Annotated in this window: 41 protein-coding genes and 1 pseudogene (2 of these 42 running past the window's edge); 13 read left to right on the top strand and 29 right to left on the bottom strand. The window is 65.7% G+C overall.

Annotation, left to right across the window (positions count from 1 at the left end; all coding sequences use genetic code 11):
- From PYV00_RS18470 to PYV00_RS18495, 6 genes are all read right to left on the bottom strand, one after another.
- On the bottom strand, positions 1–474 hold the 5' portion of the coding sequence (locus PYV00_RS18470; protein WP_275229758.1) for an Hsp20/alpha crystallin family protein. The gene continues 21 nt to the left of window position 1, outside the view; 474 of the gene's 495 nt are visible here — the first part of the coding sequence; it begins with the start codon at positions 472–474; the stop codon falls past the left edge of the window.
- Positions 475–724: 250 nt separating this feature from the next.
- Entirely contained in the window at positions 725–1,141 is a 417-nt protein-coding gene (locus PYV00_RS18475) for a BLUF domain-containing protein (RefSeq protein ID WP_275229759.1), read from the bottom strand.
- Between the two features lie 52 nt (positions 1,142–1,193).
- Positions 1,194–2,207, bottom strand: a complete 1,014-nt coding sequence (locus PYV00_RS18480; protein WP_275229760.1) for a lysylphosphatidylglycerol synthase transmembrane domain-containing protein — start codon at positions 2,205–2,207, stop codon at positions 1,194–1,196.
- Positions 2,208–2,281: 74 nt separating this feature from the next.
- Entirely contained in the window at positions 2,282–2,947 is a 666-nt protein-coding gene (locus PYV00_RS18485) for a response regulator transcription factor (RefSeq protein ID WP_275229761.1), read from the bottom strand.
- Positions 2,940–4,796, bottom strand: coding sequence for a PAS domain S-box protein (locus PYV00_RS18490; RefSeq protein WP_275229762.1), 1,857 nt, complete (start codon positions 4,794–4,796; stop codon positions 2,940–2,942). The genes PYV00_RS18485 and PYV00_RS18490 overlap by 8 nt, the downstream gene beginning before the upstream one ends.
- A 159-nt stretch (positions 4,797–4,955) precedes the next feature.
- The gene (locus tag PYV00_RS18495; RefSeq protein WP_275229763.1) at positions 4,956–5,525 is read right to left on the bottom strand and encodes an HdeD family acid-resistance protein; all 570 of its coding nucleotides are present in this window, start codon (positions 5,523–5,525) and stop codon (positions 4,956–4,958) included.
- Between the two features lie 275 nt (positions 5,526–5,800).
- Between PYV00_RS18495 and PYV00_RS18500 the strand changes: the two genes are divergently transcribed.
- Both PYV00_RS18500 and PYV00_RS18505 read left to right on the top strand, forming a co-directional pair.
- The gene (locus PYV00_RS18500) at positions 5,801–7,537 is read left to right on the top strand and encodes an ABC transporter ATP-binding protein (RefSeq protein WP_275229764.1); all 1,737 of its coding nucleotides are present in this window, start codon (positions 5,801–5,803) and stop codon (positions 7,535–7,537) included.
- Entirely contained in the window at positions 7,534–9,399 is a 1,866-nt protein-coding gene (locus tag PYV00_RS18505; RefSeq protein ID WP_275229765.1) for an ABC transporter ATP-binding protein, read from the top strand. Before PYV00_RS18500 ends, PYV00_RS18505 begins: the two co-directional genes overlap by 4 nt.
- Positions 9,400–9,417: 18 nt before the next feature.
- Here the strand turns inward: PYV00_RS18505 and PYV00_RS18510 are convergent, their stop codons facing one another.
- The gene (locus PYV00_RS18510; protein WP_275229766.1) at positions 9,418–11,046 is read right to left on the bottom strand and encodes a Na+/H+ antiporter; all 1,629 of its coding nucleotides are present in this window, start codon (positions 11,044–11,046) and stop codon (positions 9,418–9,420) included.
- 229 nt (positions 11,047–11,275) lie between these two features.
- On the bottom strand, positions 11,276–11,461 hold the full coding sequence (locus PYV00_RS18515) for a hypothetical protein (RefSeq protein ID WP_275229767.1): 186 nt from the start codon (positions 11,459–11,461) through the stop codon (positions 11,276–11,278).
- Positions 11,462–11,533: 72 nt separating this feature from the next.
- Here PYV00_RS18515 and ppsA point away from each other — a divergent pair, with 72 nt between their 5' ends.
- Entirely contained in the window at positions 11,534–13,951 is a 2,418-nt protein-coding gene (gene ppsA / locus PYV00_RS18520) for a phosphoenolpyruvate synthase (protein ID WP_275229768.1), read from the top strand.
- Between the two features lie 334 nt (positions 13,952–14,285).
- On the top strand, positions 14,286–14,975 hold the full coding sequence (locus PYV00_RS18525; RefSeq protein ID WP_275229769.1) for a Crp/Fnr family transcriptional regulator: 690 nt from the start codon (positions 14,286–14,288) through the stop codon (positions 14,973–14,975).
- Between the two features lie 6 nt (positions 14,976–14,981).
- Here PYV00_RS18525 and PYV00_RS18530 read toward each other — a convergent pair whose 3' ends face one another.
- Together PYV00_RS18530 and PYV00_RS18535 are read right to left on the bottom strand one after the other, a co-directional pair.
- Positions 14,982–23,384, bottom strand: a complete 8,403-nt coding sequence (locus PYV00_RS18530; protein WP_275229770.1) for a GH36-type glycosyl hydrolase domain-containing protein — start codon at positions 23,382–23,384, stop codon at positions 14,982–14,984.
- Entirely contained in the window at positions 23,384–24,382 is a 999-nt protein-coding gene (locus tag PYV00_RS18535) for a universal stress protein (protein ID WP_275229771.1), read from the bottom strand. Before PYV00_RS18535 ends, PYV00_RS18530 begins: the two co-directional genes overlap by 1 nt.
- Positions 24,383–24,651: 269 nt before the next feature.
- On the opposite strand from PYV00_RS18535, the gene PYV00_RS18540 reads away from it, so the two are divergent.
- The 3 genes from PYV00_RS18540 to PYV00_RS18550 are packed head-to-tail and all read left to right on the top strand — an operon-like array spanning position 24,652 to position 27,316.
- Positions 24,652–25,977 carry an erythromycin esterase family protein gene (locus tag PYV00_RS18540; RefSeq protein WP_275229772.1) on the top strand — a complete coding sequence of 442 codons (1,326 nt, stop codon included), beginning with the start codon at positions 24,652–24,654 and terminating at the stop codon, positions 25,975–25,977.
- Positions 25,974–26,636 carry a dienelactone hydrolase family protein gene (locus PYV00_RS18545; protein ID WP_275229773.1) on the top strand — a complete coding sequence of 221 codons (663 nt, stop codon included), beginning with the start codon at positions 25,974–25,976 and terminating at the stop codon, positions 26,634–26,636. The genes PYV00_RS18540 and PYV00_RS18545 overlap by 4 nt, the downstream gene beginning before the upstream one ends.
- A complete protein-coding gene (locus PYV00_RS18550; protein ID WP_275229774.1) occupies positions 26,633–27,316 on the top strand; it encodes a phosphoribosyltransferase in 684 nt (227 codons plus the stop codon). Before PYV00_RS18545 ends, PYV00_RS18550 begins: the two co-directional genes overlap by 4 nt.
- 368 nt (positions 27,317–27,684) lie before the next feature.
- On the opposite strand, the gene PYV00_RS18555 is transcribed toward PYV00_RS18550, so the two are convergent.
- From PYV00_RS18555 to PYV00_RS18565, 3 genes and pseudogenes are all read right to left on the bottom strand, one after another.
- Complete coding sequence (locus tag PYV00_RS18555) at positions 27,685–27,933, bottom strand: hypothetical protein (protein WP_275229820.1); 249 nt, start codon at positions 27,931–27,933, stop codon at positions 27,685–27,687.
- Positions 27,816–28,636: pseudogene (locus PYV00_RS18560) on the bottom strand (IS5 family transposase). Before PYV00_RS18560 ends, PYV00_RS18555 begins: the two are co-directional and overlap by 118 nt.
- Positions 28,637–28,756: 120 nt before the next feature.
- Positions 28,757–29,437, bottom strand: coding sequence for a hypothetical protein (locus PYV00_RS18565; protein WP_275229775.1), 681 nt, complete (start codon positions 29,435–29,437; stop codon positions 28,757–28,759).
- 372 nt (positions 29,438–29,809) lie between these two features.
- Between PYV00_RS18565 and PYV00_RS18570 the strand changes: the two genes are divergently transcribed.
- The 3 genes from PYV00_RS18570 (at position 29,810) to PYV00_RS18580 (ending at position 34,004) form a co-directional block, all read left to right on the top strand.
- A complete protein-coding gene (locus PYV00_RS18570; protein WP_275229776.1) occupies positions 29,810–31,840 on the top strand; it encodes a serine/threonine protein kinase in 2,031 nt (676 codons plus the stop codon).
- A gap of 191 nt (positions 31,841–32,031) precedes the next feature.
- Positions 32,032–33,672: a hypothetical protein gene (locus PYV00_RS18575; RefSeq protein ID WP_275229777.1), complete on the top strand. Its 1,641-nt coding sequence runs from the start codon at positions 32,032–32,034 to the stop codon at positions 33,670–33,672.
- 8 nt (positions 33,673–33,680) lie between these two features.
- Positions 33,681–34,004, top strand: coding sequence for a hypothetical protein (locus PYV00_RS18580; protein ID WP_275229778.1), 324 nt, complete (start codon positions 33,681–33,683; stop codon positions 34,002–34,004).
- Between the two features lie 84 nt (positions 34,005–34,088).
- Here the strand turns inward: PYV00_RS18580 and PYV00_RS18585 are convergent, their stop codons facing one another.
- From PYV00_RS18585 to PYV00_RS18635, 11 genes are all read right to left on the bottom strand, one after another.
- Positions 34,089–34,571 (bottom strand): hypothetical protein, encoded by a 483-nt coding sequence (locus PYV00_RS18585; RefSeq protein ID WP_275229779.1) that lies wholly within the window; start codon positions 34,569–34,571, stop codon positions 34,089–34,091.
- 82 nt (positions 34,572–34,653) lie between these two features.
- Positions 34,654–37,305, bottom strand: coding sequence for a type VI secretion system ATPase TssH (tssH, locus tag PYV00_RS18590; RefSeq protein WP_275229780.1), 2,652 nt, complete (start codon positions 37,303–37,305; stop codon positions 34,654–34,656).
- The gene (gene tssG / locus PYV00_RS18595) at positions 37,302–38,372 is read right to left on the bottom strand and encodes a type VI secretion system baseplate subunit TssG (RefSeq protein ID WP_275229781.1); all 1,071 of its coding nucleotides are present in this window, start codon (positions 38,370–38,372) and stop codon (positions 37,302–37,304) included. Before tssG ends, tssH begins: the two co-directional genes overlap by 4 nt.
- On the bottom strand, positions 38,336–40,201 hold the full coding sequence (gene tssF, locus PYV00_RS18600) for a type VI secretion system baseplate subunit TssF (protein WP_275229783.1): 1,866 nt from the start codon (positions 40,199–40,201) through the stop codon (positions 38,336–38,338). The genes tssG and tssF overlap by 37 nt, the downstream gene beginning before the upstream one ends.
- A gap of 4 nt (positions 40,202–40,205) precedes the next feature.
- Positions 40,206–40,748, bottom strand: a complete 543-nt coding sequence (tssE, locus tag PYV00_RS18605) for a type VI secretion system baseplate subunit TssE (RefSeq protein ID WP_275229784.1) — start codon at positions 40,746–40,748, stop codon at positions 40,206–40,208.
- On the bottom strand, positions 40,748–41,536 hold the full coding sequence (locus PYV00_RS18610) for a type VI secretion system accessory protein TagJ (protein ID WP_275229785.1): 789 nt from the start codon (positions 41,534–41,536) through the stop codon (positions 40,748–40,750). Before PYV00_RS18610 ends, tssE begins: the two co-directional genes overlap by 1 nt.
- Before the next feature lie 27 nt (positions 41,537–41,563).
- The gene (locus tag PYV00_RS18615) at positions 41,564–42,055 is read right to left on the bottom strand and encodes an Hcp family type VI secretion system effector (protein WP_275229786.1); all 492 of its coding nucleotides are present in this window, start codon (positions 42,053–42,055) and stop codon (positions 41,564–41,566) included.
- A gap of 60 nt (positions 42,056–42,115) precedes the next feature.
- Positions 42,116–43,606: a type VI secretion system contractile sheath large subunit gene (gene tssC / locus PYV00_RS18620; protein ID WP_275229787.1), complete on the bottom strand. Its 1,491-nt coding sequence runs from the start codon at positions 43,604–43,606 to the stop codon at positions 42,116–42,118.
- Between the two features lie 50 nt (positions 43,607–43,656).
- Entirely contained in the window at positions 43,657–44,184 is a 528-nt protein-coding gene (gene tssB / locus PYV00_RS18625; RefSeq protein WP_275229788.1) for a type VI secretion system contractile sheath small subunit, read from the bottom strand.
- 65 nt (positions 44,185–44,249) lie between these two features.
- Positions 44,250–45,269 (bottom strand): ImpA family type VI secretion system protein, encoded by a 1,020-nt coding sequence (locus PYV00_RS18630; protein WP_275229790.1) that lies wholly within the window; start codon positions 45,267–45,269, stop codon positions 44,250–44,252.
- Positions 45,270–45,294: 25 nt separating this feature from the next.
- Positions 45,295–45,960: an OmpA family protein gene (locus PYV00_RS18635; RefSeq protein ID WP_275229791.1), complete on the bottom strand. Its 666-nt coding sequence runs from the start codon at positions 45,958–45,960 to the stop codon at positions 45,295–45,297.
- 190 nt (positions 45,961–46,150) lie between these two features.
- Here PYV00_RS18635 and PYV00_RS18640 point away from each other — a divergent pair, with 190 nt between their 5' ends.
- The 3 genes from PYV00_RS18640 (at position 46,151) to tagH (ending at position 50,320) form a co-directional block, all read left to right on the top strand.
- Positions 46,151–48,178 carry a type VI secretion system Vgr family protein gene (locus PYV00_RS18640; RefSeq protein WP_275229792.1) on the top strand — a complete coding sequence of 676 codons (2,028 nt, stop codon included), beginning with the start codon at positions 46,151–46,153 and terminating at the stop codon, positions 48,176–48,178.
- A 55-nt stretch (positions 48,179–48,233) separates the two neighbouring features.
- Positions 48,234–48,728, top strand: coding sequence for a DUF6931 family protein (locus PYV00_RS18645; protein ID WP_275229793.1), 495 nt, complete (start codon positions 48,234–48,236; stop codon positions 48,726–48,728).
- Positions 48,729–48,793: 65 nt separating this feature from the next.
- Complete coding sequence (tagH, locus tag PYV00_RS18650; RefSeq protein WP_275229794.1) at positions 48,794–50,320, top strand: type VI secretion system-associated FHA domain protein TagH; 1,527 nt, start codon at positions 48,794–48,796, stop codon at positions 50,318–50,320.
- A 32-nt stretch (positions 50,321–50,352) separates the two neighbouring features.
- Here tagH and PYV00_RS18655 read toward each other — a convergent pair whose 3' ends face one another.
- The 5 genes in view from PYV00_RS18655 to icmH are tightly spaced (at most 26 nt apart) and all read right to left on the bottom strand, a layout consistent with a single transcriptional unit that may run on beyond the window.
- Entirely contained in the window at positions 50,353–52,359 is a 2,007-nt protein-coding gene (locus PYV00_RS18655; RefSeq protein WP_275229795.1) for a serine/threonine-protein kinase, read from the bottom strand.
- Positions 52,356–53,078: a PP2C family protein-serine/threonine phosphatase gene (locus tag PYV00_RS18660; RefSeq protein WP_275229796.1), complete on the bottom strand. Its 723-nt coding sequence runs from the start codon at positions 53,076–53,078 to the stop codon at positions 52,356–52,358. Before PYV00_RS18660 ends, PYV00_RS18655 begins: the two co-directional genes overlap by 4 nt.
- A gap of 26 nt (positions 53,079–53,104) precedes the next feature.
- Positions 53,105–53,602: a type VI secretion system-associated protein TagF gene (gene tagF / locus PYV00_RS18665; protein ID WP_275229797.1), complete on the bottom strand. Its 498-nt coding sequence runs from the start codon at positions 53,600–53,602 to the stop codon at positions 53,105–53,107.
- Between the two features lie 8 nt (positions 53,603–53,610).
- A complete protein-coding gene (gene tssM, locus PYV00_RS18670; RefSeq protein WP_275229798.1) occupies positions 53,611–57,096 on the bottom strand; it encodes a type VI secretion system membrane subunit TssM in 3,486 nt (1,161 codons plus the stop codon).
- A 24-nt stretch (positions 57,097–57,120) separates the two neighbouring features.
- Positions 57,121–57,671, bottom strand: the 3' portion of a protein-coding gene (gene icmH, locus PYV00_RS18675; protein WP_275229799.1) for a type IVB secretion system protein IcmH/DotU. The gene runs 952 nt beyond the window's last position; 551 of the gene's 1,503 nt are visible here — the last part of the coding sequence; the start codon falls outside the window, past its right edge; the stop codon is at positions 57,121–57,123.

A 57,671-nucleotide genomic window follows, 5' to 3' on the forward strand; every position in this document is an offset into this window, starting at 1 on the left:
GGTCTTGCTGGCGGCGGTCTTGTCCTTCTTCATGTCGAGCCTGAGCACGCCGTCGCACACCTTGGCTTCGAGCGAATCGGGATCGATGTCGGCCGGCAGCGTGACCTGACGGCGGAAAGCGCCATAGCTGCGCTCGCTGATCAGGTAGCCTGATTCCTTGGTCTCGCTTTCCTCGCGCTTTTCGCCCGATATAGTCAGGACACCTTCGGCAAGCTCGATGTCGATGTCCTTCTCGTTGATTCCCGGCACTTCGACCGTCAGGCGATAGCCGCCATCCTTCTCGACCAGTTCGACGGCGGGGCTGGCATCGCGTGGCAATCCGGGAAAGGCGAAGATGCCACGCGCCGGCCGGTTCACCGAGAAATCGTCGAACAGCCGGTCGATCTCGTCACGCAGCCATCCGATCGGTCCCTCGGGTTTAACCTCGATCGCGCGCCTGGCGTGGGGGGCGGAAATGGTAGTCTGCTCGTTCATCGCAATCACTCCTTGATGATTGGGATCGTGGTGCCCGCCACGGGACATGACGGCACGCGCCCGACCCGCTGATGGGTTACGGCGCCGATCGGTCTGGGCATATTGGGTATCTTACGGAGGTGTCGTTCCATCGCCCCGTGCGCGCCGACGCGTGAAGGATGGACGGCATCGAACTGGCGGCGAGCCTGGGGATCATGGCCGCTAATATCCTGACTACCGAAAGCGGTGAAACACGCCTATGGGCGCCGCTTCATATCCGGGGCGAAGCGCGGCTGAAGGCGATCGCGGCCATCAGGCGGTCAAGCCTGCGGCCCGCTTCCGGGTCATCGCGCGCATGGGCCGCCGCGAGCAGGGGTGTGATACCCTCGATGCCGAAGTTTTCGCCATCGAACCGGGCCATACGCCACAATGGATAGCGCCGCACCGCCGCTTCCGACCGGCGCACGACCCGCACCTCGTGGTGCCGGGGATCGGCAAGGATGCTGGCCATCACAGTGTCCACGCCACGCGCCGGCCCTTCCAGCAACTGCGCGAAGAAACGGGGCGTGGCGATCAGCAGCCCGGTGATCTCCAGCATCGAATTGCGCGCGATCGAGACCGCCTGGATATCGTCAAAGACCCTGGCGCGATCCTCGTTCTCGATCAGCGGACGGCTTACGTAGATCAAGGAAAGCATGGCATTCAAATCCTGCATTTCGCCCGGATTTTCGGCGCTTTCCCTAAGCTTTCCCATGCGGAATTATACGATGTCGGCGCAGTTTGCGAACAAGCGCCAGTCCGGGCACGAGCGGCAGCCACAAAATGAACAGGCGCAGCAGCATGGTCGCGGCGAAGGCCGCTTCGGTGGGTACGCCGACAAGACGCAGCATTCCGGTCGCGGTCGCCTCGAAGCTGCCCAGTCCCATCGGAATCGGCCCCAGCGTGGTGACGACGCTGGCCATGACGAGCGCGACGAAGGCCTTCCATGGCGCGGCGGCAAGGCCAAGCGAATGCAAGCACGCCCACAGCGTCGCGGCATCGGCCAGGAAGACCACCAGATTGCAGGCCGCGACTTTGATGATCAGTGCCCGGTTGCGAAGCAGCCGTGGCGGGGCCGAAGCGATCGTCTCGAACGTACGGGCCAGCCAGGGAACCCGCCGCAGGCGCGACGCCAGCCACCCGCTTGCGCCACGCCCGAACCACAACGCGATTGCCGGGATACCCACCGCCAGCCCCAGGAATACCGTCAGAACCACGGCCAGCGCGGGCGAAGCGTCATGGTTGAACCACAGCAAGGCGAGCGTGACGAGCGCGCAAATAATAAAGGCCGCGTAGTATCCCACGATTGTGACGATGAGCGCCGCCGATGCCACGCCGCGCGGAATGCCCAGCGCGATCAACTGGTCGACCAGCAGGATGTTGCCGCTCATCCCGCCGGTCGGGACGGCCTGATCGGCGAAGAGCTTGGTGACGGCGATGCGGACCAGTGAGGCAAGCGGCGGGTCGTGGCCAGCGTCGCGCACGATCAGGCGCCATCCCACGGCCACGAAGATGTAAGTCGAGGCCTGCAGCGCCACGGCCAGAAGCAGCCAGAGCGGCTGCGCCCGCTGGACGAGCGCGGCGAAATCCTCGAGTTCCGCGAAATGCAGCACGGCGGCGACAAGCGCCGCGGCGATGAGCAGCCCGGAAAGCCAGCTGCGCCAGGGCCCGCCGCCCCAACGCGTTCCACGGGATCGTGGGGAAGCGTCAGGCAAGGACAATCCGGTCCTGGCGCCGCGCGTGACGGTCCTCTTTCATGGTCGGCCTCCTTCCCGAAGGATCGCAGGTGTCAGGCATCGCCGGGACCGGGGCGCTCGCAATGCGTCTTGCGCCAGCCCTGCTCGGACCCGAGCCCCGCCGCGAAGGCGACCCGCAAGGCATCGGCGAAGTTGCCGACGTCCAGCTTGGCCATCACATTAGCCCGATACACCTCCACCGTCCGCGAACTGATCCCCAGATCATAGGCGATCGTCTTGTTCGGATAACCGCAGGCAAGCCCGTCCAGCACTTCGCGTTCGCGCTCGGTCAGCTTGCCGAGCTGGGCACGAGCCCATTGCGCCCGATCCCGCAGCGTTTCGCGATCGGCGATCTGCCGAAACGCCACCGCGAGGGATCGGAGCAGCTTTTCGCGATCGAAGGGTTTTTCCAGAAAGTCCATGGCACCGGCCTTCATGGCGCGCACGGCCAGCGAGATATCGCCGTGGCCGGTAAGCACGATCACCGGAAAATCGAGCCCCGCATCCCCCATGCGTTCCTGGACTTCGAGCCCGTCAAGCCCCGGCATACGGATATCGAGCAGCACACACGCATGGACGGACTTGTCCGCGCCCTTGAGGAAAGCATCGCCATCGGCCCAGCGCTCGACGTTGTAGCCCGCTGTGCGCAACAGGAAATCGAGCGAGCGGCGAACCGAGTCCTCATCATCGACGACATGGACGAGCCTGGTCTCAGTCATCGCCAGGCTCCGCAACGGGCACGGTGAAGTGAAACGCGGCCCCGCCATCGCGCGCGCTCTCGCACCACAGCCGCCCGCCGTGCGCCTCGATGATGGTGCGGCTGATCGCAAGCCCCAGTCCCATGCCGCTCGTCTTGCTGCTGACGAACGGCTCGAACAGCGTTTCTTCCTTGCCAGGGGCTATCCCCGGTCCGTTGTCGATCACCGATACGCGGATCATCCCGCCGTCCTGGCGCGCGGCGACCGTGACGGCGCCCCTCTCCCCCAACGCCTCGAAGGCGTTGCGGAGCAGGTTTAGCAGCACTTGCTGGACTTGCACGCGATCGACCAGCACCGAGCGCAGATCGGGCGAGATCGCAACATCGCAGCTGATGCCGCGCGCCCTGCTGCCAACCGCGCCCAGCGTACATGCCTGCGTCGCCAGTTCGAGCGGCGAGACGATCGCGCGATCGAGTTCCCCGCGCGCGACGAATTCCCGCAGCCGCTGGACGATGGCGCCCGCCCGGAGCGCTTCGCGTCCCGCCTCTTCCAGCGCCTCGCGCACAAGCTCCAGTTGCTCATTCCCGTTGGTCGACAGCAGCGCGGCGGAGGATTGCACGTAGTTGGCGATCGCGGTGAGCGGCTGGTTCAACTCATGCGCCAGCGTGGTCGCCATCGTTCCGATGGCGGAAACGCGGGAAATATGGATCAGTTCGGACTGCATCTCGCGCAGCCGGGCCTCGGCATCCTCGCGCGCGGTGAGATCGCGCAGGAAGCCGGTAAAGATACGCCTGCCCCCGCCCGACGCTTCGCCGACGCAGAGTTCGTGCGAGAAGATTGAGCCATCCTTGCGGCGGCCCAGGACGCGCCGGCTGCTGCCGATGATGCGCCGCTCGCCAGTCGCATGGTAACGAGTGAGATGACCGTCGTGACGCGCGGCATCAGCCTGGGCCATCAGCATCGAGACGTTCCGTCCGACAACCTCGTCGGCCGCATAGCCGAACAGGCGTTCCGCCGCGGCGCTGAAGGATTCCATCGTGCCGTGCTCGTCGATCGTTACCATCGCGTCGGGCACGGTATCAAGGATGGAGCGTAACTGCGCTTCGTTCTCCTCGATCTGCCGGATCCGCGCGCTTTCCTCGGTAATGTCGCGCACGACCTGCCCGAAGGCGATGACGGCGCCGGCATCGTCAAGAATGCGGCTGATGGTTACTTCCGCGTGGAAACGGCTGCCGTCCTTGCGCTGGCGCCACGATCGGCCCTGGAACGTCCCCTCGCGCCGCGCTTCGGCGAGTTGTAACCCCGGCACGCCGGCGTCGCGATCGTCGGCTCCGAACATCATGTCATAGGGCTTACCGACCACTTCGGCCCCCTGCCAGCCATACAACCGCTCGGCGCCAGCATTCCAGATGACCACGCGGCCTCCCAAGTCCAACAGACAGATCGCGTGGCGCTTGGCGCTGTCGATCAGCAGATCCAGCTCGGTATTGAGCGACCGGCTCCACTGCCTGCTTCTGACCAGATCGTTGAGCACCTGCGTGAACAGGACGGTGCCGCCGATTTCGCCCGGCCACCGCTGCCAGGGCACCATTTTCCATTGTACCCAGTCGACCGAACCATCGGCGTGCCGGAACGGCTCCAGTTCGTTCGACAAGGTTTCGCCCGCGAGCACGCGGTCATGGATTCCGCGCAAGCGCTCGTCGATCTCGGGAAAGACCTCGCGGTGCGGCCGGCCAATGATGTCCCGGTGCTCGAAACCGAAATCGATCAGCCAGCGGCGGCTGCAGGCCAGATAACGCATGTCCCGGTCGAACAGCACGACGGCGACTGGAACATGTTCCAGCAGCAACTCGCCCAGTTCGCCGTTCACCACGAAATCCCGCAAAGACCGCCTCCGACTCGCCCATCGGACCGGCCATCCTTTTCGCTCAACCGTCGCGAACTTGCGAGCATCTTGGCGGGGGCGGCGATCTTCCGGCCGCCCTGCTCGACACCGCGTGGATACTTGCTTGCCGCTTTCGCTTCCCGGTCAGCCCTCGCGCGCGGCGGCGCGGATGGAAAAGCCGAGGAACATCAGCGTCACGCCCTGGATCAGCAGATCGATCGCGAGGAACAGCCCCAGCACCCAGATGGAATTGATCGGCCAGCCAAGCAGGATAAGCACCCCCGCGGCAATGCTGAACGCGCCGGAGACGAGCACCCAGCCCCAGCCCGCCGGCCGCTCCAGCAACGCGAAGCCCGCGCGCACGAAGCCGGAGGCCGCGAGCGCGGCGGCAAGCACGAAGGTCAGCACTGCGGCGGCGAACAGCGGATCGTAAAGCAGTGCGCCGGCGGCCATGAGGTAAAGAACGCCGGAAAGGGCCCAGAGCGCGGTCCGCATCAGGCGCCGCACCCCTGCCGCGTGAATGATCTGGGCAATCCCGCCCGCGAACATCAGCGCGCCGACGAAATAGGTCGTCGCGATCGTGGCGAACAGGAGATTGATCGAAGCGATCATGCCCAGCGCCGCCAGCAGCGCGCCCAGCACGATGAACCAGATTTCGATCCCGTTCTTGACGTCCGGCGCCGCCATGCCGGTATCCGAAGTATGCGCAATCATGCCCTTGACCCTCGCGCCTGCCAAACCGAACCGAAGAATACCGCCGAACACGCCGCGCCGATCTCCGGTAATGTACGGGTGCCGCCCAGGCCGGTACAGGGACGGAGCGCGACACCGGGAATGCTACGGACATCGCCGCACGCACTGGTCAGGCCGCAGCAAAGCCGATAGCGCAATCGGTGCGGGCAACCAGCCTGGCTCGCGGAGTCGATGTGACAAGCGACCGACACGACACATCTTTGCCCGGAACAGGTGGCTTCAGACCCCGCGAATTCGTGTCGTGGCGGGCATTGCTCGCACCCTATGCGCTTGCCCTTCTGCTGCTCGTAGCCTGCCAGGCGGGACAAGCGATCTCGGCGCTCAGTCTGCCCACGCTCAGCGCGGACGTGATCGACCGGGGCGTGCTGCGCCACGACGCTCCGTACATCCTCCACATGATCGCGATCATGCTGGCGGTCGCGGTCGCGCAGATCCTGTTCGCGACCGGCACCGCCTGGCTGGGCGCGCGCATCGCGATGGGGATCGGCCGCGACTTGCGCTCGGCGGTGTTCGCGCGTGTGCAGATCTTCTCGCTGACCGAAGTGCGCGGCTTCGGCGCGCCGACGCTGATCACGCGCACCACCAACGACGTGCAGCAGCTCCAGACCGTGCTGGTGATGGTGCTGACGCTGGTGATGACCGCGCCGATGATGGCGATCGGCGGCGTGGTGATGGCGGTGCGCCAGGATGCGCATCTCTCGCTGCTGCTGTGCGTCAGCGTGCCGCTGCTGGCGCTGGTCATCGGCATCATCACCACACGCACCCTGCCGCTCTTCTCGCGCATGCAGGGCCAGATCGACCGGCTCAACCTGATCCTGCGCGAGCAGATCACCGGGCTGCGCGTGATCCGCGCCTTCGTCCGCGACAGGTCCGAGCGGGCGCGGTTCGGCCAGAGCAACGATGCGCTCACCGATACCACGCTGCGGGTCGGCCGGCTGATGGCGCTGCAGATCCCCGCCGCGAACCTGATCATGCAGCTTACCAGCGTGGCGATGGTCTGGTTCGCCGCGCACCGCATCGCGCTGGGCGAGATGCAGGTCGGATCGCTGGTCGCCTTCCTGACCTATATCGTCCAGATCCTGATCGCGGTGATGATCGCCTCGATGCTGTTCACGGTGGCGCCGCGGGCGCTGGTGAGCGGGCAGCGGATCGCCGAGGTGCTGGCGACCGTCTCGTCCGTCGCCGAGCCGGAGCGTCCGGCCGACCTGCCCGCCACTGCCCGCGAGCGGGGCGAGGTCGAGTTCCGCAATGTGAGCTTCCATTATCCGGGCGCGGCGCATCCGGTCGTGCGCAACGTCAGCTTCCGCATCGCGCCGGGCGAGACGGTCGCGGTGATCGGCGGCACCGGCTCGGGCAAGAGCACGCTGGTCAACCTGATCCCGCGCCTGTTCGACGCGAGTTCGGGCAGCGTGCTGGTCGGCGGCGTCGATGTCCGGTCGCTGCCGCTCGATACGCTGTGGAGCCTGATCGGGCTGGTACCGCAGGAGACGTTCCTGTTCTCGGGCACGATCGCCGACAATCTGCGCTACGGCCAGCCCGACGCCAGCGACGACCAGCTCTGGCACGCGCTTGATGTCGCGCAGGCGAAGGATTTCGTCGCCGCCATGCCGCTCAGGCTCGCCGCCCCGGTGGCGCAAGGCGGTGACAATTTCTCGGGCGGCCAGCGCCAGCGCCTCGCCATCGCCCGCGCCATCGTCCGCCGCCCGGCGATCTGCCTGTTCGACGACAGTTCCTCGGCGCTTGATTACGCCACCGACGCGCGGCTGCGCGCCGCGCTCGCCCGCGAGGTCTCGCCCGGCGCGGCGGTGCTGATCGTCGGCCAGCGCGTCAATTCGCTGCGCCACGCCAACCGCATCCTCGTGCTGGACAAGGGCGAGATCGTCGGCGCGGGCACGCATGACGAATTGCTGGCGAGTTCCGCCGCCTATCGCGAGATCGTCGAATCCCAGCGCGCCAGCGAGGCGGCGGCGTGACCGGGGCGGACCTTTCCCGCTCGCAGGGGCCCGCGCCCGTCACTGGCCCGCGTATGCCCGCGCCGGGGGGACGCGGCGGGCCGATGCCGATCGCCGTGGGCAAGGCGCGCGATGCCGGTGCCACGCTGCGACGCCTTGGCGGAATGTTCGGCGCGGCACGCCTGCGGCTCTGGCTCGCGCTGCTGTGCACGGTGGCCAGCGTCACGCTCAGTTCGCTCGGGCCCTGGCTGCTCGGCCATGCGACCGATCTGGTTGTCCAGGCGGTGGGCGCCTCGCGGGCGATCGACTTCGGCGCGCTGGGCCGGATACTGCTGGTGATCGGCGCGCTGCAGGCGGCGGCGGCCCTGCTCAACGGGCAACAGGCATGGCTGATCAATGGCCTCGTCCAGACGCTCAGCCGCGAGATGCGGCGGCAAGCGGAGGTGAAGCTCGGCCGCCTGCCGCTGCCGTGGTTCGATCGGCAACCGCACGGCGAAGTGCTGAGCCGCGTCACCAACGACATCGACAACGTGACGCAGGGCTTGCAGCAACTGCTCAGCCAGTTGCTGATGTCGCTGCTCCACCTGATCGGCGCGGTGGCGATGATGCTGATCCTCTCGCCGCTGCTGACGCTCGCCGCCGCGCTCAGCCTCGGCCTTTCCTTCGGGCTGGCGCGGCTGCTCGCCAGCCGTTCGCAGCCGCATTTCATCGCGCAATGGCGCTGGACAGGCGTGCTCAACGGCGAGGTCGAGGAGAATTATACCGGGCATAGCCTGATGAAGGTGTTCGGCCACCAGCGGCGCGCCCGCGAAGAGTTCGAGAAAAGCAACCGGGCGCTGAGCGACAATGCCTTGCGCGCCCAGTTCCTTTCCGGCGTGATCCAGCCCGCGATCATGGCGGTGGGCAATCTTGCCTATATCGCGGTGGTGATCGGCGGGGGGCTGCGCGTCGTGAGCGGATCGATGACGATCGGCGCGCTGCAATCCTTCATCCAGTACGTGCGCCAGCTCAACCAGCCGATGTCGCAGATCTCGGGCATGGCGGCGATCGTCCAGTCGGCGGCGGCATCGGCCGAGCGCGTGTTCGAGCTGCTCGACGCCCCCGAGCTGAGCCCCGAGCCGAGCCCCGGCGCGGACGTCGCGGAACCGCGCGGCCATATCGCGTTCGAGCATGTCCGCTTCCGCTACGATCACGCGCGGCCGCTGTTCGAGGATGTCAGCCTGGAGGCGTTGCCCGGCCAGACGATCGCGATCGTAGGGCCCACGGGCGCGGGCAAGACCACGCTCGTCAACCTGCTGATGCGCTTCTACGAGATCGACGGCGGGACGATCCGCTTCGACGGTATCGACACGCGCGCCATGTCGCGCGAGGGGCTGCGCCGCCATTTCGGCATGGTGCTGCAGGACGCCTGGCTGTTCGGCGGCAGCGTCCGCGACAATATCGCCTATGGCAAGGCGGACGCGACCGAGGCGGAGATCATGGCCGCGGCCCGCGCTTGCCATGTCGACGATTTCGTCCGGGCGTTGCCGCAAGGCTATGACACGGTGCTGGACGAGAACGGCAGCGGCCTCAGCCTGGGCCAGCGCCAGCTCCTCACGATCGCGCGCGCTTTCATCGCCAGGCCGGTCGTGCTCATCCTCGACGAGGCGACGAGCTCGGTCGACACGCGCACCGAAGTGCTGGTGCAGCGCGCGATGGCGCTGCTGCGCACCGGACGCACCAGCTTCGTCATCGCCCACCGCCTCTCGACGATCCGCGACGCCGACCTGATCGTCTACATGGAGAACGGCAATGTCGTTGAACAGGGCACGCATGACGAACTGATCGCCCGGCGCGGCCACTATTGGCGGCTCGACCAGGCGCAGCTGCCGGGCGAGGCATAGCCGGCGCGGTCGGCGAGGCTATCCGGCGTAACGCGCCTCGAGCAGGTCGATCTCGCGGATCAGCTTACGAGCCAGATCGCTTCCCAGCTCGCGCTTGCGGACCATGCGGAAGATCTGGGTGCGCTCGGCCTTGAGCGCGGCGAGGCGCAAGTCGCGCTCCACCTGTTCGGAATGGCGGCCCAGGGCATTGGCCTCGACATTGCCTTGCCGGTTCTCGATGCGCTGGCGATAGGCTTCCATGATCCGCGCGGCCGCCGCGACGTAAAGATCGGCATCGCTTCGCCCTTCGGCGAGATCGTGCTGGACCTTTTCGATCTCGGTGATGGCGGCCTGCGCCGCTCTGATCCGGGCCGCGTCCTCCTCGGCCTGGCGCGAAGGCTCGGGCGGCATCTCCAGGCCGTTGAGCAGCCAGGGCAGGCAGATCGAGGCGACGACCAGCGAAGTGACGATCACGCCCATCGCAAGGAAGATCGCCAGCTCGCGCGCCGGAAAGGGCGATCCGTCACCCATCGCCAGCGGCAGGGTGAGCACGCCGGCAAGCGTGATCGCCCCGCGCACGCCGGCGAACGACATGGCCGCGACGATGCGCCAGTTCGGGCCGGCGCCGCGCTCGCCCCCGCCGAACTGGGTCAGCCGGAACGACAGCCACACCCAGAGAAACCGCAACCCTGCCAGCCCGAGATTGATGGCGACGACATAGAGCGCCAGCCAGAACGGCCCGTGATGGCCGGTCAGGCGCACGGTTTCCGATGCCTGCGACAGGATCATCGGCAATTGCTCGCCCAGCAGCACGAAGACGATGCCGTTGGCGGTGAACTGGATCACGTCCCAGAAGGTCGCCCGGCGGATGCGCGTGACCGCCATCGCCTTGCCGCTGCCCTCGACGAAACCCATGGTCAATCCGGCGGCGACGGCGGCAAGGATGCCCGAGCAATGCAGATGTTCGGCGATCAGGTAGGCGCCGAACGGGATCAGCAGGCTGATGAGGATCTGCGACCCGCTGTCTTCGCCAAGGCGGCGGCTGAGCCAGGCCTTGATCCGGCCCACCGCCCAGGTAAGGCCGGCGCCCACCGCGATCCCGCCGAAGGCCATCCACAGGAAGCTGAGCGCGGCGTCATGGATGGAAAAGGTGCCGGTGAGCGCGGCGGCGATCGCGAAGCGCAGGCAAACCAGGCCCGACGCATCATTGAGCAGCGATTCGCCTTCCAGGATGTGCATCATCCGGCTGGGAATCGGTACGCGCCGGGCAATCGCCGAGACCGCGATGGGATCGGTCGGCGAGACCACCGCCGCCAGCGCGAAGGCGACCGCGAGCGGCATGGCCGGGATCATCCAGTGGATGAACAGCCCCATGCCGACCACGGTAAACACGACGAGGCCCAGCGCCAGTTCGAGGATGGTCTTGCCATCCCTGAACAGTCCTTCGGGCGGTATCCGCCAGCCATCAAGGAACAGCAGCGGCGGCAGCAGCAGCAGGAAGAATATATCGGGGTCGAGCGTGACGCGCCAGTTGGCGATCAGCCCGATCACCGCGCCGAACGCGATCTGGACCAGGGGGCGCGGAATCGCCCAGGGCAACATCCGCGAAACCACCCCACTCACCACCACGGCGAAAAGCAGAATCAGAACCAGAGTGATCGTTTCCAACAATCTTCCTTGCTTGTGACCACGTGCCAGTGCCTGAGAGGCTCTAGCCGGCCTTCGCCGTCAGGGAACCCTCTGGAGAACAAATTCGGGTGTGCACGCTTCAAGCAGCCGGGCGGGCGAAGGCTGTTTGGAAACGCGTGGAAAAGTGCATTTCGGTACAGCACCAGCCTCGGGAAGTGCCGACGATTGCGCCGACGCAGAACAGCAGGAACGACCAAGTTGCAGCCGTCTAGGCCGATCCGCCCGACTGGTCCGGGACGATCCGGAATTTCTCGCGCTCCTCGTCGGGAACCTCGCGTAGTACCTCCGCCTCGGTCGCGATCCGGCTCTGGTAAGCTCGCGCGAGCTGGTGACGGACAGCCATTCGCCCATCGCCATCGAACAGGCGCCCGCGATCGAGCGATGATACCGGCATCAGACAAGAATCGCGCCGCGCACTTGACCGCCATCAACCCGGCGCGAGGTCTCGCGTTTATTCCAGCCAGCCATGGCTTCTGACATCAAGTGGTTCGAGACGATCGGGATGCACGATCTTCCCGCTGTCGGCGGAAAGAATGCTTCGCTCGGCGTGCTCACGCGCGATTTGGCCGGTGACGGCATCCGCGTGCCGGCTGGCTTCGCGCTGACGACATCGGCCTACCGCGCCTTCCTTGCCGCGAACCGGATCGAGCCGGCGATGCGGCGCCAGATCCACCGGCTCCACGCCGGCAAGACGGGCCTCGAACGCACCGGCAAGGCCATTCGCGAGATGATCCTCAAGGGCCGGATGCCCGAGGCGACCGTGGCGGAAATACGGATAGCCTATGGCGAACTCGGGCGGCGGCTGGATATGCGCGGCCCGGCGGTCGCCGTCCGCTCCAGCGCCACGGCCGAGGATCTGCCCGGCGCCAGCTTCGCGGGGCAGCTCGAAAGCTTCCTCAACGTGCGCGGCGCCGATGCGCTGATCGATGCCTGCCAGCGCTGCTTCGCCTCGCTTTTCACCAACCGCGCGATCGCCTACCGCGAGGCCAAGGGCTTCGATCACTTCGCCGTCGCCGTCTCGGTCGGCGTGCAGCGGATGGTGCGTTCGGACCGGGCGGGATCGGGCGTGATCTTCACGCTCGACAGCGAATCCGGGTTTCCCGACGTCGTGATGATCAGTGCCACCTGGGGCCTTGGCGAAACCGTCGTCCAGGGAGAGGTCGAGCCGGATCGCGTCATGGTGTTCAAGCCCTTGCTAGAACAGGCCGGGATGCGGCCGATCATCGCGCGGGACTGCGGCGCCAAGGCGGTGAAGCTGATCTATGCCGGCGGCGGCGAGCGTACCCGGCTGATCAAGACATCGCCCGCACAGCGGCGCCGGCTGGTGCTGGATGACGACGACACCCTCCAGCTCGCCCGCTGGGCCGTCGCTGTCGAGCGTCACTATGGCCGGCCGATGGACATCGAATGGGCCAAGGACGCCACGAGCGGCGAACTTTATCTCGTCCAGGCCCGACCCGAGACGGTGCAGGCCGGCAAGAGCCGCTCGAACTTCGTCCGCTACCGGCTAAAGGCCAGGCCCGAGCCGATCCTCTCGGGCGCCGCGATCGGCGACGCGATAGCCGCCGGCAAGGCTTGCGTGATCCGGTCGCCGGCCGATCTCGCGCGTTTTCCCGATGGCGCGATCCTGGTGACGGGCAACACCGATCCCGATTGGGTGCCGGTGATGAAGCGCGCCGCCGGCATCGTCACCGATCATGGCGGCAGCACCAGCCACGCCGCCATCGTCAGCCGCGAACTGGGCGTGCCCGCCGTGGTCGGCACGGGCCGGGCAACCGCCCTGCTCAGCGATGGCGTGTCGATCACGCTTTCCTGCGCCGAGGGTGAGAAGGGCCGGGTCTATCCCGGCAAGCTCGCCTTCACGCGCGAGGAAGTGGAACTGGGCAAGCTGCCCGCCACGCGCACGCAAGTGATGGTCAACATCGCCGACCCCGCCACCGCCTTCGCCTGGTGGCAGCTTCCGGCCAAGGGTGTCGGCCTGGCGCGGATGGAATTCATCATCGGCAACCTCGTCCGCGTCCATCCCATGGCGCTGGTCCACCCCGAAAGGGTCAGCCCGGCCGAGCAGAGGACGATACGCGAGCTGGCGCGCGGCCATGCCTCGCCCGAGGACTACTTCGTCGATACGCTCGCGCGCGGCATCGCCCGGCTGGCGACGCCGTGGTATCCGCATCCGGCGATCGTCCGGCTCAGCGATTTCAAGACCAACGAATATGCCCGGCTGATCGGCGGCGGCGCCTTCGAACCCGCCGAGGAGAACCCGATGATCGGCTTTCGCGGCGCGTCACGCTACTACGATCCCCGCTATCGCGAAGGCTTCGCGCTGGAATGCCGGGCACTGAAGCGCGTGCGCGAGGAGATGGGCTTCACCAATGTCATCGTGATGGTCCCCTTCTGTCGCACGCCGGGCGAGGCGGATCGCGTGCTCGCAGAAATGGCCGCCAACGGGCTCCGGCGCGGGGATACAACCGAGGGCGGCAAGGGGCTGGAAGTCTATATGATGTGCGAAATTCCGGCCAATGTCGTGCTCGCGGCGGAATTCGCGAAGCGCTTCGATGGATTTTCAATAGGCTCCAACGACCTCACCCAGTTGCTGCTTGGCGTCGACCGCGATTCCGACATCCTCGCCGGCCTGTTCGACGAACGCGACGCCGCGGTCACGACCTCGATCAGCGACGCGATAACGCGCGCGCACACGGCGGGCATCAAGGTGGGCATCTGCGGCCAGGCGCCGAGCAACCATCCCGATTTCGCGGCTTTCCTCGTGAGCGAGGGGATCGATTCGATCTCGCTCAACCCCGACAGCTTCCTCAAGACGGTCCAGTCGATCGCCGAAGCCGAAGCGGCCATGCTCAGGCGCGCGCCCGCAACGGCCGAAACCTGAGGCGCCATCACTGTACTGGCTACCTTGCGGACAGGGTCAGACGATGGTCGCCATGAGCCAAGCCAGCCAGGGCCTTGCCGGTTCGAGCCACGGCGTTCCGGGGAAGCCGGGCTTCGCAAAAGGGCGCCGGATTCGCCAACTCGCCCTCTGTCATTGCCTTGATAGCACATCGGCAAAGCCACGACTTGGCCGCGATCACGCGCGATGCGCCAAAACGCGATGGCCTTGGGCCTGGTTTGCAGGCCACCTCCCTGCGAATGGCCGCTAAGTACATAACACAATGCCACCGTCCGGCAGGATCAATAGGCTTCCCGGACAAGCATCGGGAGCCACCATGCACAATCTTGCCAGATCGCAGCCCGGATACCGCGACATCGCCATGCCGGCGGGATCGGGCGAGATATTGTTCCTCGAAGGCGATCCTTGCGATCATGTCTACGAGCTGCGCCGAGGCATCGCGCGAGGCGTCAACGTGTCCAGCGAGGGAGACCGGCAAGTCACCGCCTTCTTCTTCGCCGGCGACCAGATCGGGCTGCCGCTTTCCGAATGCTATCGCTTCACCGCCGAGGCGGTGACGGACGTGCTCTACGTCCGCCATTCGCGCGTGCGCTGGCACGAGGCGCTGATTCGCAGTTGCCGCGAGGATGGCCGGCTGCTGCCTTCGATCTGCGCCGAGCAGGACCCGATCTTCCGCCGGGGTATGATCATCGGCCGGAACGGGGTGGTGGTGCGGGTCTGCGCTTTCCTGACCTCGATCGTCGATCGCCTGCCGATCAGCGCGGACGGCGCCGCGCTGCTCCCGCTGCCGCAGACCGACATCGCCGCCTATCTCGCCACCTCGCCAGAGTCGGTCTGCCGGGCTTTTCGCCAGTTGCGCGAGATGCACGTCATCGCCATGCCGAGGCGCGATCAGATCGCGATCACCGATCGCGCGCGGCTTGAAGCGATCGCCAGCGGGATCGTCACTCGCTTGCGGATGCTTCACGAAAGAAGGCCGACGGCGACCGCCGACACCGCCTTCTGACGGCCCTCAAACCGGTGATGCCTCGCCGACAGGGCAGGATTCGGCCATCATCAGTTCGACCTTGCGCGTGCGCCCCTTGCCGGGAAACGCGAACGTCGACCCGGCGTCGCTCGCTCCATCCACCCGGAGCCCAGTGCCCGGCCCGCGCTTTACCGTCACCTCGATCACGCCCGCTCCGCGCAATTTCGCGGTGAAGCCGGGCCAGTCGGGCGGCAGGCACGGCGACAGCGCGAGTTGGCCGCCCTCCAGCCGAAGGCCAAGGATATGCTCGACCGCCAGGCGCCACGTCCAGGCGGCGGCGCCGGTATACCAGCTCCAGCCGCCGCGCCCGAGCCGGTCTTCGCCCGCGCCGATATCCCCGGCAACCACGTAGGGCTCTATGCCATAGATCGCGGCCTCCCCGGATGAGCCGGCGTGCCGGATCGGATTGATCCGGTCGAACACCTCCTTTGCCCGGGCGCCATCGCCCAGCATGGCACAGGCGATCCCCAGCCAGGCGGATGCATGGCTGTACTGACCGCCATTCTCTCGGATGCCGGGGGGATAGGCCTTGATATAGCCGGGATCGCGCGGGCTTGTATCGAAGGGCGGATCGAGCAGCCGGACGATCCGATCGTCGGGCCGGACGAGATGGGCAAAGGCACTGTCGATCGCCCGCCGCGCGCGCTCGTCGGTTCCGCCGCCCGCGATGACGGACCATGATTGCGCCAGCGAATCGATCCTGCATTCGTCGTTGTCCCGCGATCCCCAGGGCCTGCCCTGATCGTCGAAAGCCCGGACATACCAGTCCCCATCCCAGCCATGGCGCTCGATCGCCGCGACCAACTGGTCGGCGCGCGGCAGCCAGTGCCCGGTGAACGATCCCCGGCCCAGCCCGTCGCACATGCGCGCGAATTCGCGGATAGTGGCGGCCATGAACCAGCCGAGCCAGACGCTCTCGCCCTTGCCGCCACTGCCCACGCGGTTCATCCCGTCGTTCCAGTCACCATCGCCGATCAGCGGCAGGCCATGCTCGCCCAGCCGCCAGGCGCGATCGAAGGCGCGCAGGCAATGCTCGAAAAGGCTGGCGCCGTCGGCCGTTGGGAACTGGGCGAAGCGATCGCGCTCGTCGTCGCGCAGTTCCGCCGCGTCGAGGAACGGCACGGGCTCGTCGAGCAGCGCCACGTCGCCCGTCGCCACCACATAGCGCGCGGCGGCATGGGGCAGCCACAGCAAGTCGTCCGAACAGCGGGTGCGCACGCCCTTGCCGCCGGGTGGATGCCACCAGTGCAGCACGTCGCCCTGGGCGAACTGATGGGCAGCCGCGCGCAGGATCTGGTCGCGGGCCAGCGCGGGATCGGCAAGCAGCAAGGCCAGGACGTCCTGCAACTGGTCGCGAAACCCGAAGGCGCCCGAGGCCTGATGGAACCCGGCGCGTGCGAACAGGCGCGAGGATACCGTCTGATAGGGCAGCCAGCGATTGACCATCAGATCGAAGGCGGGATCGGGGGTGGTCACTTCGACCGCGTCGCAGCGCCGTTCCCAGGCTTCGGCGAGCCGCGCGGGCTCGGCCGCGATGCGGCCGGAATCGCGCCAACGCGCGATCAGGTCGGCCACGCCGTCCTCGCCTTCCGCCTGCCCGAGCAGGAACGCGACCTCCGCGCTGCCATGCGCGGGAATGTCGAGATGGAGCTGCAACGCGGCGGCGGCATCGGCTCCCGCGTTCTCGGTGCGGTTGCCCAGATCCCACGCCGCGAGCCCCGCCGGGCGTTGCCAGTCCGGGCGCGGGCCCAGGAAGTCGCGCCGCGAAGTCGTCAGGCTATGCGGCGCCCCGCTCGCGGAGAGGAAGGCGATCTGGCCGTGGAAATCGCGCTGCCAGCGGTTGCGGGCGAAAATCGTCTGAAGGTCGGTCCGGTACCAGCTTGCGCGGAACGGCGCGGGCTCGCCAGCGATCGCGCCCAGCAGCCAGTCGACGAAGCAGGTGGCCGTGACGCGCCGGGACAGGCCGGAACGGTCGGTCAGCCGCAAACGGACGATTTTCACCGGGTCGTCGCGGGCGACGAAGCAGTGCAGTTCCTGATCGAGATCCCGGTCATCACGCCACCAGCGCGTGCCGCCAAGACCATGCTCGATACGGCAGGCCGCATCCCTGCCGGCGGGAAGCGGCGTGACGGACCAGACTTCGCCCGTCTCCTCGTCGCGCAGGTAAAGGGCCTCGCCCTGCCGGTCGGACAAGGCATCATTATGCCAGGGGGTCAGCCGGTTCTCGCCGCTGTTGCCGGCAAATGTGAAGCCGAGCCCCGCTTCGGTGACGATGCTTCCGAAACCGGGATTGGCCAGGACGTTGGCCCATGGCGCGGGCGTCGCCCGCATGGCCTCCAGCGCGATCCGGTAATCGCCCGCGCGCGTGAAGCTGCCAAGCCCGTTGGCGAAACGCAGCGTCTCGGCGCGATCCGGCGGACGCGTGGCGGCCTGGGTCATAGCGGCCCGGCCCGCCGGCAGGAACGGCGGGCCGGGCGCGAATTCGTCGCGCCGGGCGGCGAGCTGCTGCGCGATCGGGCCGGCGCGATCGGCGATCGTCGCCGTGGCCGCGATCCGCAGCGCCGCGAGCCGCCGTTCCTCCACATGCTCGCTGCCCACGATATGGACGCCGCCGCGTTCGCCGACGAGATATTCGCTGCCCGTCTGCCGCACGATGTCGAGCATCCGCTCGCGCAGCGGCTCGACATAGCCGGGAAGACCGGGATGGAGCAGCACGAGGTCGATTGCCGCGCCGCGCCAGCCCCACAAGCGATGCGCCGCGAGCAGGAAGCGCAGCTCGGCGCCGTCGAAGTCCCCGCTCAGTTCCATCAGCAGCAGCGGACAATCTCCCGACAGCCCGAGCGCCCAGAGATCCTCGCGGTCATTGTCCCCCAGTCCCGGATTGCGGGGCGAAGGGCAGCCGATGAGCGCGGTCAGCAGCAGTTGCGCGTCCGGCAGCCGCGCGGGCGCGAGGCCGAGGGCGTGGAGATCGCGCGCGGCCCGTTCGGCCGCGTCCTGTTCGGCCCAGTCGAGCGACCCCATCGACCCGTAGCGCCGCGCAAGCTCGATCGCCTCCTCGCGCGAGGCCGCGACGGTGGTGACCAGGGCCAACTCCACCTCGCCATGCGGAGCGAGTGTCACTTCCGCCTGAAACGCGGCGGCCGGATCGAGCGGGAAACGCGCGCGCGGCCCGGCCGGGCCGGAAAAGCGGGGAAAGTCGCGTGTCAGGCCAAGCCGCGCGCGCGACCGCGCACGGGCGACTTCCCAACCGGTCAGGCGAACCGCGTCGTCCGATGTGACGAGGCGCTGCATCAGCACTGGCGCGAGCGCGCCCGGCTCACGCGGGCGCCGCGCGAACAGCAGCGCGTCGAGCTCCGGGTAAGTCCCCGCTTCGACGAAGAGGCGGGCGAAGGCGGGGTGGCGTTGCCATTCCCCGGCGGGAGCCAGCGCGATCTCGGCATGGCTCGCGAATTCGAGGATGCGTTGCTCGGCCGAGGTGTTGACCAGCCGCAGACGCCGGATCTCGACGTCCTCGGACGGCGAGACCAGAACCTCGAGCGAGGTCGAGATCCCCTGGACGCCGCAGCGGTATTCGATCTTGTGCGCATGGAAGATCGTGTGGCGATCCTCGCCCCCGCCCAAGGGCGCGGGAGCCGGCGACCAGGCAAGGCCGGTGCCCGGCTCACGCAGATAGAAGAAATGGCCGATATCGTGGTCCGCGCCGGCGGGCCGCGTGAGCGCCTGATCCTTCCAGGAAAGATCATCGGCGCCGTCCGCCGCGATCCGCGCCGACAGGCGTCCATTGCCCAGCAGATGGATCGCGAGTGACGCCGGATCGTCCACTTCCCAGGGCTGGGGCCGAGGAAGCCCCGCGCTATCGATCGCCGGCGCGGCCACATGGTCCAGCCGTTCGAGTTCGGGCGGCAATTCCCAGGGAATGCGCTCATTGAGCAGCAGATCGACCGTGCGCACGCGCGCGTCGGCATGAAACCAGTCGACCAGCATGTTGCCGCAGAGCGCATTGGCGATGGCGGCGATGGTCATACCCTGATGATGCGCCATGAAGGACTGTACCGGCGTGGGCACGCCTTGCTCGCGGCGGCGTTCGGGCGTGAAGTCAAGCGCCTCGTAGAAGCCGAAACAGCCCGTCGCGCCCACGCCGACCAGCCGCCGCAGATTTGCGACCGATGCAGCCGGATCGGCCGCCAGTGCCAGCGCCGTCGCATAAGGCGCGATCACGAGATCCTCGGTCAGCCCGCGACGCAGGCCAAGCTCGGGCACGCCGAACGCGCGATAGCGCCAGGAGCCGTCCGCGCCCACCGAAGCGAAGCCCGATTCCGAAATGCCCCAAGGCACGCCCTGCCGCGCGCCGTAACGGCGCTGGCTGGCGACCGCGCTGCGCTCGCTTTCGCCCAGCAGCGTCGCCGGATCGCTGCGCAGGAACAGCGCGGGCATGAGGTATTCGAACATCGAGCCGTTCCACGAGACGAGCGCCAGTTCGTGCCGATGCTTCACGATGGGCCGCCCGAGGTGGAACCAGTGTTCCGGCGGAACATCCTGCTTGGCGATGGCGAAATAGCTGGCCAGCCGTGCCTCGCTGGCCAGCAGGTCGTAGAAGTGCGAATCGATGCGCTGGGTACTGACGTCGTAGCCGATGTGGAACAGCTTGCGATCGGGATCATAGAGCGGGCCGAATTCCATGCCCTCGGCCATTGCCGCCGCGTGGTCCGCCAGCCGCTCCAGCGATCGTTCGAGCCTGCGCCAGCGCGCCAGCCCCCGCCGCGCGCTTGCGGCCATGTCCGCAAGCCATGCGCGGGCGACCGCGTCGTGCGCGTCGCCGTCGAGTTCGGCCCGCAGCGCTTCGGCCGCCCTTGCCAGTCGCGCGCAGCCGCAAAGCGGCTCGAGCGGAGAAAGAGTGGCCGCCAGCCGCAGAGCCATGGCCCGGCACTCCGGGGGAGCCGCCGCGAGCCCCGGCAGCCAGGGCAACAGGGTTTCGAGATCGCGCCGACAATCCTTGAACTGATGCTCGCTGCGTTCGATCCAGTTCCGCAAGTTCCGCAGGACGCGAGAAGATCTGGCCGGCGAGCGATCGAGCAGCCGGGCCAGTTCATCGCGCAGGATCGCGATTTCCGACAGACCGTGATCGAGCAGGGCCGGCCAGCGCAGCGGCTCGGCCCGCGCCGCGCGCATCTCGGCAGTCAGGGCGGCGATGCGGGCCTGCACGCCATCCTCGTACCCACCTTCGGCCAGCGCTTCGGCGAGCACCGCCAGGCAATCATCGAGTCCGTCCCAGCGTTCGGAGGCAAAGGCCGGGGACCGCGCGATCCGGCGACAGCCTTCGGCAAGCACCACCAGGCTGACCGCCAGATTGCCGCTGTCGACCGTCGAGACATAGCGCGGTTCGAGCGAGGCGAGCGAAGTGGTGTCGTACCAGTTGAGGAAATGGCCCTGCCAGCGCTCGAGCCGGTCGAGCGAGGCGAACATCGCGCGCATCCGCTCGTTGAGTTCGGCGCTGCCGATATGGCCGAGCCGCCAGGCCGAAAGCGCGGAAAGCACCATCATGCCGATATTGGTGGGCGAAGTGCGATGCGCGGTGGCTTCCACCGGCTCTTCCTGGTGATTGTCGGGCGGCAGCCAGTTGTCCTCTGGCCGCACGTAAGTCTCGAAGAACAGCCAGCTGCGGCGCGCGACGCGGCGCAGGAAAGCGCGCGCGGCCGCGTCGAGCTGAGCCGGGGGCGGGGTCCGGGCGCGGCCGGTCCACGCGGCGATTGCCGGCGCGGCCAGCCACAGGCACATAAGTGGCGCGGCCACCGGCAAGGCCCGCGGATCGAACGCGAACAGGGACAGCATGAGCAGCGCGGCGAGCGGTGAAGGCCAGGTCTCGCGCCATTGCCCGCCACGCCGATCGGCGCCCGCGAACTTGCGGCTGACATGCGCGGCGCTGGTCCATTCGAGCAAATGCCGCCGCCGTCGCATCCGCAGCATGGTGATGCCGATGGCATGAAGCGCGATCGCGGTGTCCGAAAGCAGAAAGGCGATCTGCAGCGTCCAGCGCCCGAGATGCTCACCCGCCTGATTCAGCGTGCCGGTCAGTACGCCCCGGCGGCGCCCCCGTGCAAGGCCGGTGACGAGATCGGTGAACAGCCACGCGCCCGGCACCAGCAGGGCCAGCAGCGTCCAGAACAGCGCCTGGCCGGGCAGGATGAACCATCCGCCCAGCAGCAGCACCAGCACGCTGGCGGGCACCAGGCTGCGGCGCATGTTGTCCCAGATCCGCAGCCGGTCGAACAGGGTCAGCCGGTTCTTCAGCCTGGTCCCGTCCGGGCCCGGCACCCGGCCGAAAAGCCAGGGCAGAAGCTGCCAGTCGCCCCGCACCCAGCGGTGCCAGCGGCGCGCGTATTCGCCATAGCTTGCCGGAAAGCTCTCATAGACGATGATGTCGCTGGCCAGCCCGGCGCGGCCGTGCAGCCCTTCCCACAGATCGTGGCTGAGCAGGTAATTCTCGGGGATCCGCCCCTGGACGCTGCGCGCGAAACCGGCGACATCGTAGATCCCCTTGCCCACGAAGTTCCCGGTGCCGACAAGATCCTGATAGACGTCGCTGACCGCGCGCGAATAGATGTCGATCGCGGTATCGCCGCCGAACAGCCGGGCGAACAGGCTGTCCGAGCCATGCGGCGCGATCTCGACGCGGGGCTGGAGCACGGTGTAACCCGACACGACCCTGCCGGAAGCGTCGAACACCGGCCGGTTGAGCGGATGCGCCAGCGCCCCGGCGAGCCGGGCAACGCTGCCCGGCGGCAGCCGGGTGTCGGCATCGGCCGTCACCACCAGGCGTGCGCCGGCCAGTTGCCCGATCGGCCCGGAGGTGACGGGAAAGGCCGTTGCCTCGCCGCTCAGCAGGAAGTGGTTGAATTGCTCCAGCTTGCCGCGCTTGCGCTCCCAGGCCATCCAGCAGTCCTGCGCGGGATTGAACGACCGCGCACGATGCAGGAGGCAGAACGAAGGCTGCCCGGCACGCGCGCCATGGCGGTGGTTGAGCGCTTCAATCCCTTGGCAAAGCGCGGCTTCCAGACGTTCGTCCCCGGCCGTCCGCTCTTCGCGCGCATCGGCCGGATCGCTGAGCAGCACGAAAGCACGCGCGTCGGGATTGGCCAGCCGGTGCGCTTCCAGCCGCGCGAGCAAGGCGGGCGCTTCCTCGACTTCTCCAACGATCACCGGCATCACCACCAGCGTGGGCCAGGCCGCGTCGATACCCTTCGAAAAATCGAGCTTGGCCAGGCGCCTTGGCGGCACGGCCAGCGTCACCAGCCAGTTGACCAGCGTGACACTGAGGACGGTCGCCGGCAGGGCCGAGAGCGCAAGACCCAGAAGCCATTGCATGGGCGCGGCGTGATGCGCGGCAAGATAGGCCCCGGGAAGAACGAGGCCGGCCAGCCCGCACAGGAAGAGCGCCCAAGTATAGGCCCCGCCGGGGTGACGCTTGAGCCACCGGGCGAGGCGCAAGGCCCGCGGCGGAACGGCGCCGAGCGTCCGCTCCAGCTCCAGCGCTCCTGGCCCGACAAGCCAGTATCCGACATGGCCGAGCGGCATGTTCCGGCTTTTCGTGGCGAGCGACACGGCGCTTTGCGCCACCAGCACTTCGCTTGCCGCGCTCCGCTCGGCCAGACGCTCGACCGCGCGGCGGTAGGCATCGCGCGTATCGAAATCCATGGCCGGATAGGTGCCGGCCGGATCACGCCTCAGGCTGCGTTCGACATGGCTGGATGCGTCGAACACATCCTTCCACGAAATGTTCGAGATGACGCCCAGATTGGCGATCGCGCGCGACACGCATTCGATGGGCTCGCACGAGGTGAGATAGGCCTCGCAACAGGTGCTCACCTCCAACGGTGCCGGCACCGTTGGGAATACTTCGGCAAAGCCCGCGACGAGCCGCTCGATGCACGCGATCCGCAGCATCGCCGGCAGCGCCCAGAGTTCGGCGATGTCCAGCGGATCGTGCTCCTGATAGCCTTCGAGATAGGCAAGCACGCTTTCGCGCGAGAGCTGGAAATGCGTGGCGTGCAGCAGATCGTGCGCCAGGGCCAAGACGCGTGGCTCGCGCGGCGCCGACGCGGAAGCCAGCACGCACAGCTTGCGATAGAAGCCGGGCGGGAGATCCTGCTTGATCAGCAGCGCCGCGCGCTGCACCTGATAGCCGTTGTCCAGCAGCCATTCGGCAGCGGTCGCCGCGGATGGTTCAGCCACGGCCGCGGCATCGAGGGCATCGCGCAGCCACTGGCCGATCCGCTCGATCCGTTGCCAGATGGCGATCGGACGGGGCGGCCCCGCACCGCGCAGCGGAGCATGGGCCTTGCCCGTCTCCCAGGCGTGACCGGCAACCGGATCAGAGGCGCCGTAGTCCATCAGGCCATGTGTGCCGAACCGGGCAGACGCTCACCAGGCGCGATCGGCAAGGCCCTGCCCGCCAGCGGCCCCGAGGGGCGCACGAGCATCACCGGACCGGTCAGGTGATCGAGAAGATAGCTTGCCGTGCCGCCGATCGACAGGTCGTTGCACCGCTTGCCGCCCTGTCCCTTGGCAGACAGGACGACCAGGTCCGGCGCTTCCTCGCCCAGCGCGCGGAGCAGCGATGTGCGGGGATCACCCTTCAGGCACAAGCTGCGTACGGCGAGCCCCTGGTCGACCAGCCGGCGCCGGGTCCTCTCCAGGAAGCCGCCCGCCGCCTGCGCGTTACGGCGGTCGAGCCGGATGCGCAGTTCGAGATCGCTGGTCGCTGGCGGCCCGAAATCGGTGAGACCGGATTCGGGAATGACATGAAGCAGCAGGAGTTCGGCATGCGACCGGCGGGCCAGTCGGGCCGCCTCAGCGAGCGCCGCTTCCGCGAAGTTGGAGCCGTCTAGCGGCACAGCGATACGCGGCGAACCGATCCCGCGCGGCGCGTAGCCCGGGGGAACAAGCAGCAGTGAGCCGGACGGAGCCTGCGTGACCAGCCGGGCGACCCGCCCCCCCGCGTCGCGCGATTCGCGCGATCCGGGCGCGCCGATCACCAGCAAGGCGCCGGTTTCTCCCACCCGATCAGCTAGCGCGACCAGCCAATCACCTTCGTTCAACTCCAGCGACACTTCGCCGGGCTGTTCGGGCAGGCTGTCACGCAAGCGGCGCAGATCCCGCCGCGCCTCCTGGCGGCGGATATTCCATTCGAGCGGATCGGGCAGCGCAGCCGGATCATGCGAGTGTTCGAGCACACGATAGAGCACCAGCGGCCGGTCGAACGACTGGGCATAATGCGCGGCCGTCTGGGCGATTTCCTGCGAACGGTGCGAACCGTCCACACAGGCGATCACCGGGCCCTGGGTCGGCGTGTCGGGCGCATGAGGCAGCGGCAGCGATGAAACAGGCATGGAACGCAACTTTCGCACTTGGGCGGCACTAGCGTGTTCCAGCCGGGCGCTTGCGTGAATCGAGCCATTCCTTCGCCAGCGTTCCGGGGCCGTTGGCGCCCGGAGCCTTGCACGCTCCACCGGGGGGGAGGGGCCGCGCCAGTCCACCGCAAGCCGGCCCGCGACGGTATCCGCAATGTTACCAATCCGCCCCGGAACATTGCGGATGGCGGATACCTTGCGGCGCGACCAATGTTCGCCCGCAAATACGCCAGTCTTGGAACGAAGCCATGACGATCCAGAGCCGCATACCGATCGACCAAAGCGCATTTCTTCATGGACTGCGCGTGGCGGCCGAACCGCTGCCGCATCCCGAAGCGCCGCATTTCGCGGATGCGTTTGAACGCTTTGGCGATGCCCGCGTGGTTCTGCTTGGCGAAGCGACTCACGGCAGTCACGAATTCTATGCCGCGCGCGCGGCCATCACGCGCCGGCTGATCGAACGCTACGGCTTCAACATCGTCGCGATGGAGGGCGACTGGCCGGATATCGCGCGGATCGACTCCTATGTCCGCCACCGCGCGCCGCGCCCTGGCCGGGGCGAACCCTTCCTGCGCTTTCCGACCTGGATGTGGCGCAACCAGGAAGTCATGGCCTTCGCCGACTGGCTGCGCGGGCACAATGCCGTTCTTCCCGAGGAGGAACGGACCGGTATGCACGGCCTTGACGTCTACAGCCTGGGCCAGTCGATCCATGCCGTGACCGCCTATCTCGACGCGCACGACCCCCCGGCCGCCGCCGAGGCGCGCCGCCGCTATGCCGCCCTCCTGTCATGGCAGGACGAGCCGCAGCACTATGGCCGCGCGGTCGAACACGGTGGTCTCGCCGGCTGCGAGGATGCCGTGGTGGCGCAGCTTGAAGACCTGTTGGCCGGACGCATGGATTACATCGCCGAGGACGGCGAGGTCTTCTTCGATGCGGAGCAGAATGCCCGCATCGTGCGCGCGGGCGAACGTTACTATCGCGCGATGTATCGCGGCGCGGCCGCGAGTTGGAACCTGCGCGACAGGCACATGTTCGACACGCTGCAACGCCTCATGGCCCACCATCACCGGGCACGCGCGGTGGTCTGGGCGCATAACTCGCACGTCGGCAACGCCTCGGCCACGGCGATGGGCTGGCACGGCGAGTTCAATATCGGCGAGCTGGTCCGCACCGCCTATGGCGACGAGGCCGTGCTGATCGGCTTCGCGACGGACCGGGGCGAAGTTGCCGCAGCATCGGACTGGGGCGCGGATATGCGGGTGATGCAAGTCCGCCCCGCGCGCGAGGATAGCTGGGAAGCGGCCTTCCGCCGCACCGGCCATGCCCGCAGCCTGACCGACTGGCGCGGCCACAAGCGCAAGCAGCTTGTCGAACTCCTCTCGCAGGCCCTGCTGGAACGCGCGATCGGCGTGGTCTACCGGCCTGAAACCGAGCGCGCGAGCCACTATTTCGAGGCGGTCCTGGCCGATCAGTTCGATGCCTTGGTCTGGTTCGAGCAGACCGGCGCGGTTACGCCAATCGGCCACGATCCGCCGCATGGCGCGCCGGAATTCTGGCCGTTCGGGCTATGAACACACGCGCCCTTGCCCGGCAGGCTCCGCGCGAACTGAGGATCGGCCAGGCGCCATCGCTGGCGGCGATCCTCGGCGTTCCGAACAAGGCGCGCGGCCTTGTCGTATTCGCACATGGCAGCGGCAGCGGCCGGCTCAGCCCGCGCAATAACTATGTCGCGGCACGCCTGCGCGACGACGGAATGGCAACGCTGCTGCTCGACTTGCTTACCCCGGTGGAAGAGCAGGACCGGCGCAATGTGTTCGACATCGCGCTGCTGGCCGCGCGGCTGCGCTTCGCGGTCGACTGGGCGGCCAGCCATTCCGAGACGCGTGACCTGCGGCCCTGTTATTTCGGCGCGAGCACCGGGGGCGCCGCCGCATTGCGCGCGGCCGCCGACGATCCGCGCATCGTCGCAGTGGTTTCGCGCGGCGGCAGGCCGGATCTTGCCGGCGCGCAAGCGCTCGGGCGCGTGCGGGCGCCCACCCTGCTGATCGTCGGCGAGCTGGACGGCGTGGTCATAGAGCTGAACGCCGCCGCGCGCGATGCCATGCGCTGCGAGCGGGACGTGGTCATCGTTCCGGGCGCGGGCCACCTGTTCGAGGAGCCAGGCACGCTCGATCAGGTCGTCACACTCGCCAGCGACTGGTTCCGCCGGCATCTGGGAGGCACGCGATGACGGGGAGGAAAGGCTTCGCCGATCGCCGCGAGGCCGGGCGATTGCTGGCGCAAGTCATCAAGGCGCTCGATCTCGCCGATCCCGTGGTGCTGGCATTGCCGCGCGGCGGCGTGCCCGTGGGCTTCGAGGTCGCCAAGGCGCTTGGCGCGCCGCTCGACGTCCTGCTGGTCCGCAAGATCGGCGCGCCTGGGCATGAGGAATACGGCATCGGCGCGCTGGTCGACGGGGCTTGCCCGCAAGTGGTCGTCGACGAGCCGGCGGCGCGGATGGTGGGGGCCGACAGGGCCTATATCGATCGCCAGATCGCCCGGCAACTCACAGAGATCGAACGGCGCCGCGCACTTTATCGGACAGGCCCGCCAATTCCCCTTGAGGGACGCGTCGCGATCGTGGTCGATGACGGGATCGCCTCGGGCGGCACGGTGCGCGCAGCGCTCAAGGCGCTTGCCAAGGCAGGACCGGAACGAATCGTGCTTGCCGTTCCGCTGGCGCCCACCGAAGCGATCACTGGACTGCACGAGCTGTGCGATCGTGTCATCTGCCTCCTGTCCCCCCACCCCTTCCGCGCCGTCGGGATGCATTACCGCGACTTCACGCAGACTGCGGACGATGAAGTGATCAGCCTGCTGGCCGAAGCAAAGCTCTGGGAAAAGCCCGGTATGCGAGAAGCGCGGATTTAGGTCGCCAACGCGTAAACGGCACCTCGATGCCCCCCTTGGCCCTGCGGGCATTGCGAACGGGGATTGCGTCAGCGCGGCAAGCTTCGGGCGCGGCCGCGCCTATTTCGACAAGTCATTGGCCGGTGATCTGCCCCCTACCCGAGTGGCCCGTCACCTTTCACAGTCGGCACGAGGAAGGAAGAATGGAATGGCGCTGAAGCGCACGCCGGAGGAGATCATCCCGGCGGGGGGCGGAGAGGCTGTTCGGGCCGTCTACCTCTACCAAGGCTCTCCGGTTCAATCGGCAGCAAGCCTTTCAGAATACGCTATTCCGCTTCGCCGAGATCGCCTTTGCTCAAGCTTGCTTTCCCCAAAAAGGCAGCCATGAATCAATCACCCTCACCCGCGTCAATCATGACCACGCCTTTCTCCATTGCGGCCATCGAGAATTCGCGGCACACCAACGGAATGGCAAAGCCGATACCCCTGAGTGTCTGATTCAAAATTATCCCGGGTGACTTCATGATCTTGCGATCCGGCGCGCGAAGAGCTGGATCGAGGCGATGAAGAGCCACGCGGTTGCTGATGCAATGGTCTGCTCGAAGTCTTTGGCGAGGCGTCGGTTCCGGTTCAGCCATGCCAGCGTGCGCTCCACCACCCAACGCCGGGGCAGCACCTCGAAGCCTTTCGTCGCATTGGACCTCTTGATGATCGCGATGGTTCATTTGCCGAAGTGGCGCAGGGCGTCCTTGAGCTTGTCTCCGGCATAGCCGCCATCGGCGAACACATACCGCAGCCATGGGAAGCGATGAACGATCTCGGCGAGCACCAGCGGCGCGCCGTCGCGGTCCTGGATGTCCGCGGTGTGGATCACGGCATGAACGAGATTGCCGTCGGTGTCGGTGAGGATATGGCGCTTTCGCCCCTGACCTTCTTGCCCGCGTCACAGCCGCAAGGCCCGCCACTTTCCGTGGTTTTGACGCTTTGGCTGTCGATCACCCCGGCACTGGGCGATGCCTCGCGGCCAACCGCCTCTCGTCCGATCAGCAACAGGGCGTGGTTGAGCGAGAGCCACTGGCCGTTGTCGCGCCACAGGTAGAACCAGCGGCGCGTCGTCGAGACCGGTGGAAAGCACGGTGGCAGCATTCGCCACGGCAGGCCACCGCGCAGCAGGTAGAGGATCGCCTCGATGATCCGCCGTAGCGGCCACTTGCGCGGACGGCCCACATGCGAGGGCGGTGGAAAGAACGGTTCCAGCACAGCCCATTCGCCGTCGGTCAAATCGGTTGGCAAAGCCAGGTCCGCACGGGCATACTGCGCCCGAGTGGTGTCAGTCCACATCGTCGATCTCCGGAAGTTTGTAGCAAAATCCCCTGAATCAACGACTTGGTCAGCTGTCAAGCTAACCCACTGATACCACTCAACTTAATTTCGGATCAGGCTCTGAGACACCTGGTGCGGTTACTTGCACGAATCGGTCGCGCGCGGGCATTTGATCCTAGCGATCTTCCAGGCTTCCTGAAGCATGGGCAGGTGGGCCGACCACACGTTAATCATTTCCACCATCCGCGCCTTGGCTTCCTCCGGCGGCAGCTTGTCCATGCCATAATATGGCACCTGGTTGGACGACAGCCTGAGGTGAAACTGCTTGGGCAAGCTGGCCACGGTATAACATGAAGGCTTGCCCTGCGTCCGATTGAGGTCCTTCGTGACGTCGCTGACCCAGGCCGCGCAGACGTTCGCCTCGTTGGAGACGCTCCAGAGCGTATAGAACTCCATCGTGCCGCAATGGCTTTCGTCCACGCAATCGCTGAAGTTCACGCTCCAGCCGATCTTGCCGTCGGTCACCTGCAACGCAGCCTTTTTCGCTTCGGGCTCCTGCACAAGGCTTACCGTATACTTCGCCTCGGCAATCGCATCTTTCATCACGGCAGGATCAATGCCCGAAGGAGCCTGAGGGGCCTCCGGCTCGGGCGCGGGAGCAGTGCGATTTTTCTTCGGTGCGCGGCGCGGCGCCTTCGTCGCGGCCTTGCGCGGCCGCTCTTCCACTTTTCGCTGCAGACGGATTTCGGCCATGGCGGGCATCGGCGTCACCAATGCCAGGATCGAAACGACCGCAATCCAGCTAGGCATCCTGCTCATGATTCGCATCCGCCCCTGATTTCAGATGTTGCTTGATACCGCGACGCGGGACCAGCACCAACTCTTGACCGAACTCATGCAACAAATTCCCTCTTGTTTGAAGGAGAAGCCCGAATCCGATAGGCGCCGTCCCATATTGAGGCTAGTCTGCACCGAAGTCGGACATGTGCATGTCATCCGGTTGACGGACGGCATCTGTACGGGTTCGATCGCGAGCCAAGCATCATGAGTGCCGACGTTGATGACTGCAGAATTCGGACATGACGCCCAGGCTGCCGCTTGCCACAACCGCCTCGGGCGCAAGCGTGCGTCGGGCCTTGCCCCTAGCGGGCTGGACGCGCGGCCATTGATCGTGAGGCCAGAGGCGCGGTAATGCCCGACAACAAGAACAAGCCGGCCGCTCCCGGACATGAGGCCACGGTCCTGATGTCTTCGACCGGCGTCGAAATCACCGGCTTTGGCGCGGCGCACCCGGATGGCGGGCGGCGCACGCTCAATGTCGGGGATGTGCTGAACAACATGTTCAAGGTCGAACGCTTCATTGCCCGGGGCGGCATGGGCGAAGTGTTCGAAGGCATCAACATCGCCAGCGACGAGCGCGTGGCGATCAAGGTCATGCTGCCCGGCCACGCGGGCGACAGCAAGCTCCTGGCCCTCTTCCGCAGGGAAGCCCGCACGCTGACCCGGCTCAACCACCCGGCGCTGGTGCAGTATCGCGTGCTGGCTCAGGAACCGCGCCTGGGCGTCTTCTACATCGTCACCGAATTCGTCGACGGCGCGAATCTGTCGGACGTGATCGGACGGCTCGATCCAACGCCGCGCGATCTGCTCGCGTTCACGCGCCGGCTGGCCACCGGGCTGGAAGCCGCGCATACGCTGGGCGCGATCCACCGGGATCTGTCGCCGGACAATGTGATGCTGCAAGGCGGCCTGCTTTCGGGCGCGCGGATTATCGACTTCGGCATCGCCAAGGAACTGAATGACAACGCGGCCACGATCATCGGTGACAGCTTCGCCGGCAAGCTGAACTACGTCGCGCCCGAACAACTCGGGGACTTCAACCGCACGATCGGCCCGTGGACCGACGTCTACAGCCTGGGCCTTGTTGTGCTCGCCGTGGCGACCCATCGGCATGTGGACATGGGCGGCACGCTGGTCAGCGCGGTTGACCGTCGGCGTGCCGGGCCGGACCTGTCCGAAACGCCCGAGGAAGTGCGTCCCCTGCTGGCGCGTATGCTCAAGCCCAACCCGGAAGAGCGCATCCAGTCGATGCACGAATTGCTGGACCTCATCACCAGCATCGAGGCGGGCCGCCCGATCGAGAACGCCTCTCCCCAGCCCGTTCCGCACCAGCCCGAGCCTGTCCCGCCCGCAACGGCTCAGCCGCCTGCCATCGCCGAACCCGAAAACATTGAGGAAAGCCCCGGAGTGGCTGCCGCGGCCTGGTCAGCGGAACCCGCGGCGATCGAGCCGCTTGCAGAAGCGCCTGCTCTGCCCGGTCCCGAGGCCAAGCCCGCCACGCCTCTTCCGCAGCCATCCGCTCGCCCGGCCAAGGAGCCCGGCACGGGCGGAGGGCGCCTGCCCGTCATTCTCGCCGGGGGAGCGGTGGCCGTCCCGGTGATCGCGGCGGCGCTGTGGTTCACGGTTTTTTCCGGCAAGGACGATGGGCTCGCCGCTGACGAACAAAGGGCGCTGGCACCTTCCGACAGAGACTCTCCGCAGATCAGGGCGGGGCTGGCCGCCGCGCTGCCGACGATCGGCTGCGCTTGGCTTGACCTGGCCGACGTGCGCGGCAGCGGCCAAGCGACGACCGCCGTGTTGCGCGGCGTCTCCGGCAATCCGGCCGACCTGAAGCGACAGATCGGCCGCGTGCTGACCGACCGGAAGCTGGCGCTTCCCACGCTCGACACCACGCAAGTCGCGTCGATCGCCGGCTCCGAATGCGTGCTGCTAGACGCGCTCCGGCAGATCCGCAGTCCTGCCGGCGGAACCCTGTTCGTACCGCAGCAGAAGATCGAGATGACGAAGCCAGCGATCGGCGATGCGGCCGGCGCCACGGTCACCGCCGAATTCAACCTTGCCGACCCCACGCTCGACTTGGCGCTGCTGGGGATCGAAAGCTCCGGGAAGCTGACGCAATTGACGACCGGCCGCCGCGAACTGGTCGCCAACAGTGAAGATCTCGGCAATGGCCGCTACCGGGTTTCGCTGGACGTCGATCACACCGGCTGGTCTGGCTTGATCGTGCTGACCGGCAGTCAACCGTTCGATCGCAAGCTATTGGCGGGCGCGCCCGGATCGCGGACCGGGGACTGGTCGCAGCAATTCCTCGCCGCCGCGAAGGAACGCAACTGGAAGGCCGAAATGATCTGGTTCCGCGTGGTGGACGAACAGCCGAACTGAGCAGGACGGCATTGCCAAGCGACTTGCGAACCGAGGCGAACGATGGTGAAATCAGGACGAGGGGGACAGCGGGACGCACGATGCGTTAGCGTTTCGGGCCAACCGCAAGCGGGAGCGGGCCACTGCATCCGATCGAGATCAGATTGAGGGACGGAATTCTCCTGATCGGTCCTCCCGTCAGGTTTCCCGATGTGCTGCTTCGCGCCGGCGACCAACTGACGCTCAACACGGTGTTGCGTCTGCTTGACCGCGACACCATGGCCATGGGCCAACTGCGCAAGGCCTGGCGCAAACTCCATCCCGCGCTATCGGCAAGCGTGCTGGATGACAGCGAAGTGACGAAATGGCTGCGCCGCGACATTGCCGCTCATCGGTTGAGCGCGGTGTTGCTGAGTGAGGCCGGCACCCCGATCGAGCTGGCGACACTGCCTGATGCGCATTCCAGCGTGATGCATGTGCCATTGGGTGACTGCACGCTGCTCATCTCGCCCAAGGGCCAGTTGCCCCGGCAGTTCGCGCGCTTTCACGACAATCCCACCGCGATCGCCAGGCTTGAGCGGCTGAACGACCGGCAATCCGTCTGCAAGCAGATGGACCGGCAGGCCAATCGCCTGCCCCGCACCTTGGGCACTCCCCTGCAAGGTGCGCCCCTGCGCCGGCAGGTTGCGCACGGGCTTGCGACCGGTGCTTGCGATGCGGCGGTGCTGACCGATCCACGCGGGATCAGCCAGGTGGCGGCGCGCAAGGATGCGCCTGTCGGCATCGGGCAGATGAGCGCGGCCGAAAAGGTGGCCGAGGCTGTTTCGCTGAGCACCAACCATCTTACCGGAGCCATGCGCTCGGCGATTCAGGATCTGATTTCTCCAGAAAACCTTGCCGTCTTCGCGGGCACGCTGATCGCCGTCGCTCTCGCCCAGCTCAACCCCGTTTCCGCCGCGCTTGTCGATGGAACGCTGGTGATCCTTGCCTGGGCGAGTGCGGGCATCGCCGGTGTCAGGGCCGTGGGCGATCTCGTCAAGGCGACGGCCAAGGCGATGGACGCCGCCTCCGATACCGAACTCGACGAAGCGGCACAGCTTTATGCCGCCGTATTCGTCACACTCGGCGCCGGTGTGCTGCAGGCGTTGATGACGCGTTCGATGGCCAGGCGGGGGAACACCGCGAAGCGATCGGCGACGGAAAGACCTGCCGCATCGAAGCCGGAAAAGCGGAAGCCGGCCCCGGACAAGACCGGCGAGCCACCGGAACAGCCCAAGGCACCCACCCCGTCGCAAGTCCTGGCCTCGGCAAAAGCCGCGCTCTCGAAGCGCGGTGTGCCCAAAGAAACGCTCGATCTTCTCAAGAACGAAAAGCAGATCAAGGCATTCGAGCAGACCCTGGATGAAATCGACGCGCTCGATCGCAAAAGTCTGCCGGGGAAAGAAAACATATTCTATTCGGGCATGGCGCATGGCAAGCCAGCCTGGATGGCGGCCCGGAAAATGGCCGAGCAGAAAGGCATGAACTGGATCACCAGCGCAACGGGCGGCGTGCTCGACAAATACCGCGCCAGCGTTCCGCCCAAAGCGATGGACTATCTCGACGCGCTCGTATCAAAGAAACTCGCGCAAAGCGTAAAGGGCCCGGTCACCGTGTTGGGCGATGTGCGTTCCATGAATCTGGAGGGCATATTCTATAAGCACGAACTTCCCGCCCTGCTTGATAATCCCAACGTTCCGGCCGAATCGAAAGCACAATTGCAGATGATAAAGCAGGTGCTCGATTCGCGCGCCAAGGCCGCAGAAGCAGCGAAGTCGCTTGGCAAAGCGCCCCCCTTCAATCCATTGTTCTAGAGATCAAGATGCCTCAATTCCGCAAGATCGCCGAAAATGAAGCTTCCGACCAGGTGGGCCACCGTGTGGTCATCGAAAATGGCTACAGCGTGACGTACTATAGCGATGACGACAAAGTGTATCTTGCACGAGAAATCCGCCTTAAACCCAGTGGCGCAAGCGCGGGCAGCCTTGTTGATTTATCCATCCCCTATGATTGGGAGTCAGGCCGCGCCGTGACCCGAAGCGAAATAAACCAGATCGCAAGGGATCTCAAGACGGCGTCAAATTTGCTGGATGCGGATTTCCTGATCATCAGCACCTCGCGGGAAAGCACGCCAGATGCGTCCTGAAACACAACCGCTCGATGGGAAGCGCGGCTGACTGCCATCCTCTTAAATCCCAATATGGCCACCCGCATATGCTCGTGCGAGCGTTCATGCCGTATTATTGTATCTTTTGACTTTCTCAAGCAGGTGCTCGACATCGCCAGTCACAATGACGGACAGCAGAGGCTTAACTCCGCTTTCGTTGAGCGCTTTGACCTTCTTGTACAAAGTCTGCAGTTGTCCGAAATCATAAGGCACGATGCAACCATCGCTGCCACGCGGGCCCTGCCCGTGAATCAGAAAGCCATCCCTGCCGAACATTCTCTGGCCGCCCACGGGGATCAGCCTGATCTGGTTCTGCTTCGTTTCATGGACCTCCATGTCATAACTTCCCATGGGAATGGTACCGCCAATGGGATTGGGGCCCTTTTTCACGGCCGATGACAGGAAGTTGTTGGCGAGGATATCCACGGCCGCGTTCTTTTGCCTGCTGCCGCCCCGTCCGCCCGAAACGGCACGCATATGGAACCGCGTTCCGCCAACGGTGCCATACAGCGTCCCTTCCAGGCTGTTGAAGGTCATATCATCCATACTGGCCTCCTGCTTCGGATCGAATTGGCTATTGTCCTTGACGATATCTGAACTTGCCAGGCCGGGATCGGATCATGATCGGTTATTCGAACCGATACCCGAACCCGTCTCCTTCCGCGCTCACCGCGATTTCCTTTACCTCTTCGCCTTCCATCTGCCGTTGCAGCAGGCCGATGGAGACTTCAGGTAGCATGGTATTGGTCAGGATCGCGTCGATCATACGACCGCCACTGGCCAGTTCGTTGCAGCGCGAGACGATCAGATCGACCACATCCTCGCCATAGCGGAAGGCAATGGCATGGTTTTCCGCCACGCGGCGGACGATGCGGTCGAGCTGGATGCGAATGATGCCTTTCAGCATTTCGGGCGAAAGCGGGAAATAGGGCTGCACGGTCAGCCGGCCCAGCAACGCGGGCGGGAATACCTTCAGCAATTCAGGCCGCAAGGCTTGTGCCAGTGCATCTGAATCCGGCTTCATCTCATCGTCCTCGCACATCGTCATGATGAGGTCGGTGCCGACATTGGAAGTCAACAGGATCAGCGTGTTCTTGAAATCAATATAACGCCCTTCGGCATCATCCATGTAACCCTTGTCGAATACTTGGAAGAACATCTCGTGGACGTCGGGATGCGCTTTTTCCACTTCGTCGAGCAGCACCACCGAATAGGGCCGGCGCCGCACCGCCTCGGTCAGCACGCCGCCCTGGCCATACCCGACATAGCCGGCCGGCGCGCCTTTCAACGTCGAGACGGTATGCGCTTCTTGGAATTCGCTCATGTTGATGACGATCAGCGAATCGTCTCCAGAGAACAGCAACTCGGCCAGCGCGTGCGCCGTCTCGGTCTTGCCGACGCCCGATGGGCCGCAGAGCATGAACACGCCGACCGGCTTGTTCGGATTGTCGAGTTTCGCGCGGCTGGTCTGGATGCGCTTGGCGATCGAATCCATCGCGTGATCCTGACCGATCACGCGCGCCTTCAACTGATCGGCGATGGTCAGGACGCTTTCGACCTCGTTCTTGACCATCCGGCCCATCGGAATACCGGTCCAGTCGCCAACCACCGCCGCGACCGCGTCCTGATCGACCACCGCAAAAACCATCGGCTCGTCCCCGTGCGCCTGGGCTAGGTTGTCCAACGCGGCCTGCAGTGCCGCTTTCAACGATTCCTCGCCTTCCGGTGCGCTCCCTTCGGGTACCGCCTTGCGCGCCTGGGTAAGCGCGTCGCGCGCGGCGATCACGCCCGTGAGCGTGACCTTCTCCGCTTCCCACTTGGCGTTGACCGCATCGAGCGCGACCTTCGCCTCGGCGATCGCCTCGTCCAGCTTGGGCAGACGCTCACCCCTAGTGTACTGGCCACTGGCCTCGCGCGCGGCAATCTCACGCTCCACCTCAAGCAGTTCGAGCCGGCGCGCGCGATCCTCCACCGGGGCGGGCGTGGCATGTTGCGACACGGCGACCCGCGCGCAGGCGGTGTCCAGCAGGCTCACCGCCTTGTCGGGAAGCTGCCGCGCGGGCACGTAGCGCTGCGACAGCTTGACCGCCGCCTCGACCGCCTCGTCCAGCACCACGACATTGTGGTGCGCTTCCATCATCGGCGCGACCGAGCGAATCATGGCGATCGCCTTGGCGGTCTCCGGCTCGCCGACATGGACGGTCTGGAAGCGGCGAGTCAGCGCCGGGTCTTTCTCGAAATACTGGCGGTATTCGGCCCAGGTCGTCGCCGCGATCGTCCGCAGTCGGCCGCGTGCCAGCGCCGGCTTGAGCAGATTGGCGGCATCGCCGGTGCCGGCCTGCCCCCCCGCGCCGATCAGGGTATGCGCCTCGTCGATAAACAGGATGATCGGCTTCGGGCTGGCCTCGACTTCGTCGATGACCTGGCGCAGCCGCTTTTCGAACTCCCCCTTCACGCTAGCTCCGGCCTGCATCAGTCCGATGTCGAGCGATCGCAATGTCACGTCCCGCAGCACCGGCGGGACATCACCATCGGCGATGCGGCGGGCGAAGCCTTCCACTACCGCCGTCTTGCCCACCCCTGCCTCGCCAACCAGGATGGGATTGTTCTGCCGGCGACGCAGCAGAATATCGACGACCTGGCGGATCTCCGCATCCCGGCCGACGATCCGGTCGATCTTCCCGTCCCGCGCCTGCTGCGTGAGGTCGACCGAAAAACGCGCCAGCGCCTCACCGTCGCCAAGCGGACCCGCCGGCTCCCCGCGGTCGCTCGCGAACGCGGTGCCGCCATCGGTCTGGGTCTTTTCGTGAGACGCGGCACAGATCGCCTCGAACTCGGCCCCCAGCTTCTCGGCCTGGACCTTTCTGAATTCGCCACTGATCGAAAAGAGCGCGTTGCGCAGCGTCGCCGTCTTGACCATGCCATAGAGCAGATGGCCGGTGCGGACGCGCGATGCGCCGAATTGCAACGATGCGTAAAGCCAGCCCTTCTCGATCGCTTCCTCTATCTGCGGCGCGAAATCGGAAATCGCCGTGGCTCCGCGCGGCAAGGCATCGAGCGCGGCGACCACTTGCCGCACCAGCGCTTCGTCATCCAGCCCGAAGGCATTGCGGATCGCCGCTATATCATTCTGCGAGTCCTGGAGCAGCACGTGGATCCAGTGCACCAGTTCGACATAAGGATTGCCGCGCATCTTGCAGAATGCAGTGGCGGTCTCGATGGCCTTGAGCGCCGGCTGGTTCAAACGCCCGAACAGAGCGCCGCGACTGATCTCGGTCATGGGGCCGTTTTCCTTTTCCTCACACTGGTCTTGCGCAGGTGCGCGTCCGCACGGATTCGTTCAGGCCGCGCCAGCTGGCGGACCGCGCGTGGGCCTGATCGCTTCGGCGCGGGAGGCTTGAGCCAGCTCGTCCAGCCAAGGCGATTGCCGCCATCCAGCCGCAGCCCCGGCGCATCGGCATCGGCGATCTCCACCGTCAGATCCCATTCCAGATGGCCGGGCTTGAACGCCTCGATCGCTTCGGCCGCAACCGCGAAACGCTCGCCGACCGGAAGCAGGGAGAGGTAATCACGATAGTTGCTAGCCCTGACGATTACACGGAAGGCATCCGACGCGCTGAATACCTTGCGGCCCAGCACGGCATCGCTGCCCAGCGTTGCGAATGACTGGCCCAGGCAAGTCAGATCCTCATGCTCCAGCGCGCGCCACTTGGGAATGTATTCGACCACACGCACCGGCTGGCACAGCAGATGGCTGAGGCTGTCCTCGATGGCGACCGCGCTACGCAGGCCGCTAAACAGCGGAACGTAATGGCAACGCGCGCGGCGAAAGAAGGCGTCGTCCTCGTCCGCGCCCTCGGCACAGCCGGAAAGCGCCGACAGCCAGGCCGCGAAACGATCCTCGGTGGCGCGATCCGCATGCGACACGGGCTGAGAATCGGCCCAGGCGCGATAGAAGAACTGCAGCATCCGGCCGGCCAGGACATCGAGCCAGTCGGTAAACGGGTGCTTCTGGGCATAAAGCTTCTCGTAATACGCGAATTCGCTGAGATGCGTGGGCAGCGCGCCCATGGGGCCGGTCAGCCCCAGCCAATAGCCGCGCAACCGAATGCGGTTGCGGGCCGGCTCGGTGCCCGTCAGCGTGCTTTCGGCAAAGCCGAGCGTGGGCTGCTGGGCCAGATCGACAACGCTCTGCTCAGGCCGCTTGGCCCGCCCGACGCGAGGCTTGCCCGTTTCGCGCGCCTCCAGTTGCCGCACGATGGCGAACAGGCCTGCGCGCCTGAGATCCAGACGCTGTAGAAAGGAAGCGGTCAGATCGTGTGCTTGCGTCCGATGCGCGCCGGCCATTTGGCGATTTCCCCCTCTCCCGGTGTGCGGACGATGGTTTCGGTGAAGCTGTTGATCGTGGCGAATTCCGAAAGGAATCGTTCTACCACTGCACCGAACAGGAACATCCTGCCGTTTTCGTATGAGCCGTCGTCCAGCGTCAAGGTGATCCGGCTGCCCCGCGCCACGGCCATCTGGCCCCGGCCGGGAATCCGCCGGACGATCGAGCGGGAGCGCACCCCCGTGATACCGTCGATCTGCCGGCGCATCGCCGGATCGTCCCGGTGGCCGTACAAGGCGAGATGATCGCACAGCATCGCGGGATCATCGCAATCCTCAGGCGCCAGCGTCGCATAGTTGGGCGTCAGATGCCCGATCACGCGCCAGGCGCTATCGCCCAGCCCCAGCGGCGGACGAGGCTTGCTCGGGCTGCGCAGCACGGACACGGCCCGCACTGGCCCGGCGGGCACGGTGAAATGATTGCTGCCGCGAAACACCAGGCCGCCGGCCAGTTCCCGATTGGTGACAAGCGCCCGGATCGCCAGTTCCTTTATGTCACTCAGCCGGTCGGGATTGCCCGGCACGGTCAGCGACAGCCAGGTCTCGGTTCCGATATAATCGTCACGCTTCTTCAGCTTGCGCTGCTTCGAGGACAGCCGGCGCAGCGTCATGCGGGGAACGTAGAAGATCGCGTCCCGCCAGTCATAGAGCAGCGCCCCCAGCGCATAGAGCGGCACCACCGGCCTGGCCTCCTGCTCGTCGCGCAGATGGGCCTTCAACTCCAGCAGGCGGAACACCTCGAAGTCCAGCGGGCGCGTGCGATCGGGAACGACATGGAACTCGTGATCGTGTTCGTTGATCTGCAGCCGGCCCAACTGCTTTTCGAACAGGTTGATGGCCGGAGTGGCGAACAGCCGGAAATTGGCCGGCGACAACGCGCCGGAAAGCACCGGGGAAGAGCGATTGAACAGCAGGACCACATCGCATGCATTGGACGAGGCTTGCGCGAAGGCACGGTCCACGCCGCGCAACCGGGCGAAGAGAAAGCGTTCCGGGCAAGCGAAATACTCGCTCAGCAGGCGATAACCGCGAAACGACCGCAACTCGGCCGGCAGCAGGGCTTCCTCATCATCGAAGCCGACCTGTTCAGGCAGCGGCAGCGCCATCGGCACGACCGCCGCCGAAGCCGTGGCCGAACGGGCGAGCGCGGCGATGGTCTCGCCGATGATCTGCCGGTAAAGCTCGCCGGGCACGGCCTCTGATCCGTCGAGATAAAGCGGCAGGCTGTCGATCCGCAGTTTCTCCAGCGGAATTCCGCCGGTGCTTTCGAACCGCAGCCGCACGCCCGCCTCGGCCCGGACATTGGCCGCAACGGCGAAGTGCGCGACGGAGGAGCGCGAGGAGAGATATTCGACCTCGGTGATCTTCAACGGGTAAAGCGTGACAGCGTGGCCAGTGCGAAACGTCACCGGCGTGCTTTCCTGCGGGCCGGCAGTCGCGGTGATCTCCGTTCCGGCGGGAACCGCGTATCCTTCAGCCAGCAGAGGATCGGCGTCCTTCGGCTCGAAGCCCGCGACGCAGATCGACGGCATTGGCGCCAGATAGTGCGGCTGAATCGCGGTGAGCAAATGCTGGGTGAATTCGGGGTACTGGTCGGCCAGTTTGAGCTGGACGCGCGCGCCCAGGAAAGCGACGCCTTCGAGCAGGCGCTCGACATAAGGATCGGGATCGGTTGGCGTCTTGAGCCCGAGCCGGGCCGCGACCGTCTCATGCTCCTCACCAAACTCGCGGGCGGTTTCCCGCAGATAAGCCAGTTCATCGTTGTAGAACTGGAGCAGGCGCGGGTCCATGGGCCTATTCCCTGACCGTGACCGCAGCCGTGTCGATCTCCAGATCGGTGCGGAACTTGACGGGAATGGCCCTTACCGCAGACCGGACATCCGCCCGGATCAGATATGTGATCGCATTGGGTCGTTCAGCCTGCTCGGACCGTCGCACGTCAAGCGAGACTTTCTCGATCCGCGGCTCGAAAGCCTGGATGGCATTGCGAATATCCCGCGCGCGCTGCAGCACCAGCCGGTTGTTGAGCGCCTTGCCCGCCATGTCCGGCACGCCATAGTTGACCACGCTGGTGCGGACTTGCGGATAGGGTTCCAGATCGACCAGCGATTCCAGATTGGTCGTGTTGAGCAGCCAGGCCAGTTCCCGGCGCACGGTGGAGCGCAGGGCCGCTTCGTTGAAGCTCTCGATCTGCGGCACCGAAAAGTACGAAAGCGTCTCGCGCCGGTCCTCGATGCGTTCCAGTTCGGTGCCTCTCAGGCCACCGATCTCGTGATCGGCCACGAGCTTGTCGAACAGCGTCGGATCGAGATACCCGCGGCGGTTGCGAGCGGCCATCAGAGGAATGCGATGTCGCGCACGTCGAGCAGTCCGCGCTCGCTGCCGTCGGACAGCGTCCACAAGCGCTGCCCCAGACCCTCATCGCCCCAGTCGCGTGCGATCCAGCCGGTCAGGCGGCCAAGCTTGTGGGCGGGGTTGGCCGAAGCCTCGCTCCCCGGATAGCGCGCCGGCAGGAAAGCGGCACCCGAATGGCCCGAGCGGAAAGCGATTTCCACCGGATACCAGACCGTGTCGCGCAAGTCGCGCGGCCCCTCGCTGCGGATCGATTCCACGACGTCGAACGGGATGAGCCCATAGCGGCCCGCGACAATGGCCTCCATCGTCGGCCCGAACCGGCTGTCGGCATCGGCGATCCATTCGAACGGATGGCCATCCATGCTGCCAGCAAGGTCCGGCGCCGCATCGAAAGCCTCGTCCCGCGCCCGAATGCCACCCGGACCATCGCCGCGTGCGAACAGCGTGATGGCGCGAGCCACGCCTTCGGCCCAGCCCCCATGGCCGGCGAGCAGTGCCATTTCCGCCGTTCCGGCAAAGACCGCCGCGCGCTGCTCCTCCGCAGCGATGGCCTGGCCATAAGTCACACCCAGAAGCTGCGCCTGGGACGCGACCTGGACCAGGGCATTGAGCTGCTTGAGGGCCTTGTCCCACTCGCCATTGACGGCAAGCAGCTGGAAGAGGAACATCCGCGCCTGATCGTCGCCGGGCCGAGTGCGGACGATGTCGACCAGCGCGACCCGCGCGCCATCGACATCGCCGTCACGAAGCAACTGATCGGCGTCGACCAAGGACGAAACTCCCCGCGATGTCGGCCGTCAGACCTTCTTGTTGGCCTTGAGGTCGTAACCCGTCTTGATCGCGGCCCCGAGCGAACCATCGGCAGCCTGGGGCTTGTACTCAATCTCGATCTTCGCGAAATTGAGCGAGATCTGATCCACCGGAAGGACGTCATCCCCGCCCCCGGAACCGCCGGCCTGATAGCTCGACACCAGGATGTCGGTGAAAGTGACCTTCTGGAATTCCTGCTGCTGCCCGCCGGCCTTGCGGCAAGTCAGCACCGCATTGGCGATATGCTCGCCATTGGCGCACGCCAGCATGAGCTTCGGCGAGGCCTTGTTCACGCGCATGGTGAAGTGGAAATCCTGCATCGAGACCTTGCCCGCACCACCGCCGCCGCCGAAGGCCATGCTGCCTTCGTTGGTTGCGCCCCAAGACCACGACAGGACATCAATCTCGTTCTTGTGCTTATCGTCAGCGGATTCGCCGTCAATTCCATCAATTTTCAGGAAATAGTCAACCGACGCCATAAGTCCCTCCTGATTCCCTTACAATTATGCCGATAGCAAAACGCCCGGCATTAATCCAGTTCATCCATTCTTAGGCAGCCTGGAAACCATGCTTAGAGAAACGTCCATGCCTTCAAGCTGATAGTGCGGCACGAACATGAATTTGCCTTTGTAATACCCTGGATTTTCTTCATCCGGGATAATCTCGATCTTTGCATCCTTGAGCGGAAGCTTGGCCTTTGTCTCTTCGGATGAGATGTCGGGGCTGCCATCCACGTAGTTCATGATCCAGGTGTGCAGATCGCGCTGCAATTGCGGCGCCTCGCGATTGCCGCCCACCCAGTCGCGCACCATGCACTTGAGGTAATGGGCGAAACGGCAACTGGAGAAGATATAGGGCAGCCGTGCTGAAAGATTGGCATTGGCCGTGGCTGCGGGATCTTCGTATTCAGCCGGCTTGTGCACGGTCTGCGCACCGATGAAGGTGGCGTGATCGGTGTTCTTGCGGTGGATCAGCGGCATCAGTCCAGCCTTGGACAATTCCGCTTCGCGCCGGTCCGAAATGGCGATTTCGGTAGGGCACTTCATGTCCACGCCGCCATCGTCGGTCGGGAACATCGCCGTCGGCAGGTTCTCGACCGTGCCGCCGCTCTCGACACCGCGAATGCGGCTGCACCAGCCCCAGGTGCTGAACGCCTCGGTAACGCGCACGCCCATGGCATAGGACGCGTTGAGCCAGACGTGCTTGTCATGCTCGCCGCCGACATCCTCCTCGAAATCGAACTCATCGACCGGCTCGGTCTTCGCGCCGTAGACCGTGCGGCCCAGGAAGCGCGGCATCGTCAATGCCAGATAGCGGCTGTCGGAAGTTTCCCGGAACGTACGCCAGGCGGCGTACTCGGTGGCATCGAACTGCTTGGCGATATCGCGCGGGTTGGACAGCTGCGTCCAGTTCTCCATGCCGATCAGCGAAGGCTCGGCCGCAGCGATGAATGGCGCATGCGCGGCGGCGCCGATCTTCGAAAGCCCCTTCATGATTTCGAGGTTGGGCGCGGAATGATCGAAATAATAGTCGCAGACGAAGGCGCCGTAAGGCTGTCCGCCCAACTGTCCGAACTCCGATTCGTAGACCTTCTTGAACAGCGGGCTCTGATCCCAAGCGGCGTCCCGATACTGGCGGAACATCTTGCGGATCTCGTCCTTGGACGCGTTCATGACCCGGATCTTGAGATCCTTGCCGGTAGACGTGTTCATCACCAGGTAGTTGAGGCCGCGCCAGGCGCTTTCGAGTGCCATGAACTCGGAGTTATGGATGACCAGGTTGACCTGCTCGGTCAGCTTGCGGTCGATGGCCGCGCGCAAGGCATCGATCGTGGAAAATGCGTCATCGGAAATGACACCGGCATTTTCGAGCACCTGCTGCGCCAGCGTCGCCACGGCCTGTTCGATGCGGTTCGCCCGTTCGTCCGAACCGGGCTTGAATTCCTTGCGCAGAAGCGCCGCGAAATCATCAACTGCGGCTTCGGCTTCAACCGCCTGAACTTCCGTCTGCTGGGCCTTCTCAGTCGCCATTAGCAATTATTCCCGCTTCTCCGCGCCGCGCCAGGGGATATCCGCCGCGATCAATTCTCGCTTTCCGGCTCCTCCGAAGCATCGTCCGCTTTCAGGGGTGCCGCCGACAAGGACTTCATCAGATCCGGGTCTTTCAGCAGCTTGTCGAGCAGCACCTGTGCGCCGTCCTTGCCATCCATGTAGACCATCAAGTCATTGATCTGCTCACGCGCTTCCAGCAGCTTCGCGAGCGCGGGAACCTTCTTCGCCACCGCGCCAGGGGAGAAATCTTCCATGGAATTGAAGGTCAGGTCCACCGCGAGCTTGCCTTCGCCGGTCAGCGAATTGTCGACGTGAAACGCCGCGCGCGGCGCGATCGCCGCCATGCGCTGGTCGAAATTGTCCATGTCAAAATCCAGGAAATCGCGATCGGCCATGGCCTTCTTCTCGACCGTGCTCTTGCCTGACAAGTCGGACAGCACACCCATCACGAACGGCAATTCGACCTTCTGGCGAGACCCGTACGTCTCCACCTCATATTCGATATGCACGCGAGGAGCGCGGTTTTCCTTGATGAAGCGTTGGCCACTCTTTGCCATTTGTTCCCCCCAACGACCTGTTCAAAATCGCAAGCCCCGAAACGGCAACCCTACCCGGGGCCTATCTAGTTCCAGCCGTCATTGCTGCCGCCACTGTTCGAGTTCCTGCTTTTAAGGACCGTCACGGCTTCCTGCACGCTGCCCGGAGCGATGTCCTCAAGGATTTCCATGAAGTCGAGGCTAATCCAGTCCCTCGCCCGGCGCAAGGCAAATGGCACCGGACTGGCGGGCTCATATCGCGCATAATAAGTACAGATGCTGTCCAGAGCGCGAACAACATCGTCACGACTCTTGATTTCGCCGGGAAGTCCGCCCGCGCCGCCCGAAATCGGTGGAGGCGCCGGCAAGTCGGCGAGGCCTTCCCCGACATCCTCGATCATTCCGCCCGGCAGATTCGAGACAAGCGCGCGACGGACGCGTTCGATCGTGTCATATGTCAGTTCGAAATTGGTAGAAGTATCGCCTTGCGCCTGTTCAGTCAGGGCCCGGTCGGTTCGCCGGACCGCTTCAAGCAGCCGCTCGATCCGGGCGGCCAGTTCCTGAAGGTCCTCGGGCGGAGTCGCGTCCAGGATCGCGCGGAACAGGCCGAACCCTTCGGCATTGCTTCCTTCATCCATGAAACGCAGCAGATCGTTGCCCGAAACCGAGCCAAGCCGTGGGTGCGCCAGCAGCGGGATCGCCTTCAGGGGGCCCAGGAATTCGCCAATGCGGGTCAGCGCCTCGCAAGGGGTCTTGCGCCCGATGAAGCCGACCTCATCCAGTTGCGGATGGACATCGGCCCAGCGTTCCTCCACCAGCGCGGCCAGCAGTTCGGCCCCGTCGGCGACAAGCTCGAACTGCCCGGAGTGCGCGGCCGCGCGCATGAGATAGACCGCCAGCCACAAATCCCGCGTAACTTCGGCCTGGGCGAGAATGCGCTGGATCACACCACGCCAATCGACGTGCGCGCCCTCGCCCGAAGCATCGCTGATCGAACGATCGAACGCGATTTCGATTTCCTGGCGGTCAGCACTTTCGAACAGATCGGGCCCGGACGGCTCCTGCTCGGACAGCGGAGCGACCAGAACGCCGATATCCAGCCCCATGACCCCGCGCCCGTTTAGCCGGGGATCAATCGAGCTTCGTGATTTCGACCCGCCGATTGAGGGCAGATGTGGGATTGGCACCGGGGAGCAACTGCTCCTCGCCATAGCCTCTGGCCCGGAAGCTCGCACGGGGAAGCCCCTTGCCGATCAGGTATTCCACCAGCGCCTGGGAACGCATCCGCGACAATTGGAGATTGGCCTCGGCGTCGCCAGAAGCATCCGTGTGGCCGCCGACGAGGAAATGCCTGCCCGCAAGTTGCGGCGAACTGAGCGCCTTGAAAAGCGCATCAGCCTGGCGGCGGCCCCGCTCGGTCAGTTCCGCGGAATTCAGCGCGAAATTGATCCCCAGGCTGCTGCGGCGCGGCCCTTCCTGAATGGTGCGCTGGACACTGGCCGGCGTCATCGCCTGGCTCACCCGGCGGACCGGCTGCACCGCACTGGCGGAATAGGTCTGCCTCGGCCTGGCGGCGGCGCTGCCGCTTTCCCCTCCGACCCGGCTTATGCTCCAGCTGCGAGTCGGCGGCGTCACCTCATCGGCAAGCGACTCGGCCACCGCACAGCCATCGGTCAGTTCGCAACTGATCTGATCGGCCAAGCGATCATCCGCGCCAGCCGTCTGGGAATCTGTTATCTGGGCGAGGGCTGAAGCAGGAACCATCATCAAGGCCGCGAAAACAATCCGGAGTGCCATTGCTCGATCTCCTGCTTTGCGGGGTCGGCCGCAGACATGAACAAGCTCGTATCAGTCAGAAGGCTTCATATGCCCATGGTTATCTGGTAGCAAATGATTCTTCGAAACGCAGGCGGTTTGGCGATCCGTTTGGGACGACCCGTTCAGGGAGAGATTTGGTCGGGGCCAGTCATTCGGGCTCGACATATCGGTGGAGGAAACTCCTTTGGCAGATGATGCGAAGCGACAACTCTCTCTAAAACTGAACTTCGGGAAGGGTTCTTCCGAGCAACTCGAACCTGTCCGCGTCGATGCCTTCGAAGGCCTGAGCGAACATTTCATGGTTGTCATAGAAGTGCTTGCCCTCGCGGAAATCGAACTGCTGCCCAACCTCGGGCTGCCAGCCTCGATCCGCGTGGAAAACGACGGCGAGTTCTGCCGCTATTTCCACGGCATCGTGATCGACAGCTGCTTCCTGCGGGAAATCGAGCAGCAAGGCTTCCTCTACCAGCTCACGTTGGCGCCTTCGGCCCATTTCCACGAACAGGGCAGCGGCTATCGCATCTACCAGGGCAAGACGGTCATCGAGATCATCAAGAGCGTGCTGGAACGCTGCAAGATTGATTTCGAGGTTCGGATCACTTCGGGCAACCGCAAGCTGCCCTATTGCGTGCAATATGGCGAAAGCGACTTCGCCTTCATTTGCCGGCTGATGGAAGAGGAAGGGCTGTATTACTATTACCAGCACGAGGCCGGCGCCCATGTCATGATCATCTGCGACCGGCCGGGTTCGCACAGCGAGCTTTCGCCGGGCACCTTCACTTACAACATACACAGCGGCGCGGTCGCCATTTCCGATTCCCGCCTGCGGGACTTGTCCGAACTCACCTTCATCCAGGCATGGCAGGAACGGGCATCCAGCGGTGCCGAGGCGCGCGTCACCTTTCGTGACTACGATTTCAAGAACCCGGCCGCACCTGTCGAATCGATCAGCGCCGACCGGCAGTCCCATACCGAAGACAGTGTGGAAGTCTACCGCTGGCCCGGTCGCCATTACGACACCGGCGACGGCAAGGCGCTGGCAAGCGTCCTGCTCGAATCCCGCCGTGCCCAGCGCCTGCGCTACGAGGCAAGAAGCCAGTTCCCCGGCATCCAGACCGGACACCTCTTCTCGCTCGCCTCGCATCCCAACGGGCGCTTCAACCGCAAGTACCTGATCGTCAACTGCCGCACCCACCTGGCCAACGAGATCTATCGTTCGGGAATGGCGGGCGGCGAGACATCGACGGAATTCACCGCGATCCAGGACGATGTCCAGTTCCGCGCGCCCATCGTCACACCAAGGCCCACCGCGAAAGGCCCGGAAACCGCAGTCATCGTCGGTCCTTGCGACGAAGAGATCCATGTCGATGAATACGGCCGGGTCAAAGTGCAGTTTCACTGGGACCGGGAAGGCAAGAAGGACGACAATAGCAGTTGCTGGATCCGCGTCTCGCAGACGGGCGGGCTGGGCAACATCATCATTCCGCGTGTCGGCCACGAGGTCCTCGTCGATTTCATCAACGGCAACCCGGACCGGCCGATCGTGGTGGGGCGCGTGTTCAACGCCGCCAACATGCCGGAATACGCCTTGCCTCAGCACAAGACGCGGGTTCTCTGGCGGACCAAGACCTACAAGCGCGATAGCGGCTGCGAAATTCCCGGTGCCAAGCCGCTCGACAGCGGCAAGCCCGGTGCCAACGAATTGCGCTTCGAGGATGCGACGGCAAAGGAAGAGATCTACCTGCACGCCGAAAAGGATATGAATACCCGCATCCGGGACAGCGAAACCCACCATGTCGGCAACAACGTGGACATCATGGTGGGCAACAACCGCACCGAAGCGGTCGGCATCGACGAGACCATCACCATCGGCAACAACCGCACAGAGAGTGTCGGCAAGAATGAAGCGGTCACGGTCGGCAAGAACCGCAACGTGAACATCGGGGACAGCGACACGCTTGGCGTTTCCAAGCACATGACCGTGGATGTTGGCAAGACCATCCATATTTCCGCCGGAGACAAGATCACCATCGAAGTCGGCAACAGTTCGATCACGATCGACCCCCTGTCGATCAAGGCGATTGCCAAGTTCATCTCGCTCAAATCCTCGGGCAAGGCGGAGGTGCAGGCAACCGACACCACGATCAAGGGCTCTGCCTCGCTCACCGCCCAGGGCGGAATCGTGAAGATCAACTAGGACGGCCGGCATGAACGCATGGACATGCTCGCCGTGGACCGATGCCGGTCAACTCATGGCGCTGATTGATCCCGACGAGGAACCGGGTGCCGCCGCGGGGCAGGCGCTGCCCGAATGGTATGCCCAGCTGCTCGATCGCGGGGAGCTGGATACCGCGATCGAATTCCTTTGCCACGCCTTGCCGCGTTACGAATGCCTGGTGTGGGCCACGCGGGCCCTGCTGGAAATCCGGGCGGTCGAACGCAGCGACCCGCTGATCGTCGCGGTGCTGCGCTGGATCGACGACCCTGACGACGCGAAACGCCGCGCCGCCGCGCAAGCCGGGGAAACGGTAAAGAAAATGAATGCGGCGCAATTGCTGTGCGAAGCGACATTCCTGTCGGGAGGGTCGATGGCGCCCGAGCATCTTCCCGCCGTGCAGCCTCCGCCCGATGCCTGCGCCAAGCTCGCCTCCGGCGCGATTCTGCTGGGGGCCTATGCGCTGGACGATCCCGTAGCGGCAAAGCGCAAGGCGCTCGCGCTGGGCGAGGCGATCGTCACACGCCAATGAAACCCGCCATGCGCCCGATCGGCCCCGGCCATGACAAGCCACTCCTGACGGTCTAGGAAACGATCGTGCCCCTGACGTTGACCATACGCAACGCGACCTCGCTCGCGAACGGCTCGCCAGTCTCGCTGGTGCTGGACCGGCGGGGGGCGAAGATCGGCCGCGCGGCGACCGCCGACTGGTGCCTGCCCGATCCCTCGCTGCACATTTCCTCGCAGCATTGCGAGATCCGCTTCAACAACGGCCAGTACGAACTGGTCGATTACAGCACCAACGGCACGTTCCTGCTCGGTCAGTCCGCGCGACTGGCCGCACCCTGGCCGATAAACCAGGGCGACGTCTTCGTGGTCGGGCACCTGGAAATAGAGGCCCGGCTCGACGAAAGCGCCGCCACCGAAGCAAACATGCGCAACGCCGCGCCGCCGCCCCCGCCGCAATGGCAGGGTTGGACGGCAGCTGCCGATCCGGGCGCCAACGAAGCGCTCCCCGGCGGGCCGCAGCCTGCGCCGCAGCAGGCCGGCCCCGCGCCGAACCCAAGCGGCTGGGATGCTCCGCCCGTCTGGCTTCCCGAACCCTCTCCCCCGGCCACGGGCCCCTCCTGGGCTCCAGCGGCGCCTCCCCCCGCGCAAGCCGGCGAGCATTGGGCCCCGCGCGAGGAATTGCCGCCTCCTTCCGGGTGGGGCGCTTCGCCCGCCGCCCCGATGACTCCCCCCCCGCCCGCGGCGGCCTCTCCATGGAACGTCGGCCCGGCCGAGCCGGCATCGTCCGCCTCCCCCTGGTCGAGTTCCCCCTCCACGCCCGCGCCGGCAAGCGCGAGCGACATCTGGGGCAAGTTCGCGGAAAGCAATGACGTGGATTGGGCGCGCGGGGGCTTCAGCACCGCGAGAGCACCGCAGGCGACCGCGCCCACGGCAAACTTCATCCCGCCGCCAGCCGCCGGCCTGTCGCCCCCGCCGGCCCAGCCCGACACGCCCCGAACCGTCCCGCCCCGCGAAAACGTTCCGGCGCCGGTCGAGCCGCGCCAGGTGCTTGCCGCGCTGGCGAATGCCGCCGGGCTCGATGCCGGCCGCCTGCAATTCGGCGAGACCGAGACCCTGTCCACGGCCGGCGCGCTCCTGCGCAAGCTCGTCGGCGGGATGGTCATTCTGCTGGAAGCGCGGTCGCGCGCGAAAAGCCAGATGGGCGCGCGCGGGACCACGCTGGAACTGGATGGCAACAATCCCCTGAAGTTCGCGCGCACCCCGGAACAGGCACTGATCCACTTGCTCAATCCGCCGGAGCGCGGGTTCATGGGGTCCGAGCGCGCTGTCGAGGATGCGTTCAAGGATCTGCAGGCGCATCAGATGGCAACACTGCTTGCCATGCAAGGCGCGCTGCGCGTGACGCTGGAGCGTTTCTCGCCCAACGCCATCCGCGCACGCGCGGAAAAGAAGGGGCTGCTCGCGAAAATCCTACCCTCGTCGTGCGATGCCGCGTTGTGGAAGGCTTACGAAAAGGATTTCGGCCAGGTCTCGCTGGGCTCGGACGAGGCGTTCATGGACGTTTTCGCCAAGGAATTCCGCCGGGCTTACGACGAAATCGCCGCCAGGGGATAGCCCGCGCCCAAACGCCCGCATCGCGCGCAGCTTCAGGAGGGATTCGCGGCTGGAAGCGCGGCCGGCGCCGGAGGTCGGGTCAGTACCGGCGCGGGCACATCGGGAACTTCATCCACCGTGCGATACCATACCATTTCCGCTTTCCAGTTCTGCTGACGGGCCAGGTTGAGAAAGCGCTGCGGCCAGTCGGCGCCGCGCGTCGCGGCCGTATTGGTCAGCAAGTCGGCGGGAAACGGCCCTTGCCCGGTCAGCATGAGAATACCCGACCAGCCGCGATGAGAAGTGTTGAGCTCGATCCGGCGGCGATCCTCGCCAGCGGCGCGCGAATTGCTGATCAGCTCCTCCTTGTTGGTGGTCAACTGCTCCATCTTGCCGGTCTCTTCGAGGCCGATGAGCGAAATTTCATCCTTGAAGCCGGAAAGGTCGAACGTGATGACGGCCGTGCCCCCCGGCTTTCCCGCCAGTTCACCCGCTTCCCTGGGCAAGATCCCCATCTCGAACTGGTGCTGCTCGACCGTCATGCGCCCCGCCCCAAGCTGGCGGATGGCCGAGAAAGCGTCGATCGGGCCGCAAGTATCATCCCCGATCGACAGAACCTCTCCGAAGTCGATCGAGGAGGCGCGCAGGCCATTGCGCTGCAACACGCCTTCCAGACGCCTGAGCGCATCGGCGGACCGGCCCGATACGCCCTGCAGTTTCAGTGAGATGTCGTTTCCTTTGGCCGTCATGTCGACAAAGTCGAGCCAACTGCACGGCAGCGAGCGCAGTTCCGTCTGCAACGCCCGCCGCGCGGCCGCGATCCTGCCGGCATCCGCAGCCGTACCGGCGGAAGGCAGGTTAGCCGAAGCGGCCGACGGGCCGGTGCCTTTCCCGCTCCACGGAGACCAGGCCATGATCCCCGCTACGGCCACCAGCCCTGCCGTGATGCCGGCGACCGCCAGCCGAGATTTCGGTGTGCGCAATGCCGATAACGCGGACTGAACGATTTCACCGCCGCGCGCGAAAACGGCATTTCCGGCTTTCACGGCTACCGGCGTGCTCGCGTGAAGGGGTGGCAGCGGGTCAGCGAAGCGAATGCGGTCAATCCCTTCCAGCACGCCTTCCATCGAGCGGATCCGGTCGGCCGGATCGGGGGCCAGCATCCGTTGCAGCACGGGCCGCAATTCTTCCGGCACGCTCGTAAGGTCGAGTCCCGCCCGGCGCTTGTCGATCGTCTCGACCAGCGTGGCGCCCATGTTCACATCCCGCCCCAGCGACACCGCCACGATCGTCAGGCCCAGGCTGTAAACATCGGTCCAGGGGCCGATCTCTCGGTTGAAATCGCCCAGTTGCTCGGGCGCGACATAGTTGAGCTTGCCCGCAAAGCCATCGCCGATGATCGTTTGCGCCGCAGCATTGAGATCCTTGGCGATGCCGAAATCAATGATCTTCGCGCCTTCGAGCCGGCCCCCTTCCAGCATGACATTGTCGGGCGAGATATCGCGATGGACCGCGCCAAGCGTGTGCGCCGCGTGGAGCCCCTGCGCCAGCTTGCGCAGCAGGCCGACGATCTGCGCCGGCGACGGAGCAAGGTCGGCCAGCCGTTCCGAGAGGTTCGGACCGTCGATATATTCGGTGACGATGTAGAAAGCGCCAAATTCGGGCTCGATGGCAAGGACGCGATACTGGACCAGACCGGGATGGCTCAGCCGCGTGAGCAGGCGGGCTTCCTTGCGGAACATCGCCTGGACCAGCGGATCGGCGGCCAGGTGACGCAGGATGACCTTGATCGCGACCTTTTCCTCGGTGTTGACGTTGACCCCTTCGAACACTTCTCCCATGCCGCCACGCGCGATGAAGCGCTTGACCTCGTATATGTGATTGAGAACGTCGCCCACCCGGATATGCCGCGCCGGACCTCCGGCCGGCCCCGCGCCCGAAGGCGGCATGTCGCGGTTTCCGCCGGGGGCCTGCCGTTCCCCCGGCAGGGGCAGCGGGTTCGGATCGAAGACCGTGCGCTCCTCGCCGGGCGGACGACTGCCATCGGCCCGTCGGCTCATGGCGATGTCCTGTTGAACGTCACCACGGTGGGCTCCCGCGCTTCCAGCACCGTGACCGTCACGTTGTCAGGCGCGCCGCGAGACAGGACGGCCTCGATCAGATCCTGGCTGGCATCCAGGCCCTTCCGGCTGAGAATCTCCAGGATTTCCGTATCGTAAAGCACGCCGTGCAGCCCGTCGCTGCACAGCAGGAAAACGTCGTGGGGTTGCAGCACTTCGCGCACCGCGTCGATCTGCAGCGTTTCGCGCACGCCCACCGCGCGGGAAAGCACATGCCGCATGGGGTGCTCCCGCGCCTCTTCGTCGGAAATGAGGCCGCGCTCCAGCATGGCGGCAACTTGCGTGTGATCCTTGGTCAGCGGGAAGAGCTGGCCGCCGCGCAACAGGTAGGCGCGGCTGTCCCCCGCCCACATGACGATGAAATCACACCCGCGCACAAGCAGCGCGACGAACGTGGAGCCCATGGTGCAGCCCAGTTCCTGCGATTTCCTCAGGATCTCGGCATTGGCCACCTGGACTGCCGCGGCGGCGGCATCACAGGCCTGTTCGATATCGTCGGGCAGCGTCAGGTCGGCGAGCGCACTGGCGATCGCCTGCGATGCGTATTTCCCGTGGGCGTGCCCCCCCATGCCATCGGCGACGAGCCAGATTCCGGTGCCGGGCGAGCTCAGGTGGAAATCCTCGTTCTCGCTTCGCACCATGCCAACATGCGTTGCCACGGAATCCTTGATCTTCACCGATCGTGTCAAAGCGCCACCTCCACCATGGTCATGACGATATTGCCGGGAAAACGGCCGCCCACGACGGTAATCGGGCCGTCGTCCCCCAGCAGGGCCCATTCGGTGCCCGTCGGGCTCCAGGGCTGTTCCGCCGGCACAAGCTCGGCCTCGTAAAGCTGGTCGGCATCCCAGCCCTGTTCGAACGCCTGATGCAAGGCGGACATGCAGGCCGACGAAAGCCCCACCGCCGTCTGGGCGTCGGCTGCGGGCGCGCCCATGATGACCGGGAACAGCCGCCCGACCCGGTCCACCGAGGCGCACAGCGCCCCCCCGCTCCACTGGCCCTGCGGATCGAGATCGACGTAGTTCCATGCCGGAGCCTGAACATAACGTTCCGCGAAATCGGGGAAAGCGTCGCGCGCCGATTGCATCGCTTCAGACAGCCACTGGTCCAGGCCATCGCGCAATGGCTGGTCCAGCCCGCGCGACACGAAATCGCCCTGGGCCGGAAGCTTGCCGAACAACCATGGACCTACAGGGCGACAGGACATCGAAAGCTCCATACGCCAGCTCCACGCACGAAAGGGTTGTGCTTGTCCGGCAAGCTGATCTTGAAGACGACCGATTGCCCGCCATTGCCGAATGTCGCCTGGATGGACGTGGGGCCGGTGTTTTCGAGATGGGCCTGATCCATCAGCCGGAACAGCGCCCAGGGCCCGTCTTCCGACAGTTTCCTCACTTTCGTCAGCTTGTCGGAATTGGCCTGGGCAGCATACATCGTGAGCGACGCTTCCGGGACATTGTCCTGGGCGGACCAGATGACCGGCTTCGCTTCGCTGTCGCCGGTTTCAAACCGATACTGGTTGCCCCCGGCCGACAGATCGACCACGCTTACTTCCGCGCCGAACGACTTCGCCTCGAACCGCACGGTGAGCCCCGCCACCAGCAGATCGCGCAGCTTGCGCGCCTTGGCGAATTCGTCCGGGCTGGAGGGCGAAAGGTCGGCGGTGACGGGCAGGTTGGCGTTCCAGCGCCAGATCGGTCCACTGGTGTCGAGCAAGGGCATCACGCGCTGCTCGAAGAAGCCGTCCAGGCTGCCCCCCATGGCAAAGACCTGCTGCACATCCACCAGCGATGCGTTTTGCGCCGAAGTGCCGAAGAACGGATACTTCTCGGCAGTGGCAAGCTGGCATTGGGGAAGCACCGACTGGGTGTAGACATCGGTAAGCGCGCCCTGGGCGGTGCTGACCGTTTCCTTTTCCCCGCCGCTTGCCGCCGACATCACGAAGTCCTTGAGCAGCGCCGGCGCGGCGCCCGCGGCCGTCGCGACGCCGCCCATCGACATGGCCATCTGGCCCTGCGCCGCTTCGGACCCCATGCCGCCACCCGCGATCCGGGCCGACGTCATCGCCGCGCCGGCCTGCTTCACCTCGCCGATGAATTCGTCGAGCGCCCCCGGCTCCTTCGCGTTGCCGACATAGTCGTGCAGCGGCTTGAAGTAGTTGGAGATCTCCGTGCCGGCATCATAGCTGTTGCCGTCGTCGGCGATATCGGCCGCGTCGTCGACATAGCGGCCATAGCGCATGTTGGAGATCTTCCGGCGCGCCAGTTCGCCGGCCGCGCCACTGCCGCCTTCGAACGTGGTGTTCTTGCGCACTTCCAGCAGCAGCACCTTGAGCGGGGACGGCGTCTTGGTGAACGCCCCCAGCGCGGCGGCATTGGTGAAGTAGTTCGCCGGCCGGGGCAGCTTGGCGATCCGCTCCCAGGCGGAAATGTAGTCGCGCGCATAGAGCCGCGCGACATTGGCCCGGATCTGGCTCATCTGCAGGCGCGTGCCTTCGGCGCCGGCGCCCTCGCCGAGCACCCACAATTCCTTCTGGAAATCGGCGGCAACGGTTACGAGGCCGGCCTGATAAGCCTTTTCATGGCCCGCGCGCGTGAAGAAATAGGGCACTTCGGCCTGGAGCACTTCCTGTCCATTGGCAAAGGCCTGGGCATCGCCGGCCGCCAGCGCCGCGCTCGCCCGCCAGGGCGCGCCGGACGTCGCCAGTGCCTTCTGCTTCAGCACGGCATAGGCCAGATCGGCCATGCTCAGGGTCTGCAAGGCGCCGCGCGCGGTGGCGATCACCGTGCCGTCAAGCGGGGCCCGGCGCTTGGCTCCCCAGGAACTGGCAAGCCCCTCATCCTCCAGCAAGACGTCGAGGTGCTGGGCCAGTTCCTTGCGCATCGGCGCCCTGTCCGCCCCCGGATAGGCTTCCTGCGCCCAGTCGGCCGTGACCCAGGACTTCACCACCCCCTTGTCCATCGGCCCCCATCCGCCAAGCATGAGATAGACCTTGAGCGGCTGGTAAAGCGCCATCGGATTGCCGGCGTTCGCCTGGATATACTGCTCGATCCGCAGCAGGATGCGCGGCAGCAGGATGCGCCGCAGACCATCGCGATAGCTTTCCACCGCCTGATCGGCATGGCTCGACTGGTAAAGGCCGAACCGCATGCCCCATCCCGGCTCGCCCCCGGCCTGCTGGGCGAAACCCTGCGGCAAGTCGCGCAGCGCCGCCAGCACGGCCAGCGACTGTTCGAGATCGGGATCGGTCTCACGGACTTCGACAAGGTCGATGCCGGTCTGGCGCACCAGTGCCATCGCATTGCTCGATGCCAGGTTGAGATCAGCCAGAAAGGCGCGGTTCCTGGCGAAGCTGAACATCCAGGCCGCAAGGATCAGCGCCACCACGCCGCCGACCACGGCCAGCCCGCCCGCCAGGCGCAATTGCTGGCGCTTGCGGGCGGCCGGGTCCGCGCGCACCAGCCCGGCTTCCTTGAAAACGACTTCGGTGAGCAGGCGATTGAGAAAATAGGTGCGGCCCGATCCTCGTCCTGACCCGGTGGTGGTGTGGAACGTCTCGGCCACCCCGGCCAGGATACGATCGAGCGGAGCGCCCGCCTGCACGCCGCTTGTCAGGTAAAAGCCGCGAAAACTGGCGGAAGGCGCCTCACCGGAAAGAAACGCGCCTTCCACGAAGCGCGCCATCCGGTTGCGGATGGCGGCAAGCTGCGAGGGAAAGCCCAGGATCAGGCTGCGGCGCACCTGGTCCACTTCCTCGAACAGCCGCTTTGCCTGTCGTTCGAACTGCGCATTGATCAGGCGATCGAACTCGCCGACGATGTCGTCGATGCTAGGCATCTTGTTCTCGACCGGCATTGTCGCGCCCAGCACGGCGCGGCGCCCTTCGACATCGAGATCATCATAATATTCGACGAAGCCGGCGATGAGATCGGCCTTGGTGATCAGCAGATAGGCTGGAACCGCGACTTCCAGCGTGGAGCGCAGTTCCGCCAGCCGGCGCCGCACCAGCGAGGCATGGCGATCCAGCCCCGCCCGATCCACGTTGAGCAGTTCATCGACGCCGATGGCGACAATGATGCCGTTGATCGGCGAAAGCGGGCGCTGCTTGCGAAGCTGGCCCAGAAAGCTCTTCCAGCCTTCGGCATCGGCCGTAGGGTCCGATTCCTGCGTGGTATAGCGTCCCGCCGTATCGACCAGCGCGGCTTCGTCGGCGAACCAGAAATCGAGATTGCGCGTGCCGCCCACGCCTTTCACCGACTGGTCGGCGAAAGGAAACAGCAGCCCGGAATTGAGCAGCGCCGTGGTCTTGCCCGCGCCCGGCGGGCCGATGATCACATACCAGGGCTTGCTGTAGAGGTAGTCACGGTTCTTGGAGCGGCTCCGCAACGCGGCCAGCGCTTCGGCCATGCGCGCGGCAACGGCGGCCGATTCCTGGTCGGCCGCCGATGGCGTGACCAGCGCCGCCTCTATCGCCTTGGCGGCCTTGCGCCGCTTGCGAATGCCCAGATAGCCGATCAGCAGCCAGACGAAGACGAGCACGCCCCCGATCAGCAGGCGCACCCACCAGGGTCGCAGCCAGCCGACGAAGAACGGCAGGCCGACGCAAAACACGAGCACCAGCAGGAGAGTGACGATCCCACCCAGCACCCACCAGCTTCCGAAGATCTTCCTCACTCTGCCCACCTTCGCAAGAGGCGATCACTGTCGCCGCGGGACGACGATTTCGACGCGCCGGTTCTGAGACTTGCCGTCGGCCGTGTCATTGCTGGCGATCGGCCGGCTGTCGCCAAAGCCCTCCACCCGGATGCGCCTCGCATCGGACAACTGCGAGCCGACGATATCGGCCACGGTCTGCGCCCGTGCGCGCGACAGGGCGGTGTTGTCGGGGAAGGCGAGGCCAGTGATCTTGTCGCTGTCGGCATGGCCTTCGATTGTGACCCCGCCGGCCTCTTCCTCGATCGCCCGCCCGATCCGCTGGAACAGCGCCTCGCGGCCCGGCACCAGCTTGTCGGAACCCGATTCGAACAACTGGCCGACAGTGGTGCGCACCCGCACGGTGGAGGCATCCTCCTCGACCGCGACCAGTCCTTCGCGGATCTCGGGCTCCAGGAAACGGCGCAGACGGCTGAGCTGGACGCTTTCGGCCGGCGCTGGCGGAGCCGTGCCCACGCGCGAGAAGCGCAACGGCTGCTCCGGCGTGAGCGCCCGGACCGAATCCCAGGCCGGGCTGCCGGCCGAAGCCAGCAGCA

Source organism: Novosphingobium album (ex Liu et al. 2023), from assembly GCF_029076845.1.
Lineage (GTDB): Bacteria > Pseudomonadota > Alphaproteobacteria > Sphingomonadales > Sphingomonadaceae > Novosphingobium.

Coding starts and splice junctions, on each gene's coding strand:
- tssC (WP_275229787.1), bottom strand. CDS start 43,606: ATGGCGACTGAGAAGGCCCAGCAGACGGAAGTTCAGGCGGTTGAAGCC.
- PYV00_RS18655 (WP_275229795.1), bottom strand. CDS start 52,359: ATGAGCCGACGGGCCGATGGCAGTCGTCCGCCCGGCGAGGAGCGCACG.
- PYV00_RS18555 (WP_275229820.1), bottom strand. CDS start 27,933: ATGGCTGAACCGGAACCGACGCCTCGCCAAAGACTTCGAGCAGACCAT.
- PYV00_RS18535 (WP_275229771.1), bottom strand. CDS start 24,382: ATGCCTGTTTCATCGCTGCCGCTGCCTCATGCGCCCGACACGCCGACC.
- PYV00_RS18495 (WP_275229763.1), bottom strand. CDS start 5,525: ATGATTGCGCATACTTCGGATACCGGCATGGCGGCGCCGGACGTCAAG.
- PYV00_RS18635 (WP_275229791.1), bottom strand. CDS start 45,960: ATGGCACTCCGGATTGTTTTCGCGGCCTTGATGATGGTTCCTGCTTCA.
- PYV00_RS18485 (WP_275229761.1), bottom strand. CDS start 2,947: ATGACTGAGACCAGGCTCGTCCATGTCGTCGATGATGAGGACTCGGTT.
- PYV00_RS18545 (WP_275229773.1), top strand. CDS start 25,974: ATGAACACACGCGCCCTTGCCCGGCAGGCTCCGCGCGAACTGAGGATC.
- PYV00_RS18570 (WP_275229776.1), top strand. CDS start 29,810: ATGCCCGACAACAAGAACAAGCCGGCCGCTCCCGGACATGAGGCCACG.
- PYV00_RS18525 (WP_275229769.1), top strand. CDS start 14,286: ATGCACAATCTTGCCAGATCGCAGCCCGGATACCGCGACATCGCCATG.
- PYV00_RS18630 (WP_275229790.1), bottom strand. CDS start 45,269: ATGGGGCTGGATATCGGCGTTCTGGTCGCTCCGCTGTCCGAGCAGGAG.
- PYV00_RS18585 (WP_275229779.1), bottom strand. CDS start 34,571: ATGGATGATATGACCTTCAACAGCCTGGAAGGGACGCTGTATGGCACC.
- tssE (WP_275229784.1), bottom strand. CDS start 40,748: ATGGCCGCTCGCAACCGCCGCGGGTATCTCGATCCGACGCTGTTCGAC.
- PYV00_RS18515 (WP_275229767.1), bottom strand. CDS start 11,461: ATGCCGGTATCATCGCTCGATCGCGGGCGCCTGTTCGATGGCGATGGG.
- PYV00_RS18645 (WP_275229793.1), top strand. CDS start 48,234: ATGGCGCTGATTGATCCCGACGAGGAACCGGGTGCCGCCGCGGGGCAG.
- tssH (WP_275229780.1), bottom strand. CDS start 37,305: ATGACCGAGATCAGTCGCGGCGCTCTGTTCGGGCGTTTGAACCAGCCG.
- PYV00_RS18565 (WP_275229775.1), bottom strand. CDS start 29,437: ATGAGCAGGATGCCTAGCTGGATTGCGGTCGTTTCGATCCTGGCATTG.
- tssG (WP_275229781.1), bottom strand. CDS start 38,372: ATGGCCGGCGCGCATCGGACGCAAGCACACGATCTGACCGCTTCCTTT.
- PYV00_RS18540 (WP_275229772.1), top strand. CDS start 24,652: ATGACGATCCAGAGCCGCATACCGATCGACCAAAGCGCATTTCTTCAT.
- PYV00_RS18530 (WP_275229770.1), bottom strand. CDS start 23,384: ATGGACTACGGCGCCTCTGATCCGGTTGCCGGTCACGCCTGGGAGACG.
- ppsA (WP_275229768.1), top strand. CDS start 11,534: ATGGCTTCTGACATCAAGTGGTTCGAGACGATCGGGATGCACGATCTT.
- PYV00_RS18580 (WP_275229778.1), top strand. CDS start 33,681: ATGCCTCAATTCCGCAAGATCGCCGAAAATGAAGCTTCCGACCAGGTG.
- tssF (WP_275229783.1), bottom strand. CDS start 40,201: ATGGACCCGCGCCTGCTCCAGTTCTACAACGATGAACTGGCTTATCTG.
- tssB (WP_275229788.1), bottom strand. CDS start 44,184: ATGGCAAAGAGTGGCCAACGCTTCATCAAGGAAAACCGCGCTCCTCGC.
- PYV00_RS18550 (WP_275229774.1), top strand. CDS start 26,633: ATGACGGGGAGGAAAGGCTTCGCCGATCGCCGCGAGGCCGGGCGATTG.
- PYV00_RS18615 (WP_275229786.1), bottom strand. CDS start 42,055: ATGGCGTCGGTTGACTATTTCCTGAAAATTGATGGAATTGACGGCGAA.